Source organism: Intrasporangium calvum (assembly GCF_028446585.1).
GTDB lineage: Bacteria > Actinomycetota > Actinomycetes > Actinomycetales > Dermatophilaceae > Intrasporangium > Intrasporangium calvum_A.
The window spans coordinates 1-41,161 of the sequence record NZ_JAPFQL010000017.1; the positions used below are offsets into that span (position 1 = coordinate 1).

The 41,161-nt window shown below is 70.2% G+C and carries 33 protein-coding genes; 16 read left to right on the top strand and 17 right to left on the bottom strand.

Annotated elements, in window-relative coordinates:
- Positions 1-212, top strand: a 212-nt coding sequence (locus OO014_RS05705; protein ID WP_272461319.1) for a hypothetical protein, incomplete at its 5' end; no start/stop codon positions are given.
- 72 nt (positions 213-284) lie between these two features.
- Positions 285-1,424, top strand: a complete 1,140-nt coding sequence (gene wecB / locus OO014_RS05710) for a non-hydrolyzing UDP-N-acetylglucosamine 2-epimerase (RefSeq protein ID WP_272461320.1) — start codon at positions 285-287, stop codon at positions 1,422-1,424.
- Between the two features lie 102 nt (positions 1,425-1,526).
- Here wecB and wecC read toward each other — a convergent pair whose 3' ends face one another.
- From wecC to OO014_RS05740, 6 genes are read right to left on the bottom strand one after another with little or no spacing between them, the layout of a single operon-like run.
- A complete protein-coding gene (gene wecC / locus OO014_RS05715) occupies positions 1,527-2,789 on the bottom strand; it encodes a UDP-N-acetyl-D-mannosamine dehydrogenase (protein WP_272461321.1) in 1,263 nt (420 codons plus the stop codon).
- A gap of 35 nt (positions 2,790-2,824) precedes the next feature.
- Positions 2,825-4,024 carry a glycosyltransferase gene (locus OO014_RS05720; RefSeq protein ID WP_272461322.1) on the bottom strand — a complete coding sequence of 400 codons (1,200 nt, stop codon included), beginning with the start codon at positions 4,022-4,024 and terminating at the stop codon, positions 2,825-2,827.
- Positions 4,021-4,848: an ABC transporter ATP-binding protein gene (locus OO014_RS05725; protein ID WP_420485481.1), complete on the bottom strand. Its 828-nt coding sequence runs from the start codon at positions 4,846-4,848 to the stop codon at positions 4,021-4,023. Before OO014_RS05725 ends, OO014_RS05720 begins: the two co-directional genes overlap by 4 nt.
- Positions 4,838-5,752, bottom strand: coding sequence for an ABC transporter permease (locus OO014_RS05730; protein ID WP_272461324.1), 915 nt, complete (start codon positions 5,750-5,752; stop codon positions 4,838-4,840). The genes OO014_RS05725 and OO014_RS05730 overlap by 11 nt, the downstream gene beginning before the upstream one ends.
- Positions 5,749-7,011, bottom strand: a complete 1,263-nt coding sequence (locus OO014_RS05735; protein ID WP_272461325.1) for a nucleotide sugar dehydrogenase — start codon at positions 7,009-7,011, stop codon at positions 5,749-5,751. Before OO014_RS05735 ends, OO014_RS05730 begins: the two co-directional genes overlap by 4 nt.
- On the bottom strand, positions 7,001-8,881 hold the full coding sequence (locus tag OO014_RS05740; protein ID WP_272461326.1) for a glycosyltransferase family 4 protein: 1,881 nt from the start codon (positions 8,879-8,881) through the stop codon (positions 7,001-7,003). The genes OO014_RS05735 and OO014_RS05740 overlap by 11 nt, the downstream gene beginning before the upstream one ends.
- A 56-nt stretch (positions 8,882-8,937) precedes the next feature.
- On the opposite strand from OO014_RS05740, the gene OO014_RS05745 reads away from it, so the two are divergent.
- Together OO014_RS05745 and OO014_RS05750 are read left to right on the top strand one after the other, a co-directional pair.
- Positions 8,938-10,821, top strand: a complete 1,884-nt coding sequence (locus OO014_RS05745) for a glycosyltransferase family protein (protein ID WP_272461327.1) — start codon at positions 8,938-8,940, stop codon at positions 10,819-10,821.
- 64 nt (positions 10,822-10,885) lie between these two features.
- Positions 10,886-12,922 (top strand): acyltransferase family protein, encoded by a 2,037-nt coding sequence (locus OO014_RS05750; protein ID WP_272461328.1) that lies wholly within the window; start codon positions 10,886-10,888, stop codon positions 12,920-12,922.
- A 62-nt stretch (positions 12,923-12,984) separates the two neighbouring features.
- Here OO014_RS05750 and OO014_RS05755 read toward each other — a convergent pair whose 3' ends face one another.
- From OO014_RS05755 to OO014_RS05765, 3 genes are all read right to left on the bottom strand, one after another.
- Positions 12,985-14,547, bottom strand: a complete 1,563-nt coding sequence (locus OO014_RS05755; RefSeq protein WP_272461329.1) for a hypothetical protein — start codon at positions 14,545-14,547, stop codon at positions 12,985-12,987.
- Positions 14,548-14,594: 47 nt separating this feature from the next.
- Positions 14,595-16,745 carry a glycosyltransferase family 4 protein gene (locus OO014_RS05760; protein WP_272461330.1) on the bottom strand — a complete coding sequence of 717 codons (2,151 nt, stop codon included), beginning with the start codon at positions 16,743-16,745 and terminating at the stop codon, positions 14,595-14,597.
- Positions 16,746-16,825: 80 nt separating this feature from the next.
- Positions 16,826-18,634, bottom strand: a complete 1,809-nt coding sequence (locus OO014_RS05765; RefSeq protein ID WP_272461331.1) for a glycosyltransferase family A protein — start codon at positions 18,632-18,634, stop codon at positions 16,826-16,828.
- 286 nt (positions 18,635-18,920) lie between these two features.
- On the opposite strand from OO014_RS05765, the gene clpB reads away from it, so the two are divergent.
- Positions 18,921-21,482 carry an ATP-dependent chaperone ClpB gene (clpB, locus tag OO014_RS05770; RefSeq protein ID WP_272461332.1) on the top strand — a complete coding sequence of 854 codons (2,562 nt, stop codon included), beginning with the start codon at positions 18,921-18,923 and terminating at the stop codon, positions 21,480-21,482.
- A gap of 111 nt (positions 21,483-21,593) precedes the next feature.
- Here clpB and OO014_RS05775 read toward each other — a convergent pair whose 3' ends face one another.
- Entirely contained in the window at positions 21,594-21,869 is a 276-nt protein-coding gene (locus OO014_RS05775; RefSeq protein ID WP_272461333.1) for a hypothetical protein, read from the bottom strand.
- A 157-nt stretch (positions 21,870-22,026) separates the two neighbouring features.
- On the opposite strand from OO014_RS05775, the gene OO014_RS05780 reads away from it, so the two are divergent.
- Positions 22,027-26,124, top strand: a complete 4,098-nt coding sequence (locus tag OO014_RS05780; protein ID WP_272461334.1) for a BTAD domain-containing putative transcriptional regulator — start codon at positions 22,027-22,029, stop codon at positions 26,122-26,124.
- A gap of 16 nt (positions 26,125-26,140) precedes the next feature.
- On the opposite strand, the gene OO014_RS05785 is transcribed toward OO014_RS05780, so the two are convergent.
- Together OO014_RS05785 and OO014_RS05790 are read right to left on the bottom strand one after the other, a co-directional pair.
- A complete protein-coding gene (locus tag OO014_RS05785; RefSeq protein WP_272461335.1) occupies positions 26,141-26,275 on the bottom strand; it encodes a hypothetical protein in 135 nt (44 codons plus the stop codon).
- Positions 26,276-26,353: 78 nt separating this feature from the next.
- A complete protein-coding gene (locus OO014_RS05790) occupies positions 26,354-26,902 on the bottom strand; it encodes a hypothetical protein (protein WP_272461336.1) in 549 nt (182 codons plus the stop codon).
- A 136-nt stretch (positions 26,903-27,038) separates the two neighbouring features.
- On the opposite strand from OO014_RS05790, the gene OO014_RS05795 reads away from it, so the two are divergent.
- From OO014_RS05795 to OO014_RS05805, 3 genes are all read left to right on the top strand, one after another.
- Complete coding sequence (locus tag OO014_RS05795; protein ID WP_272461337.1) at positions 27,039-27,755, top strand: LppX_LprAFG lipoprotein; 717 nt, start codon at positions 27,039-27,041, stop codon at positions 27,753-27,755.
- A 14-nt stretch (positions 27,756-27,769) separates the two neighbouring features.
- Positions 27,770-29,515 carry an MFS transporter gene (locus OO014_RS05800; protein WP_272461338.1) on the top strand — a complete coding sequence of 582 codons (1,746 nt, stop codon included), beginning with the start codon at positions 27,770-27,772 and terminating at the stop codon, positions 29,513-29,515.
- Positions 29,516-29,798: 283 nt separating this feature from the next.
- Entirely contained in the window at positions 29,799-30,680 is an 882-nt protein-coding gene (locus OO014_RS05805) for a type IV toxin-antitoxin system AbiEi family antitoxin domain-containing protein (protein WP_272461339.1), read from the top strand.
- Between the two features lie 127 nt (positions 30,681-30,807).
- Here OO014_RS05805 and OO014_RS05810 read toward each other — a convergent pair whose 3' ends face one another.
- Entirely contained in the window at positions 30,808-31,599 is a 792-nt protein-coding gene (locus tag OO014_RS05810) for an exodeoxyribonuclease III (protein ID WP_272461340.1), read from the bottom strand.
- 61 nt (positions 31,600-31,660) lie between these two features.
- Here OO014_RS05810 and OO014_RS05815 point away from each other — a divergent pair, with 61 nt between their 5' ends.
- From OO014_RS05815 to pyrE, 3 genes are read left to right on the top strand one after another with little or no spacing between them, the layout of a single operon-like run.
- Complete coding sequence (locus OO014_RS05815; protein ID WP_272461341.1) at positions 31,661-32,488, top strand: alpha/beta fold hydrolase; 828 nt, start codon at positions 31,661-31,663, stop codon at positions 32,486-32,488.
- 28 nt (positions 32,489-32,516) lie between these two features.
- Positions 32,517-33,287, top strand: a complete 771-nt coding sequence (locus OO014_RS05820; protein ID WP_272461342.1) for an SDR family NAD(P)-dependent oxidoreductase — start codon at positions 32,517-32,519, stop codon at positions 33,285-33,287.
- Between the two features lie 47 nt (positions 33,288-33,334).
- On the top strand, positions 33,335-33,904 hold the full coding sequence (gene pyrE, locus OO014_RS05825) for an orotate phosphoribosyltransferase (RefSeq protein WP_272461343.1): 570 nt from the start codon (positions 33,335-33,337) through the stop codon (positions 33,902-33,904).
- Positions 33,905-33,921: 17 nt separating this feature from the next.
- Here pyrE and OO014_RS05830 read toward each other — a convergent pair whose 3' ends face one another.
- Complete coding sequence (locus OO014_RS05830; protein ID WP_272461344.1) at positions 33,922-34,227, bottom strand: DUF1905 domain-containing protein; 306 nt, start codon at positions 34,225-34,227, stop codon at positions 33,922-33,924.
- A gap of 99 nt (positions 34,228-34,326) precedes the next feature.
- Here OO014_RS05830 and OO014_RS05835 point away from each other — a divergent pair, with 99 nt between their 5' ends.
- Both OO014_RS05835 and OO014_RS05840 read left to right on the top strand, forming a co-directional pair.
- The gene (locus OO014_RS05835) at positions 34,327-35,064 is read left to right on the top strand and encodes a LemA family protein (protein ID WP_272461345.1); all 738 of its coding nucleotides are present in this window, start codon (positions 34,327-34,329) and stop codon (positions 35,062-35,064) included.
- A gap of 6 nt (positions 35,065-35,070) precedes the next feature.
- Entirely contained in the window at positions 35,071-36,123 is a 1,053-nt protein-coding gene (locus tag OO014_RS05840) for a TolB family protein (RefSeq protein WP_272461346.1), read from the top strand.
- A gap of 7 nt (positions 36,124-36,130) precedes the next feature.
- Here the strand turns inward: OO014_RS05840 and OO014_RS05845 are convergent, their stop codons facing one another.
- Positions 36,131-36,841: a DedA family protein gene (locus OO014_RS05845; RefSeq protein ID WP_272461347.1), complete on the bottom strand. Its 711-nt coding sequence runs from the start codon at positions 36,839-36,841 to the stop codon at positions 36,131-36,133.
- 77 nt (positions 36,842-36,918) lie between these two features.
- Here OO014_RS05845 and OO014_RS05850 point away from each other — a divergent pair, with 77 nt between their 5' ends.
- On the top strand, positions 36,919-37,545 hold the full coding sequence (locus OO014_RS05850; RefSeq protein WP_272461348.1) for a TrmH family RNA methyltransferase: 627 nt from the start codon (positions 36,919-36,921) through the stop codon (positions 37,543-37,545).
- A 92-nt stretch (positions 37,546-37,637) separates the two neighbouring features.
- Here OO014_RS05850 and OO014_RS05855 read toward each other — a convergent pair whose 3' ends face one another.
- A complete protein-coding gene (locus OO014_RS05855) occupies positions 37,638-38,459 on the bottom strand; it encodes a matrixin family metalloprotease (RefSeq protein WP_272461349.1) in 822 nt (273 codons plus the stop codon).
- 251 nt (positions 38,460-38,710) lie between these two features.
- On the opposite strand from OO014_RS05855, the gene OO014_RS05860 reads away from it, so the two are divergent.
- Positions 38,711-38,920, top strand: coding sequence for a dodecin (locus OO014_RS05860; RefSeq protein ID WP_272461350.1), 210 nt, complete (start codon positions 38,711-38,713; stop codon positions 38,918-38,920).
- Here the strand turns inward: OO014_RS05860 and OO014_RS05865 are convergent.
- Positions 38,892-41,161, bottom strand: a 2,270-nt coding sequence (locus OO014_RS05865) for a DEAD/DEAH box helicase (RefSeq protein ID WP_272461351.1), incomplete at its 5' end; no start/stop codon positions are given. The genes OO014_RS05860 and OO014_RS05865 overlap by 29 nt on opposite strands.

Consider the following 41,161-nt stretch of genomic DNA (forward strand, 5'->3'; position numbering starts at 1 on the left):
CGCTGGGCTCGCTCCCAGCCCAGGCGCAGCTCGGCTGGGGGGCTGAGACCCAGCCCAGCGGCATACGGCACGGTTGGGTGGAGGAGGCTCACTGGTGGCGGGCGCACGCCTTCCCGCACATGCGCCGGTGGGTGTCGCGGGCGTCAGCGCGGGAGGACGTCGCGCCGAAGTGGGCGCACCTCGTTCGCCCAGCGCACGACTTCGCCTGGTGATGGATGGGTGACTCACGAGGCCCGTTAGGCTGTGGCGCCAGTAGCCAGGAGGGAAACCCGATGTATCGCGTCATGACCATTTACGGCACCCGACCGGAAGCCATCAAGATGGCCCCGCTCGTCGGAGAGCTGCGGCGTCACGAGCAGATCGATCCGATTGTCGCTGTCACCGGACAGCACCGCGAGATGCTCGACCAAGTCAACGCCCTCTTCGGGATCGAGCCGACCCACGACCTCGACCTGATGACCCCCGGGGCAACGCTCGCGGAGATCACGTCGAAGACGATCCTCGCGACATCCCACCTGTTGCAGGACGTCCGCCCGGACGTCGTCGTCGTCCAGGGCGACACGACCACGGTGCTCGCCGCCGCTCTCTCGGCGTTCTACGAGAAGATCCCCGTGGTGCACCTCGAGGCCGGCCTGCGGACCGGCAACATCTACTCGCCGTTCCCCGAAGAGGTGAACCGCCGCCTGACCTCGCCGCTGGCGTCCCTGCACCTGGCTCCGACACCGACCTCGAAGGCCAACCTGCTGCGCGAGGGCATCGACGAGGCGGCGATCCCCGTCACCGGCAACACGGTCATCGACGCCCTCCAGTGGACGACGACGCAGCCCGTCACGTTCACCGACCCGCGCGTCGGCGAGATCGTGGAGGCGGCCAAGGCCGGGCGCAAGCTCCTGCTCGTCACCTCCCACCGCCGTGAGTCCTGGGGTGACCGGATGACGGAGTCGATGGGCGCCATCCGCGACCTCGCCGTCGCCAACCCCGACGTGCTTGTCCTGCTGCCCATGCACCGCAACCCCATCGTCCGTGACGTCATCGAGCCGATGCTCGGGCCTCTGGCGAACGTCACGCTGACCGAGCCGCTGGAGTATCACCAGTTCGCCCACGTGCTCGCAGCATCCAACGTGGTGCTCACCGACTCCGGCGGGGTCCAGGAGGAGGCGCCGAGCCTCGGCAAGCCGGTGCTCGTGATGCGGGACACGACCGAACGGCCGGAGGCGGTCGAGGCCGGGACGGTGCGGCTCGTCGGCACCGATGCGGAGGCGATCCGCGGGTCGGTCCAGCGGCTCTTCGACGACCAGGAGGCCTACGCCGAGATGGCCAACGCCGTCAACCCCTACGGAGACGGCAAGGCTGCGTCGCGCTGCGTCGCCGCCATCGGTGCGATGCTCGGCATCGGGGAGCGGGAGCCCGACTTCAGCAGCTGACCATCCTCGCATCGGAGGAGCACTTCGCCCCCGTCAGCCCACCCCCACTCATCGAAAGAGCAGTTCGCGACACGTCGCGAACTGCTCTTTCGATGAGGTGGCTCAGCGCCAGATGCCGCGCGTGTCGATGACCTTCTTGCCCTCGAGGTCACCCAGCGTGAGCCGCTTGAACGGCTGGTGATCGACGAGGAGCAGGACCACGTCTGCCTCCTGGACCGCGTGGGAAACCTCGTCCAGCGTCAGGTTGGCCCGCCCCTGCAGGGACTTCGGCAGCGTGGTCACGTGCGGTTCGACCGCCAGGACCGTCGCCGCGGGCAGCTGCGTCGAGAGCTGATCGGTGATGTGGAGGGCCGGCGACTCGCGCAGGTCATCGATGTCGGCCTTGAAGGCGAGCCCGAGGCAAGCGATCGTCGCTCCTTCCCCGTCAGGGCCCTTGCCCAGCTCGGCGAGGGCGGACGTGACCTTGCCGATGACCGTCTGCGGGCGGGCGTCGTTGGTCTCGCGCGCCGTCCGAATGAGTCTTGCGCGCTCGGGAGCCGCCGCGACGATGAACCACGGGTCGACCGCGATGCAGTGGCCACCGACGCCGGGGCCGGGGTTGAGGATGTTGACCCGCGGGTGGCGATTGGCCAGGCGAATGACCTCCCACACGTCCATGCCCAACTGCTCGCAGATCTCGGCCAGCTCGTTGGCGAAGGCGATGTTGACGTCGCGGAAGGAGTTCTCGGTCAACTTGGCCATCTCGGCCGTCGTCGCGTCCGTGAGGAGAATCTCGCCGGTCACGAAGGTGCGGTAGAGCTCCGCGGCCTTCTCGGCACAGGTCGGCGTGAGACCCCCGACGACGCGGTCGTTGCTGAAGATCTCGACCATGATCCGGCCGGGGAGGACGCGCTCGGGGCAGTGTGCCAAGTGCACGTCGGGGGCGTCGTGCTCGTGCGGGAAACGGAGGTCAGGTCGAAGCTCGGCCAGCCACTGGCTGATCTGCAGCGTGGTGCCGGGCGGCGAGGTGGACTCGAGGATGACGACCTCGCCACCCCTCAGCTGCGGCGCGATCGACTCCGTTGCGGAGCGGATGTAGGACAGGTCCGGCTCATGGTCCCCCTTGAACGGGGTCGGGACCGCGATGAGGTACACGGACGCCTGGGGGGTCTCGGTGCTGGCGCTCAGCAGGCCCTTGGCCACCGCCTCCTCGACGGCCTCGTCGAGGTCGGGCTCCACGATCGGCACACGGCCTGCGTTGATCTCGTCGACGGTGTGCTGATTGACGTCGACACCCTTGAGGGTGAGACCTTGCCGAGTGAGCGCGGCGCAGGTCGGCAGGCCGATGTAGCCGAGGCCGATGACCGCAATTCCGTCATGGAACATGGACTGTGTCTCCGAGTGGTGGGGAAAAGGGCTGGTCAACTGTATCCGCCAGGAAGAGTGGGCCGGGTCGCGGTGCCCGCGTCGGGGCCTTGGCCGCCCGCCGTCCGGGCCTGCTGCATGACCTCCCGGACGGTGTCGACGAAGGTGCCTTTCATCGACCGCCAGTCGTGGTGCTCCCGGGCGTAGGCGTGCCCATGGGCACTCATCTGGAGCACCCGTTCGGGAGCGCGCCACAGGTCGATGACAGCGGCAGCCACGGCATCGGCATCGTCGAAGGGCACCACGACGCCACCGTGAGACGCCTCGACCAGCTCGCGGGCGAGGGGGAGCGGGGTCGTCACCACCGGCACGCCATGCGCGAGGTACTCGTACACCTTGGTGGGTGTCGAGTGCCGGTAGTTGGGTTCGTCGCGCAGCAGCGAGAGACCGGCAAGTGACCCAGAGACCATGCCGAGCGCCTCCTCGTTCGGGACGAAGCCATGCAGGCGCAGGTCACCTCTGGACTCTGCCTCCTCGAGGATGCGACGGCTCTCCTCGTCCCGCGGGGGGCCGATGATCTCGACGCGGACCGCATCGCCGGTGCGTTCGCGGATCAGCCGCCCGGCAGCGGCCATCACTCGGGCCCCGCGGGCGACGGTCACGGCACCCAGGTAGACCACCCGATCTCTTCCGGGCGGGGCCACGGCGTCGGGCACCATCGTGGTGTTGGGGATGACCGGGTGCTCACGTCGGAACCGGTCGCGATAGCCCGGCTCGGCCAGGAGCAGCGCATACCTGCGCTCGGCGGCACGCTCAATGAGTCGGACCGCTGCCGCGGCCGGTCGGCGCAGCAGCCCGGGAAGCCACGCCTTGACCTCGATCGCCGCCGCAGTGTCCTCGTGGACGTCCCAGATCAGCTGTGGGAAGCGACGGCCGGCCGTCGCGAGCAGCAGCTCCGGGTCATGGATGATGACCGCGGCATAGGACCCGCCGAGCCGCGACAGCAGCCCATGCGCGGCGCGCAGGGCCTTCAGGCGGCGTCGTCCCACGGCGCGCGGAACGTCGATGGTCGTCAGTCGCTCACGTGGCGTCGGCGTCACGCCGTAGTCGGAGAAAGGCGCCGCGTAGGTCACCGGGTGTCCGGCGTCGAGGAGCGCTTGGATCTCCCGGTAGCGGATCCGCGCATCTTCGGGATGGTGGACCACCGTGACCACGAGGACCGGTCCGGGGGCCGCCGCAGCCATCGCGTCGCTCACGAGTCTGTCGCCGAGGTCTGCTTGGACGACGGCTTCTTCTTCTGCGGGAAGGTCTTCTGGTAGGCCGTGACGACCTCTTCGGCTGGGCCGTCGGCGATCAGTCGCCCCTTCTCCATCCACAGCGCTCGAGTGCACATCTCCTTGACGGTGTTGTTGGAGTGGCTGACGAGGAACACGGTGCCGGCGTCCTTGCGGATCTGGGTGATTCGCTCGGAGCTGCGAGCCTTGAAGTCGGCGTCACCGGTGGCCAGCGCCTCGTCCACCATCAGGATGTCAGGGGTCTTGGCCGTGGAGATGGCGAAACGGAGGCGGGCCCCCATCCCTGAGGAATAGGCCTTCATCGGCATGTAGACGAAGTCGCCGATGCCCGAGAACTCGACGATGTCGTTGAACCGAGACCGGATCTCCTTCGCGGAGAGGCCGAGCGCCTGGCCGCCGATCATGATGTTTCGCTCGCCGGTGAGGTCACCGAGAAGCACGGCGTTGACGCCGAGCAGCGACGGCTCCCCGGAGAGCCACACCGACCCGGAGGTCGGGGGGATCAGGCCCGCGATGGCCCGCAGCAGGGTGCTCTTGCCGGATCCGTTGCGCCCGATGATCCCGATCGACTCGCCGACGTTGGCCACGAAAGAGACGTCCTTGACGGCGTGGACCTTCTGGACGTGCCCGAACTTCTCCTCACGTTGGCCGAGGAGTCGCTCGACCATGCCCAGGCCGCCTTCCTCCTCGCCAGCGGCGACGGCCCGCCCGCGCTTGGCGCCGAACACCTCGTAGACGATGTCGAGGTGCGACACGACGACGCTCGGCTTGGGCTCAGGATGCACGGCCATACCTCGCCTCCGCTCGCCAGAAGAAGAGGAAACCCGTTGTGGGTAGGACCAAGGCCCACGCGAGCGCGAGCAGCCAGTTGGACGGGGTGAGGGCGAATTCGGCCAGGAGTGCCTCGCGGGTGATGGTCAGGGGCAGTGACACGGGCTGGAACGCCATGACCGCGTGGACCACGGGGTGCCCGGCGTAGTGGTCGATGCTGAAGAAGACGCCGGAGATGTAGCGCAGGAGGCGGGTGAGCACTGGGATGAGGTTCCCCACGTCACGCGAGATTTCGACGATCCGGGCCAGGAAGAAGGTGATGCCGAGGACGTTGAGGAAGAGCAGTGCGACCGCGACAGGCAGCATCAACCACTCGAGCTGTGGACGCTCGCCCGTGACGAGCATCAGGAGCAGCAGCACGCCGAGGGCGGGCAGGACATGGATCAGCTGGGTCACTGTCACAGCGATGGGCAGCACGGCACGCGGGAAGCGCAGGGAGCGGACCAGCCCGATGTTGCTCGTGATCGCCTTGGCCCCGGAGGTCATGGACGAGGCAATGAAACTGAAGAGGAAGATGCCGATCGTGAGGAAGCCGATGTAGTTCTGGGTCCCTCGCCGGATGTCCAGCAGGACGCCGAAGATGAGGTAGTAGGAAGCGACGAGCAGCAGGGGGTTGAGCACGGCCCAGACCTGCCCGAGCAGGTACTTCTGGTGCGCGGCGTACGCCTGCGCGGAGGCGAGCGTCCAGATGAACTGGCGCTTGTGCCAGAGCTCCCGGAGATAGGCGAACAGCGGCGGCCGGACACCGATCTGCATGAGTCCGTGGCGCTCAGCGAGCGCCTGGGAATCCTCAGGGGAAAGGGGCTTCGGCTCGAGGCCGGCGGGGACAGCGGCGGGGGTAGGTGCAGTGTCGGTCACAGGCGCTGGATCCTTCCGGCCTCGGTGACAACGCCACGAGTGTCGAAGAATCGCTGAGCGGCTGCTGCGAGGGCGTTGACGTCGTAGTCACGGTGGTTCTGGACGAGAACCGTCAGGTCGGCCAGGGCGACCGCGGCCATGGGGTCGTCGACACGGGCTACGGCGTCGCCGAGCGCACGCCAGGTCTTGACCTTGGGATCGTGGAACTGCACCGTGGCTCCGTGCGCGACCAGTTGGCGGGCGAGGGGGACGGCAGGGCTCTCGCGTTCGTCCGCGATGTCGGGCTTGTAGGTCACCCCGAGCAACAGCACCGTTGAGCCGCGCAGAGCCTTGGCGTCCTCGTTGAGCGCATCCTGCACCCGGCGAACCACGTAGCTCGGCATCGCGGCGTTGATCTCCTGAGCCAGCTCCACGAAGCGGAACGGGTATCCCAGCCGAGCGCGGACGTTGTGGGACAGATAGTTGGGGTCGATGGGGATGCAGTGCCCCCCGACGCCTGGGCCCGGGTAGAACGCCTGGAAACCGAACGGCTTCGACTTCGCCGCCTCGATCACGTCCCAGAGGTCGATGTTGAGCTCGTGGCAGAACTGGGCCATCTCGTTGACGAGGGCGATGTTGATGTGGCGGTAGGTGTTCTCGAGCAACTTGGCCATCTCGGCCTCGCGCGTGCCCTTGGCCCGCACGACCGTATCGACGAACCTCCCGTAGAAGGCGGCGGCCGCCTCCGTGCAGGCGGCGGTGTGTCCGCCCACGACCTTCGGCGTGTTCGTCGCGCCGAAAAGGGGGTTGCCGGGGTCGATCCGCTCCGGTGAGAAGGCGAGGTGGAAGTCGGTGCCGGCGCTCAGTCCGCCAGCCTCCAGTGCGGGCCGGACCACCTCGTCGGTCGTGCCTGGGTAGGTGGTGGACTCAAGCACCACGAGCATCCCGGGACGGAGCTGGTTCGCGATCGTCTCCACCGCCGCTTCCACGGCGCTGAGGTCAGGCCCACCTTCCGTGGAGAGCGGCGTGGGCACGCTGATCACGATCGTCTCGGCACCGCCCAGCTCGGCGGGGTCGGTCGTCGCGCGGAAGCCCTCGCTGAGCATGTGTGCGACGTCTGCGTCGGACAGGTCGTCGACGTGGGACCGGCCAGAGTTCAACGAGGCGACCACGTCAGCGTTGATGTCGAACCCGAGGACACTCAGGCCCGCGTGGGAGGCCGCTTGCGCGAGGGGAAGGCCGACATAGCCGAGCCCGATCACGGCGGCGTCATGTGCCACGGGTTGCTCCCTCGTTCCGGTCGGGGGCCGTCCCCGTCAGGTTCAGAACCCGGGCGTAGAGATCTGCGTAGGTGAGCTCGGCAGCACCCCAGGTTCGGTTCTCATGGACCCAGCGTCTCGCAGACTGACCCATGCGTGTCCTAAGCGCTGGATCATACAGCAGCACCTTCAGCGCCTCCGCCCACGAGGCGGGGTCGTCAGGGGCCGCGACGAGGCCTCGTGAGGGCGGCTCACCCTCGGTCCGGAGGCCCTCGTCGGCTCCGACGAGCTCCACGAGCGGAGGGAGGTCGCTGACGACGACGGGCCGGGCGGTCGCCATCGCCTCGAGGGGCTTGAGTGGGGGAACCAGGCTGGTGACGGGAGTGCGACGCCGCGGCACGCAGAAGACGTCCAGCGCCGCGTGATGGTCACGTGCCGCAGCGTGCGGGACGCGTCCGGTGAAGACGGCGCGCCCGGGGTCCAGGCAGTCGTGGGCGATTCGCTCCAGGTCGCGCCGCGCGGGTCCGTCGCCGACGACGAGGACCACGAGCCCCGGATCATCGACGAGGGCCGCGGCGCGAAGCAGCACGTCGACACCCTCGTAGTCGTTGAGCGTGCTCACGAGGCCGACGACCAGCGCGTCCGGGGCGATGCCGAGGCGGCTGCGCAGTGCGGTCGCGTCGGGTGGCGGGGTGAGGTAGTCGGCGGACACCGCGTTGCCCACCACCGTCACCTTGTCCATCGGGATGCCTCGCGCGACGATGTCGGCGCGCATCGGCTCGGAAACCGTGACCACCGCCGCAGCAGCGCGCATGCAGGCGGTCTCGGCGGCGCGGGAGAGCCGGTAGAAGTCCGAGTCGGCCCGCCCACCCCTGCTCCGCCACGTCTCCTCGAGGAAGCCGCGCGCCTCGTAGATCACGGGGCGATCGAGCCTCAGGCCGGAGAGCAGGGCCGCTTGACCGTTCTCGTGGCGGCTGTGGGCGTGGAGCACGTCCACGTCGAGGCGCCGGGCCAGCCGGGTCAGGTGCTCGACATGGGCCTCGAGGCGGCGGTCTGCTCGTACGGGCACGCCACGCAGCGGGAGGAGTCGGTGGGTGGGCACCCCGTCGTGGTCGAAGTTTGCCGATCGAGAGACCCGTCCGGTGTCGACGGGAAAGCCGAGCCGCGTCACGACCCGAGCGTCCAGGCCTGCGGCACGCTGGGCGGCGGCGATGCCCTGGGTCCGGATCGTGTACCCGGCCTGGACCTCCGGCAGCGCATTGGTCACGACGTGCAGGACCGACGTGCCGGGCGGGAGGGGGTGTGGCGAGCCGACACTGGACGGCGCCGGCTGCGCGGGGAGCGCCTTGACCTGTCGCGCCTCGAGCACGGACAGCTGGCCGCGCAGGCTCGTCGCCAGCCGGCCTCGCCGCCCGCTCGCGCCGCGCTCCGCGAGCCCGACCGCTTCGCTCAGCGAGCCCTCGGACCATGCAGCGAGAGCGCTCAGCCGGAGGCGGGCCGGGTCCCTTTCAGGGAGGCGGTGCACCGCTGTGTCGGCGAGGTCGGGGCGGTCGAGCACGGCGGCGACGGCCGCCGCGGCGCGCAGCTGCCCGGGCGTGCCACTGCTGATGAGCGCCCGTAGTGCCTCCAGGGCCTCCTCGCGTCGTCCGGCCGCCGCGTCAGCGACCACGGCGAGGCCGGGGACATGGCCTCGGACACGGGAGGAGCGGACCAGCTCCCTGAGCGACGTGGGCCCGGCGCGCAGGACCACGGAAGCGGCCTTCCAGGGATCACGGCCAAGGTGCTGTGTGAGGACGGCCGCCAGTGCCGGCACGTTGGCGAGCAGGGCGGCGATCTCGACGGTGTGGTCCGCGTGCACGTCCGCGGACAGTCCGAGCCGGGGTCGCGCCATACGGGCATCTTGGCACAGGTCAGGAGCACCACCTGAGGGCTGTCACACTGGTACGCATGACCTCACGCGACACCAGTCTTCGACGTGACTGGAACCGAGCGATCAAGGTCGTGGGTGAGGCGATGACCGATCGTCGGGTCAGGAGTGACCTCCCGCGCAAGCTGCGCAAGGAGGTCCACCGCCGGGTCCCGGCGCTGCGGCCCAAGGTCAGACTGCGCACCTCCCTCCCGGTGTTCGACCTGCCCGACGGCCCCGTCGTCCGCCCGGAGATCCGGGCTGCCGTGATCCTCGACCCCTTCTCGTCGCTGGCCCTGCGGTACGAGTGGGACCAGGTCGAGGTGCGACCCGGCGAGTGGCGCGAGCAGATGAGCGAGCCCAGGTTGCCCGACCTGCTCTTCGTCGAGTCCGCCTGGCAGGGCAACGGCGGCTCGTGGCGGCTGGCGATGACGGCGACGGGAGCCATCCGGGACGAGCTGGAGGAGCTCGTCGAGTGGGCCCGCGAGCACGGCGTCCCGACGGTCTTCTGGAACAAGGAGGACCCACCCAACTACGAGCGGTTCATCGAGACGGCCCGCTGGTTCGACCACGTCCTCACGGTGGACGCCGACCGGCTGCCGGACTACCGCAGGGACCTGGGCCATGACCGGGTGGGCCTGCTTCCCTTCGGCGCGCAGCCGCGCCTGCACAACCCGGTGCTTCGGGATCATGGGCGACAGCACGAGGTCGCCTTTGCCGGCACCTACTTCACCGACAAGCACCCGGACCGGCGCGCGCAGGTGGAGACGGTGATCCGGCCGGCGCTGGCCCACGGCCTGCACGTCTACTCGAGGATGGCGCTCGAGGACAAGCGCTACCAGTTCCCGCCGGAGTTCCGTTCCAGCGTGGTGGGATCGCTCCCGTACGAGCGGATGCTTGCCGCCTACACGTCGTACAAGGTGTTCCTCAACGTCAACTCTGTGACGACCTCTCCCACCATGTGCGCCCGCCGTCTCTTCGAGCTGTCGGCGGCCCAGACTCCCGTCATCAGCGGGCCGGCGACCTCGATCGAGCCGTTCTTCGGTGACACGATCACGGTCTCGGAGAGCGCGGAGGAGACCGAGCGGGCCCTCACGGTCCTGCTGCGACACGCGGAGTACCGAGACCGGATCGCCCTGCGTGCGCACCGACGGGTGTTCGACGAGCACCTCTACCGTCACCGCGTCGCCGAGGTCCTCGCCCGCATCGGCCGCCCGGTCCCGGACATCGACCAGTCGATCAGCGCCGTTGTGCCGACCATGCGCCCGGAGCAGCTCGACAACGTCCTCGACTTCGTCGCGGCCCAGTCCCACGCGCAGGTCGAGCTCGTCCTCGTCACCCACGGCTTCGAGCACGATCCGGCCGACGTGGCGCGCCGCGCGAAGGATCGCGGCATCGAGACGCCCGTGCTGCGGCCTGCAGACTCGTCGCTCACACTCGGGGCGTGCATGAACCTCGGGGTGGAGGCGGCGTCGGGCCGCTACATCGCGAAGATGGATGACGACAACGTCTACGCCGAGCACTACCTGCGGGACCTCGTCCGCGCCTTCGAGTACACCGATGCGGTGGTGGTGGGCAAGTGGGCCCACTATGCCCACCTCACGGCGACCGGTGCGACCCTGTTGCGCTTCCCTGACGCGGAGCATCGCTACGTCAAGCTCGTCCAGGGCGGCACCATGATCCTGCCGCGGCAGGTCGCCGCCGCAGAGAAGTTCGATGACGTGCCCCGTCGGGTAGACACGACATTCCTGGACAAGGTGCGTGCCGCCGGAGGAAAGGTGTACTCGGCGGATCGCTTCAACTTCGTCTCCATCAGGTCCACGAGCCCTGACGGCCACACCTGGCCCATCACCGACATGGAACTGCTCGCTCGCCGTTCCACCCTGGCCTTCTACGGAGATGCAACCACTCAGGCGACTGTGTGACCATGGTCCGTCGTCACGACGCCCTGTTGACCCTTGCCCTGCCGAAAAGGAAAGCCTGCTCCGGATGACTTCTGCCGCCACGAAGCCACGTAACACCATGCGGGGGGACATCGAGGGCCTGCGATCGATCGCGGTGCTCTTCGTGCTGATCTACCACCTTGGCGTGGACCGGCTCTCCGGTGGGTTTGCGGGTGTTGACGTCTTCTTCGTCATCTCCGGGTTCCTCATCACGTCCGGTCTGCTGACGGAGGCGGAGCGCTCGGGGACCGTGTCGCTGCTGAGGTTCTATGCGCGGCGAGCCCGCCGTCTGCTGCCGGCCGCGACCGTGGTGCTCGTCGTCACCGCCTTGGTCGGGTGGCAGGTGATGCCGAAGAGCCAGTGGTCCGACCTGTCGACCGACGTCATCGCAGCCGCTCTCTACGTCGTCAACTGGGCTCTCGCGTTCCGGGCGGTGGACTACCTCGCGGAGGACGCCGCCGTCTCGCCGGTGCAGCACTACTGGTCCCTTTCGGTCGAGGAGCAGTTCTACGTCGTCATTCCGGTGATGATGCTCGTGCTGGCGTGGGTCGCCCGCCGGTTCGGCTTCAGCATCCGGCGCATCATCACCATCGCCTTGGCGGTGATCGTGGCCGTCTCCCTCATCTACTCGATCCGTCACACCGACTCCGCCCCGCAGACCGCGTACTTCTACTCGACGACCCGTGCCTGGGAGCTGGGGATCGGCTCCCTCCTGGCCTGTGCTGTACCACTGCTCAAGCGGATGGCCGATCGGACGGCCCTGCTCGTCGCTGCCGCGGGCCTCGCGCTCGTCATCGGTTCAGGACTCGTCATCTCGACCAAGACGCCGTGGCCGGGGTCAGCGGCACTGTTCCCGACGATTGGCACCGCAGCCGTCATCGCGGCTGGAGTGGCGAACCCCCTGACGCCCGTCGGTCGGCTGTTGTCGATCCGGCCGATGGTGTGGATCGGGGGACTCTCGTACTCCATCTACCTGTGGCACTGGCCGCTCATCATCCTCTCGGGCTATGTCGTGGACCTCACCCGGTGGCACAAGGTCCTCATCGCTGTGGCGTCGGTCGGCTTGGCCTGGCTCTCGAAGCATCTCATCGAGGACCCGATCCGGTTCGGCCCGCTGTTCGCACGCCGTACCGCCCCGACCCTGGCCATGGGGGCAGCCGGCATGGCGCTCTCACTCGTCGCGGCGTCAGTCGTCTACGCGCAGGCGCCGCGCTTGGAGCAACGACCTTCCGAAGCGCGGGGAGCCGTCGCACTGGGTCCGCCCGAGGAGAACGGCAGCGCTGCTGCAACGCCGGACCTGACTTCACAGATCACCCGTTCGGGCAAGCTCTACCCCGAACCGGCCCTGGCTCCGCAGGACATCCCTGCCTACTATGCCGACGAGTGCCAGGTGCAGGTGGGAGTGACGGACTTCGACCCCAGCTGCGTCTACGGGGACCCGAACGGCTCCATCACCGTTGCGCTGACGGGTGACTCGAAAATGGGCCAGTGGTTCGACGTCATCAATGCGGTCGCAAAGGATCAGGGCTGGCGTCTGGAGCTTTATCTGAAGAGCACGTGTGGGCTCAACCCCGAACAGCCTGCTGAGGACTGCCGCGCCTTCAACGTGAAGGTGATGGACTGGCTCACCAGCCCCGAGGGCAAGGTCGACATCATGATGACGTCCGCCGGGCGGGGATATGCCAGCAAGCTGGACGCCTATGTCGCAGGCTACGACGCCTACTGGAAGCGGCTCGAGGCCGTGGGGACAAGAGTGGTCGCCGTCAGCGACACCCCGGGCGCCGGATCGCCTCCACGATACGAATGTGCTGAGGAGAACCCGGACGACCTGCTCGAGTGTGCGTTCAGGGCCAGTGATGGTCAGGGCACCGCAGCTCTGCGCGAAGCCGCGCAGCTCGATCGAGAGCGAGTGTGGCTGGACCTCAACCCCTGGGTCTGCCCGGAGATCGGCGGGAAGTGCCCAGTGGCCGTTGGCGGGGTGCTGATCTACCGTCAGGGCAGCCACGTGACGAAGACTTACGCGGACACGATGCGCCCCATCATCGAGGACCTCTTGGCCAAGCGGGGACTGCTCACCCGCTGACCATCGCCGGGTTGTCACGAAGGCATCGCGCCGGACGCACGGCTCGGGTGAACGTCACCCACTCAGTCCTTGCTGGTTCGCCCTTGCGAGCACCACGGGCGATCCCACTGGTAGTCAAACGCCTTCTCGTAGTGCGGCAGGAACAGGACGAAGTATGGACTTCGGCCGGTCATCCCCCTCCACTGCCGGGCGATGAGACACCGGCGCTGCTCTGCCTTGGGTTCCGGGGATCCGGTGACCAGCTGCGCCTGGGCCGACTCCCACAGGGCGTACTGGTCCATCGCCCGCAGGGTCTGGACAGCGCTGACGTTGGTGGGCCAGACGAGGATCCCAACAAGCAGGGCGAGGGTTGCCGGCCCTGAGATGAGGACTGCGCGGCCAACCCGCGGTCGACCGGGAAGGGCCAGGGCGCCCAACGCCAGGACCCCGGCGAGGCAGGCCCAGATCCACGGAGTGCCCCGATAGGTGGAGCCCAGCGACGAGACGATCTGGGGTGACTGCACCGACACCGAGAGGATGACGGCGGCGGCAAGGGCCGAGGCGACGAGCGCCATGGCCAGAGCGAGCATGGGCTGGCGCTCGCCGGCAGCGAGACCGGACCACAGGTTCGTTCGGCGGGTCATCAGCAGCGAGAGCCCGATCGCCACGAGCAGGCCCCAAACCCAACCTGACCCGCCGAACGGCTGCGGTACCGGGAGCCCGACCCCGACGTCGTCGATCACCCGGGTGATCCCGACGCCCGGCAGGGCATTGATCAGTTGCAGGGCGGCCGTGCGGGGAACGGCGCCGGTGAGGTCGACCTCGAGCCCCACGTAGGTCACCTTGGTGGCCGCCTTGATCGCCTCTCGGCTCCACCAGACCGCCGCGAGCCATCCGCCGGCGAGGGAAGCGATGAGGACGATCCGGTGTCTCCACGGCGCCGGGCCCACCATGGCCAGGAGAAGAACGCTGAAGGGGGTGGCCGCCCAGTGCATCTCGTAGCTGAGCATGATGACAACGCCGAGGAGCGCCAGCCCCAGGGCGCCGACGACCTTGAAGACCGGTCCGCGACGACTCCAGGACCGAAGCGTCCACAGCGAGGCAGCGCCGGCGAGAAACATCAGGGTGATGCCTCCGATGCAGAGCACGACGAATGTCGTCCAGCCGTTGCGCGTGGGCGAGACCGTGGTGACGCCGAGGGCCACCAACGCCGCGAAGATGAGCACTGCAGTCCGGCGCAGGTGTGGGTCCAGGCGCTCGCCGTCGCGACGGCGGAGCTGGGCGAGCAGGAGAGCGAAGGACAGGACGGCCAGAACCAGCAGCAGGATCTTGACGATGCCGTGGACGACGAAGAGGGGTGTCCCGGTCGAGAACGCGAACTGCATGCCGAGGAAGTAGACGACGTGCTGGGCGAAGACCCCGACCGGGGCGATCCGCCCCGCAGCCATTCGCCACTCCATGTCGTCGATCGTCCAGGGGAGGACATTCAGGAGGTTGCCGTCCATCCGGTACGGCGCGGCCGGGTAGTGGTATCGCTCGTCGGACGTGACCGGAGCCAGGACCCACGGGAGCAGCAGGCCAAGGAAGCCGATGCCCAGAGTGACCCAGACGGTCCACGCGGGGAGGCGACGGAGCAACTGGTCCACCCGGGCAGCGTAGGCAGGGGGTGCCGACTCGGCAGGTGGGGAGCCGGTCATGCGCCCGTCAGCCGTGCATACGCGGCGTCCACGACCCGGACCACGTCGGACCAGTCCCGCTCTGCGAGGACCCAGTCGCGAGCCTGCGCTCCCAGCTGGGCCCGCAGCTCCGGCGAGTCGAGGTAACGGCGTAGCCGAGCGGCCAGGTCGGTGCTCGACCCCTTGTCGAAGACGAGGCCGCGCACGTCCGGCTCCACGATCTCGGTCAGGGCAGCGACGGACGAGGAGATGACCGCCTTGCCCATGGCCATGGCCTCGAAGGGCTTGATCGGCGAGATCAGCTCACACACGGGCAGCGGGAGCCGCGGGAAGGGGGTGATGTCGAAGATCGACAGGTAGCGAGGGACCTCGGCGTGAGGGACGCGGCCGGTGAAGGTCACGACGTCGGTCACGTCAAGGTCGACGGCGAGCTGGCGCAGGCGTCCCTCGAAGTGGCCGTCTCCGACGATGACGACACCAAAGTCCTGGCGCTCCCGCTTCAGCTCGGCAGCGGCCTCAAGGAGGAGGTTGAGCCCCTCGTAGTCCACCAGACCGCCGGCATAGCCGATGACCGTCCGCCCGGTCAGTCCGAGCTCCGCCTGCAGCGCCTCGTCGCGCGGGCGCGGCTCGAAGTCGGCGGTGTTGACGCCGTTGGGGAGCACCTCGATGCGGTCCGCCGGCCCGCCCCGCCGGATCATCTCCTCCCGCAGCGCCTCCGTGATCACGAAGGTGAGGTCGGCATTGGCGACGATGTGGTTCTCCAGCCCGGTGAGGTACTGATAAGCGTCCGTGTTGGCGAAACCGGGATGGCGCGAGACCTTCATCAGGTCCTCGAGGCCGCGCATCTCGTAGACGAAGGGGATGCCGAGTCGCCGGGCCGCAGCGAGCCCGGCCAGGCCATTGTTCTGAAAGCTCGAGGCGTGGATGAGGGCCACTCGACGGCTCCTGGCCTCAGCCTCGATGCGGTGGCTGAAGCGCTCGATATAGGAGCTCATCGGAGTCGTGGAATAGGTGCGCTCGCCGGGCTCGAGCAGCCGTCGGTATGTCACGCCGTCCACCACGTCGACGTCCGGTACGACCTTCGTCTCGGCCTTCGGCCAGCGGTCATAGGGGAAACCCAGGCGGGTCACGGCCTCGGCGTCCCACCCGAGCCGGCGGAGCCCCGACAGGATGCCGTGCGAGCGAGTGGCGTAGCCGCCGGACCAGTGCGGCAGCGACTGCGCGAGCACGGACAGGGTGGACCGCGGCTCCACCTCGTAGGACCGCTCCCGGGCGGGCTCCACCGGCCACCCGGCCCGGACGATCCCCAGCTTGTCCATGGCCTCGACGTGCGTGGCACGGGCGGCTCCGTGACCGGTGGCGGATCCGAACGCTGCCTCGGCGATCACGGCCGCCTCGCCGAGGTGCCCGGACTTGAGGGCACGGGCGGCGAGTCGCCGCAGGGTCGCGGCAAGGTCGCGCCGCACGGTGCGCCCTCGCACGACGTCGGCGAGCAGGACCCAGTCCTCCAGGTCGCTGGCCCGGAGGATCGCCCGCTCGCCACCGTCGGTGGCATCGCGCGCCTCGGAGCGAACGAGCTCGGCGAGCTCGGTGGGGGTGGCGTTCGCGGTGCGGCGCCTGAGGTTGTCCAACCGGATCAGCGCGCTCGTGGGCGGGGCATACGTCCAACTGCCGGCGTGGTCGAAGAACGCCTGTGCGACGTCCCGGTCCTCGGTGGTGAAGGCCTCCGCCAACTGGGCTGCCTCGTCGCGGTTGCGCGGCGTGACCGAGCACGCCTTCGACGCCACCTCGGCGAGGTCGTCGACTTCGCCGAGGGCGCTGGCAATGCCGGCGTGGGCGACGAGTGCGGGGACCGCAACGCGCGACCGGCTCGTGACCTCCCGGATGGCAGCCAGGGCCTCCGTGGATTGGCCGCTGGCCCAGAGTGCCTCGGCCCGGACGGCCGCCAGGCTCGAGGGCAGGCGGTCAGCCGGGCGCCGGTCGACCAGACGGAGGGCGTCCTGTGGGCGCCCGACCTTGATCAGGTGCCGCGCCCGCGCTGCCAGGGCGGCTCGGCCTGCACCGCCACCCTGACTGGGCAGGAACGCGATGGGGCCCAGCGGCGCGTGTCTAACGACCTTGCGTGCGTTGGTGATCGCCGATGACCGGAGGCTGGACTTGCTGGGCATGTGGTCCTTTCGAGAGCAGAGAGGTCACGCGGGGAGGGGGCGCCGACGCCCAGCGGCCGCCGAACTGGTCGGCCCCGAGGTCACACCGACACATGGGGTCGCGGGTCGCCGAAGAACTGCAGCCGGCCCCTCTTCGTCATGAAGGTGGAGTCCGCCACGGTCCACGTGTGGGCATGTCGATCCGTGCCGCGAATCGACACGAAGTTGAACCGGTCGGCGCTGTAGATGCCGATGCCCTCCGCCGTGGCTCGGTCGAGGATGTCGGAGTCGACGGCCCGCGGGATGTCGCTGAATCGCAGGTGGCGCACGACGTCACCGTCGAAGACCATGGAGCCACCCTGGATCCGGCGCTCTGGACGGTGCTCGGACTCGGGGTATCGCAGCACGACGGCGTTCGAGGACCGCAGCCAGACGTAGTGGCACCACTTGCCGACGATCCCGGCATCGGTGTAGGAGAACGCGTCGAGCAGGTCGCCGAGGTAGTGAACGCCATAGAAGTTGTCGTCGTCCATCTTGGCGACGTAGCGGCCGGAGGCCGCATCCACCCCGAGGTTCATGCAGGCCCCGAGGGTCAGCGACGGGTCCGCGTCGACGATGGCGAGATCGGCGATGCCGGCCTCGGCCGCTCGACGGCGCAGGTCGGCGTGGTCCAGCGTCAGCCCGTGCAGGACGAGGACGAGTTCGCGCTGCGCGTGGGCCTGTCTGCCGACGTTCGCGAAGATGTTGTCGACCTCGTGGGCCCGGTTGGTCGGGATGATCGCGGAGATGGTCCGTGCTGCCGACTCGGCCCCGGGCAGGCCGGCGCTCGCCACGACGGCGCGCGCGCGATGCGCCGCCGTGTGCGAGTGGAGGACGGCGCGTTGCAGGCGGAGGCCTTCGCGCGCCACCAGCTCGGTCTGCTCGATGCGCGCGACCAGCTCCCGGCGCAGGTGCTTGCCGTCCTCGACCCGGGGGACGAGCGCCGCGACGTCTGCCGGCAGCGCCGCGCTCAGGCCATCGATCCCGACGAGTGGGGTTGCGGAGGCGGCCGCGGCCATGGAGGTCCATCCCGAGTCGGTCGACACTCCGCTGAGGTCCACCGCCACACGGTGGCTACTGAGGTCCATCTCGACGAGGGACCACTCCCGGTTCTCGAGGGGGCGCTTCAGGGATCCCTGGACGTCGTCGAACCAGCTGCTCGACCGGCCGATGCCCTGGACGTACACGTCCCCGGACTTCATCGGCTGGATGGCGGCTCCGACGAGCTCGCCCAGTGCAGCGACCGCTACGCCCCCGTCCTGCTCCTCCACGACGACCGTCGCGGCGCGGCGGGCGTGCGGCGGGCCAGCCGGCCGGTGGCGTCGAGGCTGCGCGGCTGGTGCGAGGAGGTGAACGTGCTGTCCGCTGCGAGTCGCCAGCTCGTCCCTCAGGGCCGCCGTCGCCGCTGCGAGGACGCTGACCTCCCCGAGCCACTCCCAGTCGGGGACTGGCCCCGCCGTGATCCAGAGGGCGACCGGGGTGCCGGCTGCGGCACTCTCGTGGACGAGAGCGGCCAGCTCCTCAGCGCCTCGGGTCCAGCCCGCCACGGCGCCGTTGCGCGCCTCGAGCAGCACCAGGTCGACTCCCTCCGGTCGCTCGGCAGCCGCGAGGTCCGTCTGGTGCCACTCGTCGGCCATGAGTCGACGGAGCCGGTCGCTCGCAACGACCCCGACCCGGGTGGGGAGCGGGGCGGGGCCCGAGACGACGGCTGGGGCGACGGGCGGGGAGTAGGGCCCGCCCTCTGCACCGCCCACCCGGGGTGCGCGCCCGGTCGCACCAGCGGAGCCAGGCCGCGTGGCCCGATCGGGGTCGATGAACCGTGCGACGCGACGGCGCAGTCCGGTCACTCGACGCGGAACGGGGCTGGGCATGCATGGTCTCCTCGAGGCGGGGTTCAGGTGGACGGGACCACAGTAGTCAAGGAGGGAGCCGACCGCTGACTCGAGCAGTCCATGCCGCTAGCGGCTCCCAACCGTCCCGCGGGTTTGAGTGTCTGTTCGTGCCAGGCAACACAGGGCGGGCTACTGCGGACGCGGCCGCTCGAGTGACGGGGGGCACGGAGCCAGCCCAGCGGCATACGACAAGAAAGGTTGAGTGGAATAGACTCAACTTTGATGAGGTTGCCCCTGATGGAACCGTCCCCGTCCAGGAGAACGCATGGATCTTCAGCTGACCAGCAAGGCTCAGGAGGCCTTCGCCCAGGCCGCGACGACCGCGGCCGCGAAGCACCACCCCAACATCGAGCCGGCCCACCTGCTCCTCGCGTTGGCAGCGCAGCCCGGCACGACCACGCCGACCCTGCTCGAGAAGGCGGGGTCCTCGGTCGCCGCCGCCACTGCCGCGGCCGAGAAGGAGATGGCGGCGTTCCCGCAGGTCACCGGGGGCGCGCAGCAACCGCAGCTCTCACGGACCGCCGCCGCCGCGCTGCAGCAGGCCCAGCAGTACATGACCGCGATGGGTGACACCTTCGTCTCCACCGACCACCTGCTGCTCGCGCTCGCGCGCACGGGCCAGTTTGCTCTCGATGCCGATGCCATCGAGGCAGCCATCCCGAAGCTTCGCGGTGGACGCAACGTCACGTCCGACAACCCCGAGGGGACCTACGAGGCGCTGGCGAAGTACGGCACCGACCTGACCGAGCGGGCTCGGGAGGGCAAGCTCGACCCGGTCATCGGCCGCGACGCCGAGATCCGCCGCGTCGTCCAGGTCCTCTCGCGCCGCACCAAGAACAACCCCGTCCTCATCGGGGAGCCGGGCGTCGGCAAGACCGCAGTCGTCGAGGGCCTGGCGCAGCGCATCGTCGAAGGCGACGTGCCCGAGAGCCTGCGCGACAAGACCCTCTACTCGCTCGACCTGGGCGCCATGCTCGCCGGCGCCAAGTACCGCGGCGAGTTCGAGGAGCGGCTCAAGGCCGTGCTCGAGGAGATCAAGGCTTCGGACGGGCAGATCGTCACCTTCATCGACGAGCTGCACACCGTCGTCGGCGCCGGTGCCGGCGGCGAGGGAGCAATGGACGCCGGCAACATGCTCAAGCCGATGCTCGCCCGTGGCGAGCTGCGCCTCGTCGGCGCCACGACGCTCGACGAGTATCGCAAGCACATCGAGAAGGACGCCGCCCTCGAGCGCCGCTTCCAGCAGGTCTTCGTCGGCGAGCCGTCCGTCGAGGACACCATCGCCATCCTCCGCGGCCTCAAGGAGCGCTACGAGGCGCACCACAAGGTGACCATCGCCGACGCCGCGCTCGTCGCAGCCTCGACCCTCTCCGACCGCTACATCACGGGGCGCAAGCTGCCCGACAAGGCCATCGACCTCATCGACGAGGCAGCCTCCCGGCTGCGCATGGAGATCGACAGCTCACCGGTCGAGGTCGACGAGCTGCGCCGTGCCGTCGACCGGCTCAAGATGGAGGAGTTCGCCCTCGAGCAGGAGCACGACGACGCATCTCGTGAGCGCCTGGAGCGGCTGCGCCGGGACCTCGCCGACCGCACCGAGGAGCTCGCGGCCCTGACCGCCCGGTGGGAGGCCGAGAAGTCCGGGCTCAACGCCGTCGGTGACATCAAGGCGCGGATCGACGACCTGCGCACGCAGGCCGACCGTCTCCAGCGTGAGGGCGACCTCGCGGGAGCGTCCAAGATCCTCTACGGCGACATCCCCACGCTCGAGAAGGAGCTGGCGGCGGCCCAGGAGCGCGAGGCCGCCACGATCGCCGGCAGCGAGGCGCCGATGGTCAAGGAGGAGGTGGGCGCCGACGACATCGCCGATGTCATCTCGGCCTGGACCGGCATCCCCGCCGGCCGGCTGCTCGAGGGCGAGACGGAGAAGCTGCTGCACATGGAGCAGCACGTCGGCGCGCGCCTCATCGGCCAGACCGAGGCCGTCCGCGCCGTCTCCGACGCGGTGCGCCGCACGCGGGCGGGCGTCTCCGACCCGGATCGCCCGACGGGTTCGTTCCTCTTCCTCGGACCGACCGGTGTGGGCAAGACCGAGCTGGCCAAGAGCCTCGCGGACTTCCTCTTCGACGACGAGCGGGCCATGGTCCGCATCGACATGTCGGAGTACTCCGAGCGGCACGCCGTGGCCCGCCTCATCGGGGCGCCTCCCGGCTACGTGGGCTACGAGGAGGGCGGCCAGCTCACCGAGGCCGTGCGGCGCCGACCCTACTCGGTGATCCTGCTCGATGAGGTCGAGAAGGCGCACCCGGAGACCTTCGACATCCTGCTCCAGGTGCTCGACGACGGGCGGCTCACCGACGGCCAGGGCCGGACGGTCGACTTCCGCAACGTCATCCTCGTCATGACGTCCAACCTGGGGTCGCAGTTCCTCGTCGACCCGCTGCTCTCGCCGGACGAGAAGCGCAACGAGGTCCTCGCGGTCGTCCGGAGCAGCTTCAAGCCGGAGTTCCTCAACCGGCTCGACGAGGTCGTGGTCTTCGACGCACTGAGCCGTGACGAGCTCGCGGACATCGTCGACCTGCAGGTGCGAGCCTTCGCGACGCGGCTCGCCGATCGGCGGATCACGCTCGAGGTGAAGGACGCTGCCCGCCACTGGCTCGCGGAGCGCGGCTACGACCCGGCCTATGGCGCCCGTCCGCTGCGTCGCCTGGTCCAGAAGGAGATCGGCGACCGCCTCGCCCGGGCCCTGCTGGCCGGCGAGGTCCGCGACGGCCAGACGGTCCATGTCGACGTCGACCCCTCCGGGGACACGCTCGTCCTCGGCTGATCGGTGAGTGCCGAACGCGCGGTATGTCGCGCGTTCGGCACTCATTCCGTATGCCGCTGGGCTCGGTCCTGCTCGAAGGGTGGCCCAGCGGCATACGGACGGATCCGGTCGTCACGCGAAGTGGGGCGTCGCGTGCCGGCGACGGGAGGCCAGGGCCGCTGCAGCGCCCGCGAGCGCCAGTCCGGCGGCGAGCCCGCCGCCGACCTGCAGGAGCTCGAGCGCGTTGTCGTCCACGGGGGTCTCGATGACTCGAATGGGCCCGGACGGCGCCGGGACCGGTTCGCCCGGGTCGGGGCGAGCGCTGGCCGGCCCCGCCAAGGCCAGGCCGAGGGTCGCGGCCGCCGCCAGGGTGCAGGCTCCGCGCTGAAGGGTGCTGTGGTGGTTCATGGTCCGCTTCCTCTCCGAGATCTGTCGCTGACGCGGTGTGGACGAGATGTCCACGGGACCGGTCTGCCAGATGCCGGTAACAGCGCGCCGCTCGGCCGGTATCAGCCAGGTATCAGGCCCGTTGACTGCATGTGGGGGCGGGAGGATATTCGCGAACATGCGGGTGGGGGTTCTCGGACCCGTCGAGGTGGACGGGGGAGCGGTCGCACTGGGTCCACGCGATCGCGTGGTCCTGGCTGTCCTCGCGACCCGGCCCGGTCAGCACGTGACAGCGGACAGCATCGCCGAGGCACTCTGGGCCGAGGCGCTCCCCGCCTCGTGGACCAAGGTCGTGCAGGGGTGCGTCTCGCGGCTGCGCAAGGCACTCGGGGCCGCCGCGATCGAGACGACCGCAGCCGGCTACCGGCTGCGACTGCACCGCGACGACCTCGACCACATGCGGTTCGAGCACCACGTCGGCCGGGGGCGTGAGCTCCTCGCCACGGGCGAGCCGGACCGAGCGCTCTACCTCCTGGACCAGGCCCTCGCCCTGTGGCGTGGGGACCCCTTCGCCGACCTGACCGAGTGGGAGCCAGGGCGCACCGAGGCCGAGCGCCTCATCGAGCTGTTTCGCGACGCGGAGGAGCTGCGCGCCGAGGCCGCCCTCCAGTCGGGCCGGCACCACGACGTGCTGCCCGACCTGAAGCGTCTCGTCGCAGAGCAGCCAACCCGGGAGCGGCGATGGGGGCTGCTGGCGTTGGCCCAGTACCACGCCGGGCAGCAAGCCGACGCCCTCCAGACGCTCGGGCGCGCCAAGGCGGTCCTGCTCAACGAGCTCGGGCTCGACCCGGGGCCGGGGCTCGCAACTCTGGAGGAGTCGATCCTGCGGCAGGACTCGTCGCTGGTGGCCCAGTCTGCGTTCGCGCCGGTGAGCGCCACCTGTCCCTACCTGGGACTGCTGCCCTACGGCCTCGGCGACGCCTCGGCGTTCTTCGGGCGCGAGGCCGACACGGAGGCCGCGCTCCGGCGGCTCGACCAGGTCGGCGTCCTGGCCGTCGTGGGTCCGTCCGGTTCGGGCAAGTCCTCGCTCATCCGGGCCGGCGTCGCCGCCGCCCTGGAGCGTGACGGCCGGCGGGTAGCGGTGCTGACGCCGGGGCAGCTGCCACTGGCGGCGCTCGACGCGGCACGGCCCCAAGCGGCCGACGTGCTCGTCGTGGACCAGTGCGAGGAGGCGCTCGCGCTCTCGGAGGACTCAGGCGAGCGCGCCGACTTCTTCGACCGTCTTGTCGACTTCGCGGCCAGGTCCGGCGCCCAGCTGGTCATCTCCCTCCGCGCCGACCGGTTCGGCGACCTGTCCATCCACACCGAGTTCGCGCGGCTCGTCGAGCGGGGTCTCTATCTCCTCGGGCCGCTGCGGGAAGCGGACCTGCGCCGGGCCATCGAGGGTCCCGCCGCACAGGCCGGGCTGCGCATCGAGGCCGGTCTCGTCGACCTCCTCGTGCGCGAGGTCCTCGGTGAGTCCGGCGCGCTGCCGCTGCTGTCCCACGTGCTCCGCCAGACGTGGAAGCGACGCGAGGGCAACACCCTGACCGTGGCTGGATACACCGCCACGGGCGGGATCCGCGGCGCGGTCTCCCAGTCGGCCGAGGGGCTCTTCCGCGGGCTGACCGGGGCGCAGCAGACGATGGTGCGTGACCTCATGGTCCGGCTCGTCGCAGCCGACGATGCGGGCGCGCCGATCCGCCAACGTGTCCCGCGCCGGAGCGTCCTGACGAACCAGGCACGTCAGGAGGTGGCCGAGCGGCTCATCGCTGCGCGGCTCCTCAGCAGCGACGGCGACACCCTCGAGGTGGCCCACGAGTCGCTGGCCGTCGCGTGGCCGCGGCTGCGCGGATGGCTCGACGACGATGTCGACGGGTTGCGGATCATGCGACACCTCGCCGTGGCAGCAGAGACCTGGGACGAGCTCGGCCGCCCCGAGAGCGAACTCTATCGAGGGGTACGGCTGGCGCGGTCCGTGGAGTGGCGGGACCGGTCACAGCCGACGCTGACGCCGGTCGAGGACGACTTCCTCGCCGCCTCGACCGCGCTGGCCGACCGTGAGGCGCACGCTGCCGAGGAGCAGGCGCGCCGGGACCATCGCTCCAACCAGCGCCTGCGCCTGGCGCTCGCCGCCACGGCTGCTGTCCTCGCCGTGGCCGTCGTCGCGGGCGTCGCGGCGTTCACCTCCGCGGGGCGGGCGAACAGGACCGCGCTGCGATCCGACTCGGAACGCCTCGGCGCGGAGTCGGCTCGAGTCAAGGAGGTGGACCTCGCGCTGCTGCTGGCCGCCGCCGGGCTGCGGCTGCAGGACACGGCGGAGTCGCGCACCAACCTGATCGAAGCTCTGAGCAGGGTTCCCGACCTGGACCTGGCCACCCACGCACCGGCCTTCGCCATGGCCGTCCTGCCAAGCGGCGGGATCGTGCTCTCTCACGGCAACAACGGCATCCACATCCACGATCCCGCGACGCTGGGCGTCACCGGACGCAACGAGTCGGTGAAGGGACCGCACGTCGTCGCCAGCGCGAGGGGCGATCTGATCGCGGCCTCAGTCTTCTCGGATGCGTCGACGCCGCCTGTCCTGCTCCTCCGGCCCGACGGCACGCGTGAAGCGGCCCAGCTGGAGGGTTTCCCGAAGAGCCCCGTCGTGTGGCAGAGCCTGTCGTTCGACCCCACCGGCCGGTGGATGTCGGTCGGAGTGAACCCCACCGGCGCGCACCCGGGCATGGTTCTCGTCTGGGACGTCGGGCGCCGCGACCGGCCGGTCCTCAGGTTGAAGACCAGCCACTTCCTGAGGCCGATCGTGTCCGGTGACGGCCGTACGCTCTACAGCACTGACGGCAGCTCGCTCCTCGTCACGAACGTGCCCGATGGGAGACCACGTAAAACCGTCACTGCCGCGGACCTCGGGGTCCGTTCCTTGACCGGGCAGCTGCTGCTCACCCCCGACTCGCGCACCCTCGTCACCGGTGGTGGTCCGGAAGCGGTCGTGATCGACACGGGGACCCTCCGGCCCACCGCCCACCTCTACGACGGTCAGGCCAGTTCCGAGGACCTGTCGCTCTCACGCGACGGTCGCCGCTTGGCCGTCGTCGGCGACCGCGTCATCGTGTGGGACCTGAGCGGACCGGTCCCGCAAGTCGTCGCCAACGCCGGGGTGTCCGGCGACACCGCCGGGCTCAGCCCGGATGGCAGCACCCTTTTCGTCAGCGCGGATGACAACCTCCTCAGGCTCGACCTGACCGGTGAACATGGCTTCATTCCTGTCGCTGGCGGTAGCCCGCTCGGCCGAAATGCAACCGCTTCGATCGACCGCGCCGGCACCAAGGTGGCCTACCAGTCGCCGGTGTCGCCGGCCACCCTCCAGATCCGGGATGTCCGAACAGGGCGGCTGGGTCCGCTCGTCGACATGCACATGGAGCCGATGTCCTGGACGGAGGTGCGCTGGAGCCCGGACGGCCGGCTGGTCTCGAGCACCACCGGCGGGCCCGACGCGGGCCTGTGGGACGCCGTCACGGGCAAGCAGCTGGCCAAGGCCTCCTTCACCGAGGGCGCCAAGCCCACGATGTTCACGCCCGACGGAGGTGCCCTTCTCGTCGGGACGGGCGACAGCCGGCTCCATGTGCTCGGTGTGCCAGACCTCGAGCCGCTGCGCGCACCCATCAACGTGGGCGTCGGAGAGCTGGAGTACCTCATCCTCAGCCCCAACGGGCGAGAGGTGATCGCCGTGGGCGACGAGGCCAGCGTGGTCGACTACCGCTCTGGGACCGTCGAGGGCCGCGTGGGCACGGAGGACGAAACGCCGGTTTCTGGCGCGTTCTCACCGGACGGCGAACGTCTCTTCCTCACCTTCGCGTCCGGTGGCGTGGGCCTGCTCGATGCCGAGACGAAGTCATACCTGTCCGTGCCGGACCGTGTCCGGTTGCTCGGTGCCTTCGAGCCGGTCTGGAGTCGCGACGGTTCGTTGGTCGCAGCCACGATCTCTGACGGCGTCGGGGTCTGGGACGGGCAGACGGGCGAGTTCATCGGGTCGGTCTCGGGCGTGACGGGCTCGCTGGCGTTCACCGACGAGGGGGTGATCGCCATCGCCGAGAACGAGGGCGTCATTCGCAGCTGGGATCCCCGACCGAGTGCCTGGGTGGCCGCTGCCTGCCGGATGGCCGGCCGAGACCTCACCGAGGCCGAGTGGCGCAGCTACCTGCCCGACCGGCAGTACGACGCCGTCTGCTCGTGAACGTCACGCACCGCGCTCAGCCCACGTCGGGTCGGGAGCGAGCCCAGCGGCATACGGAATCTGCGATGGTGCCCTGGAGGACGAAGAACTCGGCTTCCCAACCGAACTCACGGGCCCCCGCGACGTTGGCAGGGTGGTCGTCCGTGCGCACCCGCTCCACCGTCTCGTCGATCGGGGTGCCACGGTGGGCGCGCCACGCGGCAGATCGCTCCGAACCACCCCTGAAGTGTCACTCTGCCGGGCCGGCGCCGGGCCGGTGGCGCGGCGTCGTGTGCGACCAGTGGGCCGTCCCCTCGGACACGCTGCCCTCCGCGCGGCCGGTCACCACGTCGGCGACCGAGGGCGACACCCGCTGGTGGTGCACCTCCTCGAGCCGGGCGACCTCGCGTTCGCGCGCGTCGAGCTCCTGCGCCCACGCGTCGAGGTGGCTCTCTCGGTTGCGCAGGTCCTCGTCGCGGAGTGACGCCTCCTCGAAACGTCGCTCCTGCTCGAGGTGGTCGGCCTCGGCGGCGCGTTCGAGCTCGACGAGCCGCTCCGCCTCGCGCTCGTCGCGGCGGAAGCGGCCCCGGCGCCGGGCTGCGGCTGCAACCAGGGCCCAGCCGAGGGCGAACAGGAGCATCGCGGCCGCTCCGAGCAGCAACAGCTCGAGGGGTTGGGCGTCGCGACTGAAGCCGAGCGCCTCCAGGGTGACCGTGCCGGTCTCGTCCCGGACGCCGAGGTAGGCGGCCGTTCCCAGGCCGACTCCGAGCAGCAACAGCGCGAGGCCGAGCAGGACCATGTGAACTCCTTCGTCGCGAACGCCGCGCCGACTTGCCGAGCTGCCGAGCGCCGCGCCCTGGGCTTCCTGCGATCCGTCGAGGCTATCCCTACCTGCTCACCGCATCTCGGCCACCCCGCGGGTTAGCCTGACGCCCATGCGCACCAAGCCGAAGCTGGCCGCCGCCGTCCTGTCCGTCCTCGCCGCCCTCGCCGTCACCGGGCTCGCCGCGTGCACGAGCGACGAAGGCAGCGACCCAGGACCCACCGCCCCGACCGCGGCCCAGCGCCTCGCCGCCGCCAAGGCCAAGCTCGACGCGGCTCCCTCGGTGCACCTGGCGCTCAACAGCTCCGGCGTGCCGAAGGACGCGAACGGCGTGCTGTCGGGCGACGGTTGGGGCACCCACCCGCCGGCCTTCAAGGGCACGCTCAAGGGCCGCTTCTCGGGAATCCCCGCGGACGTCGAGATCGTCTCCGTCGGCGGGGAGGTCTGGGCCAAGCTGCCGCTCATCCCGGGCATGAACAAGCTCAACCCCGAGACGTTCGGCGTGCCGGACCCGGCCATGCTCTTCTCGACCGACCAGGGCCTCTCGTCGCTGCTGACGGCCACCCAGAGCCCGGTCGAGGGCGACAAGACGCGCAACGGCGCCGAGGTGCTCACGACGATCACCGGCACGCTGCCCGGGAGCAACGTCGTCGACCTCTTCCTCATCGGTGACCGCAACGGCTCCTTCCAGACGTCCTACGGACTCACCGACGACAACGAGCTGCGCCAGGTCGCGCTGAGCGGCCCGTTCTTCGGGGTGGGGACGTCCTCGACCTACACGGTGACCCTCGACCAGTACGGCACCCCCGTCACGATCACGAAGCCCTGACCCGCGTGGCTCCCGTGGCCGCGTCCCGGCGGCACGCCCTGCTCGCGGTGGCCAGCGCCGGGGTGGCGTTGGCGGCTGCCGACACCTACGTCGTCGTCCTCGCTCTGACGGACATGATGGAGGGCGTCGGCCTCGGCGTGAACGCCCTCCAACGGGCCACCCCGATCATCTCCGGCTTCCTGCTGGGCTACATCGCGGTGCTGCCCCTCATCGGGCGCCTCTCCGACCTGCTCGATCGGCAGCGGGTGCTCCTCGGGTGCCTTGTCGTCTTCGTCGTCGGGTCCGGGGTGACGGCGCTCGCGACCGACCTCGGCGTCCTCGTCAGCGGCCGGGTCCTGCAGGGGATCGGCGGCGGCGGACTTGTCCCCGCGACCCTCGCGCTCGTCGCCGACCTGTGGCCGCCGGAGCGGCGGGGCACGCCGCTGGGCATGGTCGGCGCGGTCCAGGAGCTCGGCTCGGTGCTGGGGCCGGTCCTCGGCGCGGTGATCCTCGCGTGGTCGGGGTGGCGAGCCATCTTCTGGGTCAACGTCATTGCCGGCCTCATGCTGTATGCCGCTGTGCGCGCTCTCGGATCCCGTTCCCTCCCAGCCCTCCCGCCCCCGCGTCACTCGAGTGGCCCCGGTGTGCACAGGCCAGGTGTGGATGACGGGGCCACTCGAGTCGCTCGGGGGCGGAGGGTGCTGGCGTGGGGGCTGGCGGCCCTCGGGTTGGGGCTGGCCTGGCTCACCCTGGCGCGACCGGTCGCGCTCGTCACCGACGTGACGCTCGGCCTGCCCTTCGTCCCCCTCACGGGCAGCTCGCCCCTGATGACGCCGATCGGTGTCGCCGCGCTCGTGCTGCTCGCCCTGCTGGCCGTCGTGACGGCCCCACGCTGGTGGGCCGTGCTGCGGCGGGTGGACCTCTTCGGGGCGGTGCTCGTGGCCGTGGCCCTCGGCAGCCTGGTTCTCACCTTCGCGTCGTCGGACCCGGAGCGCGAGGTCGTCGGGCCGTGGGGCTACGCACTCCTGCCGGTCGGGGCCGCCGCCCTGGGGATCCTGCTGTGGTGGCATCGCCGGGCCGCCGACCCCCTCATCCCACGCCGGGTCGTCGGTGGGCGAGGACTGCGGTCACTGCTCGTGAGCCTGCTCGTCGGGGCGGCCCTCGTCGCGGTCGTCGTGGATGTGCCGGTGCTGGCCCGGATCAGCGAGGGCTACGACGCGACCGGCGCCGCGCTGGTGCTCGTGCGGTTCCTGCTGGCGGTCCCGGTGGGGGCGCTCCTCGGCGGTTGGCTGCTCCATCGCATCGGCGACGGCGTCGTCTCCGGCGTGGGCCTGCTCGGGGCCGCGGGCGGGATGTTCGTCATGTCGACGTGGACGGTGGCCTCGCTCCAGGACCCGGTGTCAACGACGATCGTCCTCGCTGTCGTCGGTCTCGGCATCGGCCTGGCGCTGGCGCCCGTCAACAACGCCGCGCTCGCCGACTCGCCGTCCCATGCCCACGGCGTCGCCAGCGCTCTCGTCGTGGTGGCCCGGATGGTCGGCATGGTCGTGGGGCTGGCGCTGCTCACCTCGATCGGGCTGAACCGCTACTTCGCGGCGGTCCGGCAACTGCCGGACCCGTTCGACACCGAGGCCCTCGTCGCGGCGGGTGTGGTGCAGGTGCAGACCGTCTTCTTCGGCGGGGCGATAGCGGCCCTGGTCGGCGGGCTGGTGGCCTTCACCCTGGGCACCCGGCGCGCCGCCGTCGAGGTCGCGGACGAGCCTCGCTTCGTCGGCCTCTGAGGGCCCGACCAACCCTAACCACGGAACCAGGGAGCCAGGGAGCCGCGGAACCGGGGCCAAGCGCCCACCTCTGACCCGCGCCGAGGAGTGCGCACTTATCGTTGGCGGCCCCCTTCACAGCAGTAGTGCGCGGCATAGCGCGCACATCTGCTGTGGACCCTGCCACGAACCACAAGTGCGCACTCCTGATGCCACTCGGCGCAGGCGCACACCCGCGCCGGTTGTCCACAGGGACGGGCATCAGCCGCGCGCGCTGATGGCCGAGTCGCCGACGATGGGGGTCATGCTTGAGCTGCTCCAACTGGCCCGCAACGACGTCATCAGCGCGGCGGCGGCCCGCAAAGCGGGCTTTGGCCCGGAGGCCCTGGATCGGTTGGTCCGCTCGGGTGAGCTCCACCGCTTGGTGCGGGGCTACTACTCGGTGCGCGAGCCGAGGGACGACGAGGACCGCCACTGGCTCAGGGCCTCCGCGGCGTTCCACCGGGCGAACCAGACGGCAATGATCAGCCACCAGTCAGCCCTGATCGGACATGGACTTCCGCTCTACCAGGCTGATCTGACGACGGTCCATCTGACCAAGAAGCGAGGAGGTACGACTCGTCTCGTTCCCCAAGTGATGATGCATCGTGCGGTGAAGGGGCTAGCTGGTGGTTCTGACCGTGTCTCGCCCGGCGCAGCCATTGTCCAAGCGGGGCTCATCGCCACCCCGCTCAGCTCGTTGGTGGCCGCTGATGCAGCCGTCAGAAAGCAGCGCGCTACCCGTCAGGAGATCGAAGCCGCTGCTGAGCTCTTCGGGAGATACACCGGGGTGGGCCCGGTGCGCGCCATCCTTCGTGAGATCGATGGACGCCATGAGTCGCCCGGCGAGACCATCGCAGCCCACCGGCTGGGGGCGCTGGGCTGGGACACGGAGCCGCAGTTCCGGATCGAGACGGATCGAGGCGTCTTCTTCGCCGACCTGCGCGTCGTCGGGCACCGAGTCCTCGTGGAGTTCGACGGGAAGGTGAAGTACACCGACCGGCAGGTGAACTTCGCCGAGAAGCAGCGGGAGGACGCCATCCGGCGCAAGGACTGGAGACTCGTGCGCTTCACCTGGTCGGAGCTCGACGACGTGGGACTGATGAGTCAACGCGTAGCCCAGGCCATCGCCGACAGCCGTCGTTAGAACTGCGCACTTGTGGCCTGCGGCCGTGGCTGTGGCAGAGGTGCCCGCCCCAGCACGCACTTGTGCCATTTCGACGCACACCAAGGAGCAGTGCGCATTCCTCGGGGCGCCCGGATCTCTCGGCGAGTCAGTCGGCGATCTCGAAGACCACCGGCGCGTGGTCGCTGGCGCCCTTGCCCTTGCGCTCCTCCCGGTCGATCGCTGCCCCCGTCACGCGCGCGGCCAGCGCCGGCGAGCACAGAGCGAAGTCGATCCGCATCCCGCGGCCCTTCTGGAACCGCAGCTGCACGTAGTCCCAGTAGGTGTAGACACCCGGGCCCGGACAGTGCGGCCGGACGACGTCCGCGAAGCCGGCGTCGACCACGGCCTGGAACGCCGCTCGCTCCCGTGGCGACGTGTGCGTGCGACCCTCGTAGAACGGCACGCTCCACACGTCCTCGTCGAACGGTGCGATGTTCCAGTCGCCGAGGAGCGCGATCGGCGCGGACGGCTCGGCGGCGAGCCACCCGCGACCGGCGTCCGCGAGCGCGCCCAGCCAGTCGAGCTTGTAGAGCAGGTGCGGGTCCTCCAGCGTGCGGCCGTTGGGGATGTAGAGAGACCAGATCCGCACGCCACCGCAGACCGCCCCGATGGCGCGGGCCTCGGCGGCGACGGGGTCGCCCCAGCCCGGCATCCCGTCGAAACCGATCTGCACGTCCTCGATCCCGACCCGCGACACGATGGCGACGCCGTTCCACTGCGACAGCCCGTGGTGGGCCACCTCGTAGCCCAGCTCGCGGAACCGCTCGTGCGGGAACTGGTCCTCGCGGGCCTTGGTCTCCTGCATGGCGAGGACGTCGACGTCGCTTCTGACGAGCCAGTCGGTGACCCGGTCGACGCGGGAGCGGATGGAGTTGACGTTCCAGGTGGCGATGCGCACGGTTCCACACCCTAGCCAGCGACTCCGACACCCTCTCGCCGCCGGTGGGGGACCATGGGTCATGCGCCCCGACCGGTTGACCGTCCTCGAGCACCTCGGCCTGACCTTCGACGTCACGGACGCCGGCCCGGTCGACGGGCCCCCGGCGGTCCTGCTGCACGGGTTCCCCGAGGACCGTTCGAGCTGGGACGCGGTCAGCAGCTGTCTGCACGCCGCCGGCCTGCGCACCCTCGCACCGGACCAGCGCGGCTACAGCCCGGGCGCCCGGCCCGCGGGCACGGCCGCGTATCGCCTCGAGCACCTCGTCGGCGACGTGCTCGCTCTCATCGACGCAGCCGGGGTGGAGCAGGTCCACCTCGTGGGCCACGACTGGGGTGGCGCCGTCGCCTGGCTGACGGCGGCCCACCACCCTGACCGGGTCGCGTCGCTGACCGTCCTGTCCACTCCGCACCCGGCTGCCCTGTCCCGATCGATGCGCCACGTCGACCAGCTGGGCCGGTCCTGGTACATCGCCGCCTTCCAGGTCCCGTTCCTGCCGGAGCGGGTCTTCGCCGCCGGGTTTCGCTCGCTGCTCGTCGGGTCAGGGCTGCCGCTCGAGGTGGCCGAGCGCCATGCGACCCGGCTGGCGCGGCCGGAAGCGCTGCGTGGCCCGATCAACTGGTACAGGGCCATGCGGTCGTCCGATCTGCCTGCCCGCCGGGTGACGGTGCCGGCGACCTACGTCTGGGGGTCGCGCGACGTGGCGCTCGGCCGTCGCGCTGCGGAGCTGACCCGGGAGCACGTGACGGGGCCGTACGAGTTCGTCGAGCTGGATGCCTCCCACTGGTTGCCGGAGACCGAGCCCGACGCGTGCGCCGCCGCGATCGTGCGCCGGGTCAGCAGCGTCTGAACGACGCCGCGCGCCTAGGGTGGGCGCCATGACCCAGCGCCCCATCGCCCTCGTCACCGGCGCGAGTGCCGGCATCGGCCGCGAGTTCGCCAGCCAGCTCGCGCAACGCGGGCACGACCTCGTCCTCGTCGCCCGCGACGCCAGCCGGCTCGAAGTGGTCGCCGCAGAACTCAAGCAGTCGTATGCCGCTGAGTCCGAGATCCTCGTCGCCGACCTCACCGATCGGCGGGCTCTCCAGACAGTCTCCGACCGGCTGGCTGACGACGCACGTCCCGTCGACGTGGTCGTCAACAACGCCGGCTTCGCCCTTCGCCGCAGCTTCCTGCGCAGCGAGATCGCCGAGGAGGAGGCGTCGCTCGACGTGCTCGTCCGTGCGGTCCTCGTGCTCTCGCACGCGGCCGGCCGCGCCATGCGCGAGCGGCGCCGCGGCACCATCATCAACGTGTCATCGGTGGCCGGCTTCATCTCCTCGGGCACCTACTCCGCGGCCAAGGCCTGGGTGACGTCCTTCACCGAGGGTCTCGCGCTCGAGCTGCAGGGCTCGGGAGTCAGGGTGACGGCACTGTGCCCGGGCTTCACCCACACGGAGTTCCAGCAGCGCGCCGGAATCTCCAAGCCGGGACCCGACTTCATCTGGCTGGACCCCGCGGACCTCGTCCGTGACTGCCTCCGGGACGTCGACAAGGGGCGCGTCGTGTCGGTGCCCGGCCTGCAGTACAAGGCCTTGGTCAGCCTCCTCGGCGTCCTGCCGCGGCCGCTGATCCGCAAGGCCGGCCAGGTGGCCCGGCGCCGACGCTGACGGACGCTGCGTCGGGAAGCGAGCCCAGCGGCATACGATGAAGCCTTGTGACTGCGCCACAGACTGACGTTGCCTCTGCCCGTGCCCGACTCCTCGAGCTGATCAAGGAGCGCGCCATCGTCCACGGGCGCGTGACGCTCAGCTCTGGCAAGGAGGCGGACTACTACGTCGACCTGCGGCGCATCTCGCTCGACGGGGAGGCCGCCCCGCTCGTCGGCATCGTCATGCGCGACCTCACGCAGGACCTCGACTACTCCGCGGTCGGCGGGCTGACGCTCGGTGCCGACCCCGTGGCCACGTCGATGCTGCACGCCGCGGCGGCGGCAGGCGAGCGCCTCGACGCCTTCGTCGTGCGCAAGGCGGGCAAGGCGCACGGCCTCCAGCAGCGCATCGAGGGCCCGGCGATCGCCGGACGCGACGTCCTGGTCGTGGAGGACACGACGACGACCGGCAACTCGCCGCTCGAGGCCGTGGCTGCGGTGCGCGAGGCGGGCGCCCGGCCGGTGGCGGTCGCGACGATCGCGGACCGCGCGACGGGTGCCGGCGAGCGGATCCGCGAGGAGGCCGGCGTCGACTACCGGTTCGTCTACACCCTCGAGGACCTCGGCCTCGCCTGAGCGAGCGGGGCGCCTCGTCAGTCGAGCACCTCGAGCATGAGGTCGAGTGGATCGCCCTCCTCGAGGTCGTGGGCAGCTCGCACCTTCTTCTTCACCGGCAGGACGTAGCTGCCGCTCCTGGAGTCCGGGAAGACGGAGGTCTCCCACACCGTCACGGGTCCGGGGCCGTCGAGGTGGACCCGTACCCGCACCGAGCCGAAGCCCCGGGCGGGGCGCGGACGCTCCCGGATCGTCTCCGCCGCGTCCTCGGGAAGCGTGACGAAGAACCAGCTGTCCTGGGCTTGCCACCGCCACAGGGGTGCGGTGAAGCGGCACGACTCCATGACCGCAACCTAGGTGGCAGCGCCGACAGCGCAACCCGCGGGCGGAGACGGGCGTCGGTCTAGGATCGGGAGCACTGACCACTGACCTGGGGAGAGCCCATGCCCACCGTCGTCTGGATCCTGCTCGGCCTCGTCGTCCTCCTCGTCATCTGGGGCGTCACCGCCTACAACGGCCTCATCGCGCTGCGCAACAAGGTGGAGGAGGGGTGGCGCCAGATCGACGTCGAGCTCAAGCGCCGCCACGACCTCATCCCCAACCTCGTCGAGACGGTCAAGGGCTACGCCACCCACGAGCGGGCCACGCTCGAGGAGGTCATGCGAGCCCGGTCCGCTGCGATGGCAGGCGGCCAGACCCCGGCGCAGGCCGCGCAGTCCGAGGGGATGCTGAGCCAGGCGCTCGGCCGGCTCATCGCGGTCAGCGAGGCCTACCCCGACCTCAAGGCCAACCAGAACTTCCAAGCCCTGCAGACCGAGCTGACCAGCACCGAGGACCGCATCGCCAGCTCGCGGCGCTACTACAACGCCCTCGTGCGCGACCTCAACACCAAGGTCGAGTCGGTGCCCACGAACTTCATCGCGAACGCCGCCGGCATCAAGCGGGCCGAGTACTTCGAGACGTCCGCGGTGGAGGCCCAGGTGCCCAACGTCAGCTTCGGCAACCAGGCGCCGGGCACCTTCGGCGGGGCTCCCACGCCGCCCATCGTCGGCGGCCCCTCGACCCAGCCGGGCGCCGTGAGCGGGCCGAGCACGCAGCCGGGCCAGAGCCAGAGCGCCAGCGGACTGCCGCAGGCCCAGGCACCGGACCCCACCGTGGACCGCCACAGCCCGGACGAGTGATCCGGCGTGGTCCGGCGTTTCACCGTCCCCGGCATCGACGAGGTCGCCAGTAGGCTCCCGGTCGACCGGCTGCGGCCCCCCGTCACCATCCCGATCAAGCGACCGCCGGGCCTCCCGCCGAAGCTGCCACCCTGGTTCTTCCGCGAGATCGCCTACTTCTCCTACGCGATCCCCACGACCGGCCCCGTGGACGGTGAGACCACCGCACAGGAGGACATCTTCACCGTGTCGGTGCTGACCGGGACGGTGCGACGGATCACCGACGACCGGTCCCTGCCCGAGATGAAGAGCGACCGTGATCCGGCGTGGTCACCGTCGCACACCACACTCGCGATCCACACGGCGTCCGGGGGCGAGCCGTCCCGGATCGCCATCCTCGACCGGGCCACGGGAGCGGTCCTCCAGAACCTCGTCCCCGGGCACAGCCCCGAGTGGCTGGACGATGACACGATCCTCTATCTGGACATCGTCGACCCCGGGACCGAGATCGCCCGGGCCGACGTGTTCTGCGTCGATACCGCGACCGTCACGGTCACCCGGATCACGGACGTGGGCGTGGGCGGATCGGTCGGCAGCCTCTCGTGGCACCCCAGTGCCGGCCTCGCCGTGGGCTACGCGGAAGAGTCCGGTCCGAGCCCGCGCTACTCCGTCGCGGTCATCCCGGCGGCCGCGGTGGGAATGGCTCGGTCGAGCGGCACGCCCGTGGCTCGAGCCGGCTTCACCTTCGTGACGCCGGCCGAGACCCGGGCCGCGACTCCGGACTGGTCGCCCAGCGGGGACCGGATCGCCGTGTCGACGTGGACCGACGGCTCCCCGAGCCGGGTGGGGATCCTCACTGTCGCCACGTCCTCGCTCGACCTCGTCCCCGGACCCGGCCCGAGCGAGCCGACGCTCAACGACTACGGGCCGGTGTTCTCCCGGGACGGGCGGCTGCTCGCCTTCACCCGGGGCCAGGAGGACGAGTGGTCCGAGATCTGGCTCCACACCATCGCGTCCGGCCACAACCGACAGCTCACCGATGACGGGCGCACCCGCTTCAAGGGGTCCCTCGACTGGTGACGGTGGCTCAGCCGCGCCTTCCCTCGTCGCCGTCGACGACCTCCTCGACGATCTCCTCGGCGGCCTCGCCGAGCTCGCGGGCGATCGCGTTGGCCTGACGGCGGTGCTTGACGTATTCGAACACCACGGGGAGCACCGAGACGCCCACGATGAGCAGGATGGCCAGCTCCAGGCTGTCCTGCAGCGCCGGGAAGGACTTGCCGAGGAAATAGCCGACGAGCGTCAGGCCGGCGGCCCAGAGCACGGCACCCACCGCACTCCACGTGAAGAACCGGCGCCGGTCCATGCGGCTCACGCCGGCGACCACCGTGATGAAGGTCCGCACGATGGGCACGAACCGGCCGATGACGAGCGCCTTGTTGCCGTGCTTGTCGAAGAACGCCGTCGTCTGGTCGAAGTACTTCTTCTTGAGGATCCGTCCGTCCCGCTCGTAGAGCGGCGTGCCGATCGCGCGTCCGATCTCGTAGCCGACGACGTTCCCCGCGAACGCGGCGACGCAGAGGGCGACCAGGGCGACGCCGAGGTTGACGTGGACCTGTCCCGTCGCGATGAAGAGGCCGACGGCGAAGAGCAGGGAGTCGCCGGGCAGGATGGGGAAGAGCAGGCCGCATTCGACGAAGACGATGGCGAGCGAGATCCAGAAGAAGGCCTCGCCGTACTGGGCGAGCAGGTAGGCGGGGTCCATCCAGTCGGGGCCCAGGGTAGCGACGGCATGCATGGGCACAAGGGTACGGTGCGACGCCGGAGGCCCCGACCATGCCGAGGCCCCCGCGGCTGACCACCTAGCCTGTCGTCGTGACCGAGGATCGAGAGCACGACGTCGGGGTCGGCCCCTGGGTGGGCCCGTGGCCGGAGGGCGACCACTGGGACCCTGAGCTGCTCGAGCAGGGCGACCGCCGCAACGTCGTGGACGCCTATCGCTACTGGCGGCACGAGGCGATCGTCGCCGACCTCGACACGCGGCGACACGAGTTCCACGTCGCGGTCGAGAACTGGGGCCACGACTTCAACATCGGCTCGGTGATCCGCACCGCCAATGCGTTCAACGCACGCGCCTTCCACATCGTCGGGAGACGCCGGTGGAACCGGCGCGGCGCCATGGTGACGGACCGCTACCAGCACGAGCACCACCACGCCGACGCCGTGGCCTTCGCCGAGTGGGCCCGTCGTGAGGATCTGGCCGTTGTCGGCATCGACAACCTCCCCGGCTCGGTTTCGCTCGAGACCTACGACCTGCCGCGGCGGTGCGTCCTCGTCTTCGGCCAGGAGGGGCCGGGTCTCTCGGCGTCCATGCGGGCCGAGTGCGAGGTGGTGCTGCACATCGAGCAGTTCGGTTCGACCCGCTCGATCAATGCTGGCGCTGCTGCTGCGATCGCGATGCACGCCTGGGTGCGTCGTCACATCTTCGGCCAGCAGCCCTGACCCCTCAACGCAACACGCCCGGCGCCCCGGAACTCACCGTGTTGCAGCAGGGGTGAGTTGCGAGGCGCCGGGCGTGTTGCGGGGGTAGCGGGTCAGTTGCCGTAGAGCGCCCGCGCGCCGGCGGCGTCGGAGGACGTCATGGACAGGTCGCTGGACGTGCCGTTGCACTGCGGGTAGTGCATGATCGACGCCGAGTCGTAGGGCGTCAGGGGGCGCCAGTTGTTGTCCTCGAAGCACGTCCCGGACTCCGGCCGCGTGTGCTCGTGCCGGAAACCAAGGGTGTGGCCCAGCTCGTGGCCCATGATGTTGGCCGGCGTCCACGATCCCGCGGTCCAGATGGAGTCGTCGACGAGGACGTTGCGCGACCGCTTCGGCGTGCTCGGGAAGAACGCGCGGGCGATGTACTGCGTCGTCTGCACGGGCTCGACGGAGAACACGACGTTGTTGTTGCGCGTCGTGCAGGCGCCGTCCTGGCTCGGGACGTAGACGTAGTTGATGGCGGAAGAGGCGTTCTCCCACAACGCGGTGCCGGCCTGCATGGCGGCCACCACATCGGCGTGCCGCGAGCCGAACTTCGTGCTGACGCAGTAGGTGAGGTTGCCGACCTGGGCCTGCGACCACTTGTCGTCCCGGCCCTGGACCGTGTTGACGATGAGGCCGTCCTCGTCGATGTGCCGCGGCGTGGCCAGCATGTCGTCGTAGAACTGGCGCAGCTCACCGTCGCTGTCCATTGCCTCGTCACCGTTGACGACGTAGACCTGCCCGTCGTGGTAGGTCTCGTCGACGAACTCGCGGTACGTCGGGATCGAGCCGGTCTCGTCGGCGAGGGGTGCGGCGGTCGCGCTGACGGCTCCGCCGACGGCGAACGCGGCGGCGACGGCGACCGTCAGAGTCCGGGTGGTGTTGACGCGCATGGGCTGTTTCGCTCCTGGGGTAAAGGATGCCGACCAAGGGTGTGGCGGCCAGTGGGCAACGCTAGAAGCGACGGCGGCCCAAGACTTTCCGGTGTTTCTCCGATTTCCTTAAAGATCCGTCAGCGTGACGTCAGGAGTTGGTAAAGACGGTGCCTCGAGGTGCCGCGCGGGGCGTTGACCGGGCTCCCGATGCCGTCGACGATGGAGGTCCAGCCGACACGGACGTCGGCGCCGACGGAGAGGACCCGATCATGGCGGCACACACCTACGGCATCAGCGAGATCGTCGGCACGTCAGAGAGCTCGATCGACGACGCCATCGCGGGGGCCATCGCTCGCGCCAACAAGACGATGCGTGGGTTGGACTGGTTCGAGGTCGTCAACGTCCGGGGGCACTTGGAGGACGGCCGGATCGCCCACTACCAGGTCACGGTCAAGGTCGGTTTCCGTATCGAGGACTGAGGCTCTGCCCGCTCTCCACGAGGGCGAGGAAGCCCCCCAGCTCGAGCAGCTCGGGGACAGTGCGCGGCAGGTAGTGGGTGAGCTCGGGGGAGTGGATCACCACGGCCAACCACTTGGCCCGTGAGACGGCGACGTTGAGCCGGTTGCGGTTGAGGAGGAAGCCCATCCCCCGGGCCGCTTCCTTGGGAGACGATGCCGCCAGCGAGACGATGGTGACGGGCGCCTGCTGCCCTTGGAACTTGTCGACGGTGCCCACCCGGACACCCTGGTGTCCTCGAGCGGCGAGGGTCTGTCGGATCAGGGCGACCTGGGCGTTGTAGGGCGCCACGACGAGGATGTCGCGTTGGCCCGACGGCCGGGTCGCCCCGTCCTCCGTCCACGGGGTGCCGAGGAGACGGTCGACCTGGTCAGCGACGGCGTCGGCCTCCTCTGCGGACCTCGTGCGGTTCCCGCTGTGCGGCACGTGGAGCACGGCCACACCGGGCGAGACGCCGGCCAGCTCGCGGCTCGGGGCGCTCGAGGTCAGGCGACCCTCGTAGGAGAGGTGGGAGACGGGCGCGCACACCTGCTCGCACATGCGGTGCGATGTCGCGAGGAAGTACCCGAGTTCGGCTGGGAGGGTGCGGTGCTCGCCCATCAGCCAGCCGAGTGCCGACTCGTTCACCGGCTCGGGGTGCCGGCCCTGGGAGACCTGTGGCAGCTGCTGCGGGTCGCCGAGGAGGAGCAGGTTGCGCCCGGCGGTGCTCACGGCGACGGTGTTGGCGAGGGAGAACTGGCCGGCCTCGTCGACGACGACGAGGTCGAAGGCGCCGGCGAGCGTCTCGGCAGTGAACGTCCACGCGGTGCCGCCGAGCACGCAGCCACGGCCGTGCGTGCGGTGCTCGGCAACCCAGGCGGCCCGGCCGGCCCCGGTGTTGGTCACGTCGACCCAGGGCTGGCGGTCCGACTTGCGGCTGCTCTTGCCGACCACTGAGGGCTCGAGCCCGTGCTCCACGATCCCGTCGAGGAGGTGCTCCACCACGGCGTGGGACTGGGCCACCACGGCAACGCGCCAGTGGTGCCGTCGGACGAGGTCACGGATCACCTGGGCCGCGGTCCACGACTTGCCACTGCCGGGAGGCCCTTGGATGGCGAGATAGGACCCGTCGAGCAGCAGGGCCGCCCGGGTGACGACGTCGACGGGGTCGTCATCGACGCCCAGTGGCGGCAGCGCGGCACCGCCCGACAGCCGTGGGGGACGGGCCGTCAGCAGGTCCCACGCGGCGTGGACCGGGTCGTCGGCCGAGACGAGGGCGGCGTCGGCGCAGCGATGCAGCGCCTGCTCGATGACCTTGGTCGGCACGGAGGTGGGGGTCAGCGCCACCGGCAGCACGGTGCATTCCTCGCCCGGGCCGCACGTCTCCTCGACCTCGAGAACGCCGGGGTCGTCGAGGTCCGGCACGAAGACGGTGAGCTCTCTTGTCTGCCAGGCGTACTGGTCGTGCCCTTGCATCCCCGGTGGCGCGGGCAGCGCATAGGCGGCATAGGCGGTCGGGGGCGTGGCGCTGCCCGGCCCCCACGCGCCCGTCAGGCGCACGGTGCGGCGCGGATTGCGCTGCCGACCTGTGGTGGCCCAGTCGCGCACGATCTCGCCACCGCTGACGACGAAGATGTCGCGGTTCTCGCCCCACTCGGCGACGTCGGTGTTGAGCCGGCTGAAGTGGTCCCACCAGAAGGGCAGGTCCTCGCGCCGGTGGTAGCCGACGGAGGCACCGAGGAGGCGCCACGCCCGTGCCGACTCGGGGCCGGTCCCGGCCCGCTCGTCGAGCGCGGCCGTGAGGCGCGCTCGCTCGAGCGCCAGCGGTGACTCGGACGACCCGGCATCGTCCGCCTCGCCGTCACTCACTGCGCCGGCGGGGACGCCCACCTCGTCGAGCAGCCAGTCGCGCAGCCGCTGCGTGGAGAGGCAGTCGTAGGCGTTGTACTCCTCGAGCTCCTTGAGCCGTCTGGAGGCCGACTCCTCGTCGCCGTGCTCGCGGTCCAGCCGGAAGAGGTGGTACTCGGCGATGGAGACGTCACCCTTCTGCACGTCTCCCGCGCGCAGCTCCTCACCCATGTAGAGCGGCTCGAGCTTCTTGATGGAGTAGGAGGGCTGGGAGACGACCACGGCGCGGCGCACCACGGAGTAGAGGTCGACGAAGACCCTGCTCCGGAGCAGGTCGTCGAGCTCGGCCTCGAGCAGGCCGTAACGACCCGCCAGAC

Coding starts and splice junctions, on each gene's coding strand:
- wecB (WP_272461320.1), top strand. CDS start 285: ATGACCATTTACGGCACCCGACCGGAAGCCATCAAGATGGCCCCGCTC.
- wecC (WP_272461321.1), bottom strand. CDS start 2,789: ATGTTCCATGACGGAATTGCGGTCATCGGCCTCGGCTACATCGGCCTG.
- OO014_RS05740 (WP_272461326.1), bottom strand. CDS start 8,881: ATGGCGCGACCCCGGCTCGGACTGTCCGCGGACGTGCACGCGGACCAC.
- OO014_RS05745 (WP_272461327.1), top strand. CDS start 8,938: ATGACCTCACGCGACACCAGTCTTCGACGTGACTGGAACCGAGCGATC.
- OO014_RS05750 (WP_272461328.1), top strand. CDS start 10,886: ATGACTTCTGCCGCCACGAAGCCACGTAACACCATGCGGGGGGACATC.
- OO014_RS05760 (WP_272461330.1), bottom strand. CDS start 16,745: ATGCCCAGCAAGTCCAGCCTCCGGTCATCGGCGATCACCAACGCACGC.
- OO014_RS05765 (WP_272461331.1), bottom strand. CDS start 18,634: ATGCCCAGCCCCGTTCCGCGTCGAGTGACCGGACTGCGCCGTCGCGTC.
- clpB (WP_272461332.1), top strand. CDS start 18,921: ATGGATCTTCAGCTGACCAGCAAGGCTCAGGAGGCCTTCGCCCAGGCC.
- OO014_RS05775 (WP_272461333.1), bottom strand. CDS start 21,869: ATGAACCACCACAGCACCCTTCAGCGCGGAGCCTGCACCCTGGCGGCG.
- OO014_RS05780 (WP_272461334.1), top strand. CDS start 22,027: ATGCGGGTGGGGGTTCTCGGACCCGTCGAGGTGGACGGGGGAGCGGTC.
- OO014_RS05790 (WP_272461336.1), bottom strand. CDS start 26,902: ATGGTCCTGCTCGGCCTCGCGCTGTTGCTGCTCGGAGTCGGCCTGGGA.
- OO014_RS05795 (WP_272461337.1), top strand. CDS start 27,039: ATGCGCACCAAGCCGAAGCTGGCCGCCGCCGTCCTGTCCGTCCTCGCC.
- OO014_RS05805 (WP_272461339.1), top strand. CDS start 29,799: ATGCTTGAGCTGCTCCAACTGGCCCGCAACGACGTCATCAGCGCGGCG.
- OO014_RS05815 (WP_272461341.1), top strand. CDS start 31,661: ATGCGCCCCGACCGGTTGACCGTCCTCGAGCACCTCGGCCTGACCTTC.
- OO014_RS05820 (WP_272461342.1), top strand. CDS start 32,517: ATGACCCAGCGCCCCATCGCCCTCGTCACCGGCGCGAGTGCCGGCATC.
- OO014_RS05830 (WP_272461344.1), bottom strand. CDS start 34,227: ATGGAGTCGTGCCGCTTCACCGCACCCCTGTGGCGGTGGCAAGCCCAG.
- OO014_RS05835 (WP_272461345.1), top strand. CDS start 34,327: ATGCCCACCGTCGTCTGGATCCTGCTCGGCCTCGTCGTCCTCCTCGTC.
- OO014_RS05845 (WP_272461347.1), bottom strand. CDS start 36,841: ATGCATGCCGTCGCTACCCTGGGCCCCGACTGGATGGACCCCGCCTAC.
- OO014_RS05855 (WP_272461349.1), bottom strand. CDS start 38,459: ATGCGCGTCAACACCACCCGGACTCTGACGGTCGCCGTCGCCGCCGCG.
- OO014_RS05860 (WP_272461350.1), top strand. CDS start 38,711: ATGGCGGCACACACCTACGGCATCAGCGAGATCGTCGGCACGTCAGAG.